General features: G+C 67.8%; 48 protein-coding genes (2 of these 48 only partly in view). 22 read left to right on the top strand and 26 right to left on the bottom strand.

All coding sequences use genetic code 11. The features are described 5' to 3' along the window. On the bottom strand, positions 1-1,139 hold the 5' portion of the coding sequence (locus tag MC380_RS06760; protein WP_242163822.1) for a S8/S53 family peptidase. 583 nt of this gene lie to the left of the window's left edge; the window shows 1,139 of its 1,722 coding nt (coding positions 1-1,139); its start codon is at positions 1,137-1,139; its stop codon lies off the left edge, out of view. Positions 1,140-1,204: 65 nt separating this feature from the next. After that, positions 1,205-2,698, bottom strand: a complete 1,494-nt coding sequence (locus tag MC380_RS06755; protein WP_242102352.1) for a serine protease — start codon at positions 2,696-2,698, stop codon at positions 1,205-1,207. A 267-nt stretch (positions 2,699-2,965) separates the two neighbouring features. Here MC380_RS06755 and MC380_RS06750 point away from each other — a divergent pair, with 267 nt between their 5' ends. Further along, the gene (locus tag MC380_RS06750; protein ID WP_242163820.1) at positions 2,966-4,519 is read left to right on the top strand and encodes a hypothetical protein; all 1,554 of its coding nucleotides are present in this window, start codon (positions 2,966-2,968) and stop codon (positions 4,517-4,519) included. A 99-nt stretch (positions 4,520-4,618) separates the two neighbouring features. On the opposite strand, the gene MC380_RS06745 is transcribed toward MC380_RS06750, so the two are convergent. Then, entirely contained in the window at positions 4,619-4,837 is a 219-nt protein-coding gene (locus MC380_RS06745) for a DUF2782 domain-containing protein (RefSeq protein ID WP_242102963.1), read from the bottom strand. Positions 4,838-4,999: 162 nt separating this feature from the next. Here MC380_RS06745 and polA point away from each other — a divergent pair, with 162 nt between their 5' ends. After that, positions 5,000-7,798 carry a DNA polymerase I gene (gene polA / locus MC380_RS06740; RefSeq protein ID WP_242163818.1) on the top strand — a complete coding sequence of 933 codons (2,799 nt, stop codon included), beginning with the start codon at positions 5,000-5,002 and terminating at the stop codon, positions 7,796-7,798. Positions 7,799-8,350: 552 nt separating this feature from the next. Continuing rightward, positions 8,351-8,854 carry a YetF domain-containing protein gene (locus MC380_RS06735; RefSeq protein WP_242102355.1) on the top strand — a complete coding sequence of 168 codons (504 nt, stop codon included), beginning with the start codon at positions 8,351-8,353 and terminating at the stop codon, positions 8,852-8,854. Positions 8,855-8,863: 9 nt separating this feature from the next. Here MC380_RS06735 and MC380_RS06730 read toward each other — a convergent pair whose 3' ends face one another. Then, positions 8,864-9,082 (bottom strand): twin transmembrane helix small protein, encoded by a 219-nt coding sequence (locus tag MC380_RS06730; protein WP_242102356.1) that lies wholly within the window; start codon positions 9,080-9,082, stop codon positions 8,864-8,866. Positions 9,083-9,165: 83 nt separating this feature from the next. On the opposite strand from MC380_RS06730, the gene MC380_RS06725 reads away from it, so the two are divergent. The 5 genes from MC380_RS06725 (at position 9,166) to MC380_RS06705 (ending at position 14,887) form a co-directional block, all read left to right on the top strand. Then, complete coding sequence (locus tag MC380_RS06725) at positions 9,166-9,888, top strand: SURF1 family protein (RefSeq protein ID WP_242163816.1); 723 nt, start codon at positions 9,166-9,168, stop codon at positions 9,886-9,888. Then, on the top strand, positions 9,885-10,451 hold the full coding sequence (locus tag MC380_RS06720; protein WP_242163814.1) for a hypothetical protein: 567 nt from the start codon (positions 9,885-9,887) through the stop codon (positions 10,449-10,451). Before MC380_RS06725 ends, MC380_RS06720 begins: the two co-directional genes overlap by 4 nt. 10 nt (positions 10,452-10,461) lie before the next feature. After that, complete coding sequence (locus tag MC380_RS06715) at positions 10,462-11,661, top strand: COX15/CtaA family protein (protein ID WP_242163813.1); 1,200 nt, start codon at positions 10,462-10,464, stop codon at positions 11,659-11,661. A 43-nt stretch (positions 11,662-11,704) separates the two neighbouring features. After that, positions 11,705-12,646 (top strand): heme o synthase, encoded by a 942-nt coding sequence (locus MC380_RS06710; RefSeq protein ID WP_242163811.1) that lies wholly within the window; start codon positions 11,705-11,707, stop codon positions 12,644-12,646. A 123-nt stretch (positions 12,647-12,769) separates the two neighbouring features. After that, positions 12,770-14,887 (top strand): TonB-dependent siderophore receptor, encoded by a 2,118-nt coding sequence (locus tag MC380_RS06705; RefSeq protein WP_242163810.1) that lies wholly within the window; start codon positions 12,770-12,772, stop codon positions 14,885-14,887. Positions 14,888-14,997: 110 nt separating this feature from the next. On the opposite strand, the gene MC380_RS06700 is transcribed toward MC380_RS06705, so the two are convergent. The 3 genes from MC380_RS06700 to MC380_RS06690 all read right to left on the bottom strand — a co-directional run bounded on the left by MC380_RS06700 (position 14,998) and on the right by MC380_RS06690 (position 17,879). Next, on the bottom strand, positions 14,998-15,387 hold the full coding sequence (locus MC380_RS06700) for a hypothetical protein (protein WP_242163807.1): 390 nt from the start codon (positions 15,385-15,387) through the stop codon (positions 14,998-15,000). Positions 15,388-15,439: 52 nt separating this feature from the next. Next, the gene (locus tag MC380_RS06695; protein WP_242163805.1) at positions 15,440-16,687 is read right to left on the bottom strand and encodes a DNA/RNA non-specific endonuclease; all 1,248 of its coding nucleotides are present in this window, start codon (positions 16,685-16,687) and stop codon (positions 15,440-15,442) included. 292 nt (positions 16,688-16,979) lie between these two features. After that, positions 16,980-17,879, bottom strand: a complete 900-nt coding sequence (locus tag MC380_RS06690; protein ID WP_242163804.1) for a hypothetical protein — start codon at positions 17,877-17,879, stop codon at positions 16,980-16,982. Positions 17,880-18,279: 400 nt separating this feature from the next. Here MC380_RS06690 and MC380_RS06685 point away from each other — a divergent pair, with 400 nt between their 5' ends. Further along, a complete protein-coding gene (locus tag MC380_RS06685) occupies positions 18,280-19,530 on the top strand; it encodes an FG-GAP-like repeat-containing protein (protein ID WP_242102365.1) in 1,251 nt (416 codons plus the stop codon). Positions 19,531-20,037: 507 nt separating this feature from the next. Further along, positions 20,038-21,174 (top strand): membrane dipeptidase, encoded by a 1,137-nt coding sequence (locus MC380_RS06680; protein WP_242163802.1) that lies wholly within the window; start codon positions 20,038-20,040, stop codon positions 21,172-21,174. A gap of 350 nt (positions 21,175-21,524) precedes the next feature. Here MC380_RS06680 and dnaG read toward each other — a convergent pair whose 3' ends face one another. Beyond that, positions 21,525-23,243: a DNA primase gene (gene dnaG / locus MC380_RS06675; protein WP_242163800.1), complete on the bottom strand. Its 1,719-nt coding sequence runs from the start codon at positions 23,241-23,243 to the stop codon at positions 21,525-21,527. 127 nt (positions 23,244-23,370) lie between these two features. Here dnaG and MC380_RS06670 point away from each other — a divergent pair, with 127 nt between their 5' ends. Further along, the gene (locus tag MC380_RS06670; protein WP_242163798.1) at positions 23,371-24,258 is read left to right on the top strand and encodes a Vps62-related protein; all 888 of its coding nucleotides are present in this window, start codon (positions 23,371-23,373) and stop codon (positions 24,256-24,258) included. A 3-nt stretch (positions 24,259-24,261) separates the two neighbouring features. On the opposite strand, the gene MC380_RS06665 is transcribed toward MC380_RS06670, so the two are convergent. The 3 genes from MC380_RS06665 to rpsU all read right to left on the bottom strand — a co-directional run bounded on the left by MC380_RS06665 (position 24,262) and on the right by rpsU (position 26,057). Beyond that, complete coding sequence (locus tag MC380_RS06665; RefSeq protein ID WP_242163796.1) at positions 24,262-25,182, bottom strand: YihY/virulence factor BrkB family protein; 921 nt, start codon at positions 25,180-25,182, stop codon at positions 24,262-24,264. A gap of 7 nt (positions 25,183-25,189) precedes the next feature. Further along, a complete protein-coding gene (locus tag MC380_RS06660) occupies positions 25,190-25,636 on the bottom strand; it encodes a GatB/YqeY domain-containing protein (protein ID WP_242163794.1) in 447 nt (148 codons plus the stop codon). Positions 25,637-25,841: 205 nt separating this feature from the next. Beyond that, entirely contained in the window at positions 25,842-26,057 is a 216-nt protein-coding gene (gene rpsU / locus MC380_RS06655; protein ID WP_056134345.1) for a 30S ribosomal protein S21, read from the bottom strand. A gap of 144 nt (positions 26,058-26,201) precedes the next feature. Between rpsU and tsaD the strand changes: the two genes are divergently transcribed. The 3 genes from tsaD to MC380_RS06640 are packed head-to-tail and all read left to right on the top strand — an operon-like array spanning position 26,202 to position 28,020. Then, positions 26,202-27,260, top strand: a complete 1,059-nt coding sequence (gene tsaD, locus MC380_RS06650; RefSeq protein WP_242163792.1) for a tRNA (adenosine(37)-N6)-threonylcarbamoyltransferase complex transferase subunit TsaD — start codon at positions 26,202-26,204, stop codon at positions 27,258-27,260. Positions 27,261-27,272: 12 nt separating this feature from the next. Further along, positions 27,273-27,623, top strand: coding sequence for a dihydroneopterin aldolase (gene folB / locus MC380_RS06645; RefSeq protein WP_242163790.1), 351 nt, complete (start codon positions 27,273-27,275; stop codon positions 27,621-27,623). After that, positions 27,607-28,020 carry a 2-amino-4-hydroxy-6-hydroxymethyldihydropteridine diphosphokinase gene (locus MC380_RS06640; protein WP_242163788.1) on the top strand — a complete coding sequence of 138 codons (414 nt, stop codon included), beginning with the start codon at positions 27,607-27,609 and terminating at the stop codon, positions 28,018-28,020. The genes folB and MC380_RS06640 overlap by 17 nt, the downstream gene beginning before the upstream one ends. Positions 28,021-28,233: 213 nt before the next feature. On the opposite strand, the gene MC380_RS06635 is transcribed toward MC380_RS06640, so the two are convergent. Then, on the bottom strand, positions 28,234-28,974 hold the full coding sequence (locus tag MC380_RS06635; protein WP_242163786.1) for a pteridine reductase: 741 nt from the start codon (positions 28,972-28,974) through the stop codon (positions 28,234-28,236). A 107-nt stretch (positions 28,975-29,081) separates the two neighbouring features. On the opposite strand from MC380_RS06635, the gene MC380_RS06630 reads away from it, so the two are divergent. Together MC380_RS06630 and MC380_RS06625 are read left to right on the top strand one after the other, a co-directional pair. Further along, complete coding sequence (locus tag MC380_RS06630; protein ID WP_242163784.1) at positions 29,082-30,302, top strand: SAM-dependent methyltransferase; 1,221 nt, start codon at positions 29,082-29,084, stop codon at positions 30,300-30,302. Then, positions 30,299-30,718, top strand: a complete 420-nt coding sequence (locus MC380_RS06625) for a VanZ family protein (RefSeq protein ID WP_242163782.1) — start codon at positions 30,299-30,301, stop codon at positions 30,716-30,718. The genes MC380_RS06630 and MC380_RS06625 overlap by 4 nt, the downstream gene beginning before the upstream one ends. 170 nt (positions 30,719-30,888) lie before the next feature. Here the strand turns inward: MC380_RS06625 and MC380_RS06620 are convergent, their stop codons facing one another. Together MC380_RS06620 and MC380_RS06615 are read right to left on the bottom strand one after the other, a co-directional pair. Continuing rightward, complete coding sequence (locus tag MC380_RS06620; RefSeq protein WP_242163780.1) at positions 30,889-33,654, bottom strand: TonB-dependent receptor; 2,766 nt, start codon at positions 33,652-33,654, stop codon at positions 30,889-30,891. A gap of 88 nt (positions 33,655-33,742) precedes the next feature. After that, positions 33,743-34,762: a glucokinase gene (locus MC380_RS06615; protein ID WP_242163778.1), complete on the bottom strand. Its 1,020-nt coding sequence runs from the start codon at positions 34,760-34,762 to the stop codon at positions 33,743-33,745. A gap of 435 nt (positions 34,763-35,197) precedes the next feature. Between MC380_RS06615 and MC380_RS06610 the strand changes: the two genes are divergently transcribed. The 3 genes from MC380_RS06610 (at position 35,198) to MC380_RS06600 (ending at position 37,751) form a co-directional block, all read left to right on the top strand. After that, on the top strand, positions 35,198-36,289 hold the full coding sequence (locus tag MC380_RS06610) for a LacI family DNA-binding transcriptional regulator (RefSeq protein ID WP_242163776.1): 1,092 nt from the start codon (positions 35,198-35,200) through the stop codon (positions 36,287-36,289). After that, positions 36,282-37,364: a heparan-alpha-glucosaminide N-acetyltransferase domain-containing protein gene (locus MC380_RS06605; RefSeq protein WP_242163774.1), complete on the top strand. Its 1,083-nt coding sequence runs from the start codon at positions 36,282-36,284 to the stop codon at positions 37,362-37,364. The genes MC380_RS06610 and MC380_RS06605 overlap by 8 nt, the downstream gene beginning before the upstream one ends. Before the next feature lie 114 nt (positions 37,365-37,478). Next, positions 37,479-37,751 (top strand): DUF4242 domain-containing protein, encoded by a 273-nt coding sequence (locus MC380_RS06600; protein WP_242163772.1) that lies wholly within the window; start codon positions 37,479-37,481, stop codon positions 37,749-37,751. A 9-nt stretch (positions 37,752-37,760) separates the two neighbouring features. Here MC380_RS06600 and MC380_RS06595 read toward each other — a convergent pair whose 3' ends face one another. The 3 genes from MC380_RS06595 to MC380_RS06585 all read right to left on the bottom strand — a co-directional run bounded on the left by MC380_RS06595 (position 37,761) and on the right by MC380_RS06585 (position 41,505). Beyond that, positions 37,761-38,981, bottom strand: a complete 1,221-nt coding sequence (locus MC380_RS06595; RefSeq protein ID WP_242163770.1) for a multifunctional CCA addition/repair protein — start codon at positions 38,979-38,981, stop codon at positions 37,761-37,763. A 22-nt stretch (positions 38,982-39,003) separates the two neighbouring features. Further along, on the bottom strand, positions 39,004-39,381 hold the full coding sequence (locus MC380_RS06590) for a PH domain-containing protein (RefSeq protein ID WP_242102383.1): 378 nt from the start codon (positions 39,379-39,381) through the stop codon (positions 39,004-39,006). Between the two features lie 162 nt (positions 39,382-39,543). Beyond that, the gene (locus tag MC380_RS06585) at positions 39,544-41,505 is read right to left on the bottom strand and encodes a transglycosylase SLT domain-containing protein (RefSeq protein WP_343223545.1); all 1,962 of its coding nucleotides are present in this window, start codon (positions 41,503-41,505) and stop codon (positions 39,544-39,546) included. Positions 41,506-41,724: 219 nt separating this feature from the next. Here MC380_RS06585 and MC380_RS06580 point away from each other — a divergent pair, with 219 nt between their 5' ends. Together MC380_RS06580 and MC380_RS06575 are read left to right on the top strand one after the other, a co-directional pair. Then, positions 41,725-42,516, top strand: coding sequence for a sulfite exporter TauE/SafE family protein (locus MC380_RS06580; protein ID WP_242163766.1), 792 nt, complete (start codon positions 41,725-41,727; stop codon positions 42,514-42,516). 114 nt (positions 42,517-42,630) lie between these two features. After that, positions 42,631-45,588 carry a TonB-dependent receptor gene (locus tag MC380_RS06575; protein ID WP_242163764.1) on the top strand — a complete coding sequence of 986 codons (2,958 nt, stop codon included), beginning with the start codon at positions 42,631-42,633 and terminating at the stop codon, positions 45,586-45,588. A 256-nt stretch (positions 45,589-45,844) separates the two neighbouring features. On the opposite strand, the gene MC380_RS06570 is transcribed toward MC380_RS06575, so the two are convergent. The 4 genes from MC380_RS06570 to MC380_RS06555 form a co-directional block, all read right to left on the bottom strand. Then, positions 45,845-46,615, bottom strand: coding sequence for an endonuclease/exonuclease/phosphatase family protein (locus MC380_RS06570; RefSeq protein WP_242102387.1), 771 nt, complete (start codon positions 46,613-46,615; stop codon positions 45,845-45,847). Positions 46,616-46,644: 29 nt separating this feature from the next. Further along, entirely contained in the window at positions 46,645-47,442 is a 798-nt protein-coding gene (locus MC380_RS06565; protein ID WP_242102388.1) for a thiol:disulfide interchange protein DsbA/DsbL, read from the bottom strand. A gap of 34 nt (positions 47,443-47,476) precedes the next feature. Then, complete coding sequence (locus MC380_RS06560; protein WP_242163763.1) at positions 47,477-48,103, bottom strand: thiol:disulfide interchange protein DsbA/DsbL; 627 nt, start codon at positions 48,101-48,103, stop codon at positions 47,477-47,479. A gap of 140 nt (positions 48,104-48,243) precedes the next feature. After that, positions 48,244-49,146: a c-type cytochrome gene (locus MC380_RS06555; RefSeq protein WP_242102390.1), complete on the bottom strand. Its 903-nt coding sequence runs from the start codon at positions 49,144-49,146 to the stop codon at positions 48,244-48,246. 185 nt (positions 49,147-49,331) lie between these two features. Between MC380_RS06555 and yihA the strand changes: the two genes are divergently transcribed. Beyond that, positions 49,332-49,943, top strand: coding sequence for a ribosome biogenesis GTP-binding protein YihA/YsxC (gene yihA, locus MC380_RS06550; protein WP_242102391.1), 612 nt, complete (start codon positions 49,332-49,334; stop codon positions 49,941-49,943). 73 nt (positions 49,944-50,016) lie between these two features. Here yihA and MC380_RS06545 read toward each other — a convergent pair whose 3' ends face one another. The 5 genes from MC380_RS06545 to MC380_RS06525 form a co-directional block, all read right to left on the bottom strand. Then, positions 50,017-52,704 (bottom strand): TonB-dependent receptor, encoded by a 2,688-nt coding sequence (locus MC380_RS06545; protein ID WP_242163761.1) that lies wholly within the window; start codon positions 52,702-52,704, stop codon positions 50,017-50,019. Positions 52,705-52,891: 187 nt separating this feature from the next. Then, positions 52,892-53,845 (bottom strand): alpha/beta hydrolase-fold protein, encoded by a 954-nt coding sequence (locus MC380_RS06540; RefSeq protein WP_242102393.1) that lies wholly within the window; start codon positions 53,843-53,845, stop codon positions 52,892-52,894. Continuing rightward, positions 53,842-54,552, bottom strand: a complete 711-nt coding sequence (locus tag MC380_RS06535) for a DUF6445 family protein (RefSeq protein ID WP_242163759.1) — start codon at positions 54,550-54,552, stop codon at positions 53,842-53,844. The genes MC380_RS06540 and MC380_RS06535 overlap by 4 nt, the downstream gene beginning before the upstream one ends. A gap of 9 nt (positions 54,553-54,561) precedes the next feature. Then, complete coding sequence (locus tag MC380_RS06530; RefSeq protein ID WP_242163756.1) at positions 54,562-56,634, bottom strand: glycoside hydrolase family 97 protein; 2,073 nt, start codon at positions 56,632-56,634, stop codon at positions 54,562-54,564. A gap of 78 nt (positions 56,635-56,712) precedes the next feature. Beyond that, positions 56,713-57,398, bottom strand: the 3' portion of a protein-coding gene (locus MC380_RS06525) for an alpha-1,6-glucosidase domain-containing protein (protein WP_242163754.1). The gene runs 2,317 nt beyond the window's last position; 686 of the gene's 3,003 nt are visible here — the last part of the coding sequence; the start codon falls outside the window, past its right edge — the gene reads right to left on this strand; its stop codon occupies positions 56,713-56,715.

The following is a 57,398-nucleotide window of genomic DNA, read 5'->3' as shown; positions in this document are numbered from 1 at the left end:
TCCTCTCCGGGAGCGGCGATGTCGACCGCGCGGCCCTTCGACGAGCCCTTCCATGGCTTGTCCTGCGCATTGGTCGCCGCCACCGCGATCGCGTTGTCGTAGGACGCCGGCGCCACCACCATGCCGATGCAGTTGCCGGCAGCGTTGACCACGATCGTGCCGCGACGCACCGCGTCGTTGATCGCGCGCTCGAGGCCGAAGAACGCGCGCCCGCCCAGGCTCATCGAGATCACGTCGCACTGCGCGGTGGTCGCGTGCCGCACAGCGCGCGCGGTATTGCTGTCGAGCACCCGCACCACGCTGTTGAAGGTGCGGATCGGCACCAGCGTCGCCTTCGGCGCCAGGCCGACCACGGTGCCGGGCGCCGTGGTGCCGCTGGAGGCGCCGAAGCCGCCGTCGCTGACGATCACACTGCCGGTCTTGGTGCCGTGGCCGGGATTGCCCTGATAGCCGAGCGGATCGCGCGCGTCGCTGCCGCCCTCCATCAGGTTCAGCGACTGGCTGCGGTCGATGCGCGCGCCGTCGAGATCCACGTGGTCGGTCCATCCGCTGTCGGGATGGCATACGCGCACGCCCTCGCCGAGCGTCTTGCCGCCAGCGGGCGGCGTCAGTCGGCGCGCCTGCGGCACGCGCATCGCAGCCAGCGACCAGGCCGGATCGGCAGGCGCCGGCACGCCGTCGTCGCCGAAGCACGCGGTCACCGCACTGCGCTTCTGCGCCTCGACCAGGGTGTCCTCGGTATCGGGTTCGACGCGGACGAAGCTGCCGCGCTCCTGCAGCGCGTAGGCCTGGTCCCAGGCGCTGGCGCCGCTGGTCACCGGATCGGCGACGCGCACGCGCCAGATGCGTGACAGGCCTTCGGGATCGTCGCCAGCATCGACGTCGGGAAACAGGCGCTCGATCGAAACCACGTCGGCGAAGATGTCTTCGGCGGCGCTGCGCAGGTCGGCTTCGGTCTGCTGCGGTGCCAGTTCGACCGCATAGCCCTGGGTGTAGGCCGCGGGCGTCGCCGGCTCCGGCACGGGCGTGGAAGGTGGTGTCGGGGTCTGCGCGGGCGTCGGCTCTGCGGGCGGTGCGGCGCGGTTGCATGCGGTGGTCGACACGAGAAACAGGAGGCAGACGGCGAACACAGCGCGCATGTGGATGACCCCGGACTGGCTTTGAAGGGAAGGGCGGATGAACGATCGGACGTGCGGGGGTTCCATCACGTCCCCGGCTGCACGCATACGCGCGGATCGCTGCGCCATTCCGGGGCGGCGGCGTCCAGGCGTTCGATGACCTTGGCGATCGGCAGGACCGCCTCGTGCGAGCGCCAGCCCGGTGCCCAAGGCTGCGACAGGTCTTCCTGCCCGTCGAACAGCAGCCCCACGACCGCATGACTGCGGCGGTGGTAGACCGGCGAGCCGGAATTGCCGCGATAGGTATCGCTGTCCACGCCGATCGTGGGCTGCTGACCGAAGCGCACGCTGATGTACTCGTAGTACGGCGCGTCGCCGTCCTCGCGGCGCTGGTAGCTGTCGACGAATTCCTTGAGCTTGCCCTCGCGATAGGACTGTTCCTCGGCCGCGATCGAATCGAACTCCGCGCTGACCAGCAGCTTGAGTTCGATGTACTCGTCCTCGCTCAGCCGGAACGGGAAGTACACGAAGGTGTTGTCGTGCACGGTGCGTGGTTCGCCCAGCGGATAGCCGACCACGTACAGCGGCTCGTCGCGCAACACGCGTGCGGTCGACAGGCACTGCACCGGATACAGCGCGCCGGGCAGGGCGCCGGTTTCGTTCGCGCCCAGTTCGAGCAGGACGAAGTCGAGCTTGCCGCGCTCGTCCTCGTCGGTCAGGCGGATCGCATTCACGGGAAAGGTCTTGCGCGGCAGCTGGTTGCCGGCCAGGTCATCCTCGTAGTCGAACATCGCCTCGAATTCGTCCGGCGCCTCTTCGAAGATGCAATGGTTGTTGGTCAGGGCCAACCGCTCTCCGATCAGCACCGCGCTGCAGCGCGGCTTGTCCTCATTGCGCGAACGCAGGGCGAAGGCGCCGCGCGAGTTGGCGTAGATGCGCTCGTAGGTCTGCGGGGGATAGCGGTCGTCGCGGCCGTACAGCGATTTCTCCAGGCGGCGCAACTCTGCGTGCTGCTCGACAAGGGCGCGCTGTTCGCTGCGGTCGCCTTCCGGCAGCGTCTTGTAGGCCGCGACCACCTGTTGCTGCGCGACATCGGTCGCCTGCTTGAGCTGTCGCAGGTCGGCCTCGCTTGCGTCGGGCGCGAGCGCGCGTTCGGCGACCGCGTCCAGCCGCTGCTGCGCGACATCGACGTTGCGGTACTTCGCGCGCCAGGCCGGCGAGCGGTCGTTCCAGTTCTTGCTCGCCTGCAGCTGCACGTCCTGCACCTGCACCGCTTCGCCCGGCGCGTCGCTGATCACGGCCTGCACCGGCATCTGCCGTACCTGCTGGGAGATGACATCGGGGTTGGCCACCGGCACCGCGCCGTCCGCGGTCTGCAGTACGGCGCGATCGCCCTGCTTGGTGATCTCCACCGGCACTGCCACGCCTTGCGGTCGGGACAGGACCCGTTCGCGCAGGGCATCGCTGCTGATGCGCTGCTTGGCGGGAGCATCCTGTGCGGAGGCCGCCGCCGCTGACAACGAAGCTGCGATCGCGCCGAGCACCAGCGCGTGGCGGACGTACCGAAATCGGGAACCCATGACTCCAACCTCCGGGGGAAGGTGTGTCGCACTGCGCATTGGCGCAGCTGATGGGGACAACGCCGTTTGTCGCGGGTGTGGGCCAACATTGCGGCCTTCACGCGTGCGCTCACACTTTTGCCGGGCAGCCGACACATTTCGGCTGCGGCTGTCCGCTGTGGGCGAAGGCCTGCGTTGTCGCCATGAAACGGCACCAGGCCGCGTCCGCCATGCGACGCAGCCCTCGCGATGCTTCCCCACGCCCGCGCCCCCGCGCGAGGAGGTTTCATGCACATCCGTCGTACGCGGCTCGCCATCGCCTTGCTGGCACCGCTCGCCCTGGCGACCTGCGCACGCGAGGACGTGCGCGACGCGGCGCCCGCCGCTGCAACCGGGACATCGGCGACCGCAGTCGCCAGGGAAGAAGCTGGCGATGCCGTCGATGCGCGCACCGCGCTGCTACCCGCCGCCAGTGGCTGCGCGCCCGGCGCGCGCTGCCTGTCGGTCACCGGCACCGGGCGCCCACAGGCGAGCGGCAGCTTCGTCGCGCAGTGCCGCGGCAGGTTCGCCGACTTCATCGTGCCGAAGGCGACGTTGCCCAATGGCTACGACGGCCCATGGTTCCAGCCCAACCTGCTCGAGCAGGCGTCGACCGGCGTTCCGAGCGGCTCGCGACCATGGCGCGCATTCGATCCGCGCGATCCGGACGAACGCCTGGCCTACGCACTGGCGCTGCGCAATTACGCCTTCAGCAGCGCCGCCGCGCGCGCGCTGACGCCTAACCTCAGCGCCGATTCGCACTACTTCGACCCTGGTGGCGGCAGCGTGCCCGCGTCCCAGCGCAACCAGAAGTGGTATCCGGCGCCACGAATGTTCTACGGCCCGACCAACGCGCCGGGCACGCGCGAAGCCGCGCACGGCATGACCCTGGAGCGCACCGTGCGCGTCGGCGAACTCGGCGACAACACGATCGCCTTCCAGAACTATGCGGTGGCCTACTACGATGCCCGCGGTGGGCGCATCTTCCAGCGCCTGTGGAACACGTCCGAGGACGGCGTCGACACGCCGCGCCTGAACCGCATGCGCTTTGCCGAGCACAGCTTCGTGTTCAAACTGCTGTTCAGCGCCGCACCGGCGAATGCGTTCCCGCAGGACCTGCTCACCGGTGCGCTGCAGGTCGATATCCTGCCGAACCCCGATGCCGATCCGGTGCGGGTGCGGCTGATGCAGATCGACATCGCGGTGAAAGACAAGCGCGCCGGTGCCACCGGCTGGTACTTCGCCACCTACGCCTACGACCGCAGCCTGCCCGGCACCTCGCCGTGGAAGAAGATGGCGCCGGTCGGACTGATGTGGGGCAACGATCCGGGCGGTCCGCCGATCGAACAGTCATGGATCAATCCCGACGCGCCGGCATACGCGCGTGCGCATCTGGGCGTCGACGACCGCCTCAACGGCCCGGTCGACAACCCGGCCTCTGCATGCATGAGCTGCCACAGCACCGCGCAGGCACCGGTGGTTGCGAGCATGCTGCCGAGCGGCGCGTGCGCGCAGACCCATCGCGACGACTGGTTCCGCAACCTGTCAGGCACGACCGCGTTCGGTCGCCGCCAGAACAGCGGCGGCAGTTGCCAGACGTCCGCCTCCGGCCTCGACCTCGCCGCCGCCGATTACTCGCTGCAGATGGCCGCGACCGTGGATCGCGCGCTCGACGGCGATACGTTCAACCCCTGCACGTGGGACGAGGACAACCCGCCCACCGCGCTGGTCGCGGCACCGGTGGATGCGCTCAGACGCGAGGACGTCGAACGGTTCGAGGTGACCCGCGATCCGCCGGAGTAGGTCGGGCCTACGCGCCCGACGCGTGCGCCGGCCGTGATTCGTCGGGGACCTAGCTCCGACCTAAGCGCATGAGGGAAGCCCCTGGCCGGCGGAAGCCGGTCACCACTTGAACAGTTCGTAGTAGGTCATCGGCGGATTGTCGCCGGCCTTGTCGACGAGGCCGTCGCCGTCGCGGTCGTACAGGTAATAGGTCGGGCCGCGCGCGGGCACGACTTTGACCACCCGCAGCTGGGTGCCGACGCGGTACTCAGTGATCACATCGCCGTTGGCCTCGGTCCGCGTGTTCTCGACCGCGTTCTCCGGGATCTCCGGTCCCATGCCGCCGCTGGCGCAACCGGCCAGCGCGATCGCAAGCAGGGCAGTGGCAAGTTCGGTCTTCATCGCGAGCTCCTCTTCACGCACTGCGCGGGCGCCGCGATTATGACGGGCGAGCGCGTTGGGCGGGTGTGAGCGCGACCGCGGCCTGCGTAGAATCGCGGGATGAAGCGATTGGTCCTGATCGACGGCTCCAGTTATCTGTACCGGGCCTTCCACGCGCTGCCGCCGCTGAGCAACGCTGCCGGCGAGCCGACCGGCGCGCTGTTCGGCGTGGTCAACATGCTGCGCGCGCATCTGAAGGAACAGCCCGATTTCGCCGCCTTCGTGGTGGACGCGCCGGGCAAGACCTTCCGCGACGACCTGTATCCGCAGTACAAGGCCAACCGCCCGCCGATGCCGGACGACCTGCGGGCACAGGTGCAGCCGATGTGCGACATCGTGGCCGGGCTGGGAATGCCGATCCTGCGCATCGACGGAGTGGAAGCCGACGACGTGATCGGGACCCTGGCCCTGCAGGCCGCGGGGGAGGGCATCGACGTCACCATCTCCACCGGCGACAAGGACTTCGCCCAGCTGGTGCGCCCGGCCGAAGCCGGGCAGGGAGCGGTCGCCCTGGTCAACACGATGAGCGGCAGCCGGCTCGACAGCATCGAGCGCGTGATCGAGAAGTTCGGCGTACGGCCCGACCAGATCGTCGACATGCTCGCACTGATGGGCGACGCGATCGACAACGTGCCCGGCGTGGACAAGTGCGGGCCCAAGACCGCCGCCAAGTGGCTGGGTGAATTCGACACTCTCGACGGCGTCATCGCCAACGCCGGTGCGATCAAGGGCAAGATCGGCGACAACCTGCGCGCTGCGCTCGATCGCCTGCCGCTCAACCGCACCCTGGTGACGATCAAGACCGATGTCGCGCTCGATCAGACGCCGCAGACGCTGGTGCTGCGCGAACGCGATGCCGAAACGCTGCGCGGCCTGTATTCGCGCTACGGTTTCAACCAGGCGCTGAAGGAGCTCGACGGCGGTGCGGCGCCCGCATCAATTGCCGAGAAGGAGCCCGGCCGCGCGCGCGGGACCGGCTTCGTCGCGCCTTCAGCGCCGGTGGAGGCGGCGATCGATCCGGCGCTGTCGGCCAAGGGGGATTACGAATGCGTACTCACCCAGGCGCAGCTGGACACATGGATCGCGGCGCTGCAGACGGCCGATGCGTTCGCGTTCGACACCGAGACCGACAGCCTGGATCCGATGCGCGCGAATCTGGTCGGCATCAGCCTGGCGGTGGAACCGGGCAGCGCTGCCTACATTCCGCTGGCGCATGACTATCCGGGCGCGCCGGTGCAGCTCGATCGTAGCGCCGCGTTGCGCATGCTCGCGCCGCTGTTCGCCGACCCGCTCAAGCGCAAGATCGGCCAGCACGGCAAGTACGACCTGCACGTATTGCGCAGGCACGGCATCGACGTAGCCGGCTATGCCGAGGACACGATGCTGGAAAGCTTCGTGCTGAACTCAGGCAACAGCCGGCACGACATGGATTCGCTGGCGCAGCGTTTCCTGGGCTACGAGACGATCCGCTACGAGCAGGTCGCCGGCAAGGGCGCGAAGGCGATTCCGTTTTCGCATGTCGCGCTGGACGATGCCACCTGCTACGCCGCCGAAGATGCCGATATCACGCTGCGCCTGCATCGGGTGCTGTCGGAGAAGCTCGCCGCGGTGCCGAGCCTGCAGCGCGTCTATCGCGAGATTGAAATGCCACTGGTGCCGGTGCTCGAACGCATCGAGGCCAATGGCGTGCTGATCGACGGCGAAGAACTGCGCCGGCAGTCGGCCGACCTGTCGCGGCGCATGCTCTCGCTGCAGCAGCAGGCGACCGAGCTGGCCGGGCGCACGTTCAGCATGGACTCGCCCAAGCAGCTGGGCGCGCTGTTGTTCGACGAGCTCAAGCTGCCGGCGATGGTGAAGACGCCCAGCGGCCAGCCCTCCACCAACGAGGAAGCGCTGGAAGCCATTGCCGATCAGCACCCGCTGCCGCGGGTGATCCTGGAATACCGCGGTCTGGCCAAGCTGCGCAGCACCTACACCGACAAGCTCTCGGAAATCGCAAATCCGGACACCGGGCGCGTGCACACCAGCTATCACCAGGCGGGCGCGGCCACCGGGCGGCTGGCGTCGAGCGATCCCAATCTGCAGAACATTCCGATCCGGACCGAGGACGGGCGCCGCATCCGCCGTGCGTTCATCGCTCCGCCCGGGCGCAGGCTGGTGGCCTGCGACTACTCGCAGATCGAGCTGCGGATCATGGCCCATCTGTCGGAGGACCCGGCGCTGCTGCGCGCGTTCGAATCCGGCGACGACGTGCACCGCGCCACCGCGGCGGAAGTCTTCGGCAAGGCCTCGCTCGATGAGGTCAGCGCCAACGAGCGCCGCGCCGCCAAGGCGATCAACTTCGGGCTGATGTACGGCATGAGCGCGTTCGGGCTGGCGCGCCAGCTCGGCATTGCCCGTGGTGAGGCCCAGGATTACATCGCGCTGTACTTCAGCCGCTATCCGGGCGTGCGCGATTACATGGAGCGCACCCGGCAACAGGCGCGCGAACAGGGTTATGTCGAAACCGTGTTCGGCCGCCGGCTGTACCTGGACTACATCCACAAGGGCAACCAGGCCCAACGCGCGGGGGCCGAACGCGCGGCGATCAACGCGCCGATGCAGGGCACCGCTGCGGACATCATCAAGCGGGCAATGGTGTCGGTGGACGGCTGGTTGGCGGACCATCGCCACGACGCCGGAAAAAGCCCTGCGCTGATGATCCTGCAGGTGCACGACGAGCTGGTATTCGAATGCGACGAGGCCTTCGTCGGTACCCTGGTGGGCGAGGTCGGGCGGCGCATGGCCGCGGCCGCCGAGCTGCGCGTACCGTTGGTGGTGGACAGCGGCACCGGGCTCAACTGGGACGAGGCCCACTAGGCGTATTCAGTGGCCGGACGTGACCCGGATTTCAGGTAAACCCCGGCTGAACCCAACAAATTCTTAACCTACGCCTTCACGAACTATCAATCCGCGGGGTGGTCAGATATGCCGCGACGGATGCAACGTTCGTCGCTGATCTCTCCCTCCCCTGGAGTGATCCCGGAACGGCAAGCCCCTCCCCAGGCCCCGTTCCCCGAGCCCCGCCGGCCCCCCCTGCCAGCGGGGCTTTTTATTGGGCTACGCCCAATAAAAACCCAAGGTTTGCGTTGCAAACCTTGGGCCCCGCTATGTGCTTCCAATCCCCGCGCCTTCGGCGCGCCCCCTTACTAAGGGGGCTCTTCTCCTTGATGCGCAGGGAGAACACGGTAGCTGCGCTCACCTCGTGTCCCGCATCGCTTCCAATTCCTCGACGCTGTCGCCGTGCCCTTGCTAAGAGGGCTCTCAACAATGCCGTCATCCCCGCGCAAGCGGGGATCCAGGGACGCTAGCCCTTCAAAAATCGGATGCCCTTGGGGTTACCGTTGGCGCAATCCCCGCCGAGGATGGGCCATGTCCGATCTGTTCCAGCTTTCCGCGCCGTGGTGGCACTTCGTGCTGCGCGCAGTGGCGGTGTATCTGATGGTGATGGTGCTGATGCGGGTGTCGGGCAAGCGCGCGGTGGGGCAGTTCACGCCGTTCGATCTGGTGCTGCTGATCCTGATCGGGAACGCGGTGCAGAACGGAATCAATGGCGGCGACAATTCGCTGACCGGCGCGTTTGTGATGGCTGGCACGCTGATCGCGCTGAACTACGCGGTGGCGTTCGCCACATCGCGCAGCCGGCGCGCGGAACAGATCATCGAGGGCGTGCCGGTGGTGGTGGCGCGCGACGGCAAACTGTTCGAACAGGTGCTGCGGCGCGAGCTGGTCAGCCGCGACGACTTCGACGAGGCCTTGCGCACCAGCGGCGTGCGCCATCTGCACCAGGTCGGGATCGCGCTGCTCGAGACCAACGGCCGGATCAGCGTGGTGCAGAAGGAAGCGAGCGCCGGCGACGCGCAACCGGCCCGCTAGAATGGCGTGCTAACGACCCACGCCGTGTGGCGTGATCCATCCCATCCAGATCGACAGGACCACCATCAGGATCAGGGCCACCGACAGGCCGATGCGGCGGGTGAGCGCGTTGACCGTGCGTTTGGTCTGGCCCTTGTCGACCAGCATGTAATACAGGCCGGCGCCCAGGTTCCACAGGATCAGCAACAGGAACGCGATGATCAGCAGCGTCTTCAGCGAGTCGCTCATGTCTGGCTCCGGCGAGCGTGTCGAATGACGCCATTATCCGCGCAATCTGGCCCATCCTGCCGTGCGGTGGCCGGGGACCGGGCGTGAACCGCCGCCGCACCCTGGCGGCCGGATGGTCGCTCGCCGTGCTGGCGATCGCGGCGTTCGCCTCTCTGGGACGCTGGCAGCTGGCGCGCATGCACGAGAAGCAGGCGATGCTGGACGCTGTGCAGCACGTGCTCGATGCGCGCCGCGCGCAGCCGCTCGCGAGCGCGGGCGACACGCAGCGTGCGCGCGACTACGATTGGGCAGAAGGCGAGGGCACCTTTGCGGCCGCGCCGCCGGTGCTGCTCGACAACCAGTCGCGCGACCAGCGCCCCGGCGTGCGCGCCTATCGCCTGTTCCTCGCCCGGGATGGGTCGCGCCTGCTGGTGGAGCTGGGCTGGCTGCCGCTCGCCGGCGACCGGCGCATGCCGGCGGTGGCAGCGGTACCCGGCCAGAGGCGCATCCGCGGCCTGCTGATGCCGCCCCCGTCGCCCGGGCTGGCGGCTGCGGTCGCGGCTCGCCAGGCCGATGGCACAATAGTCACCACCGCCGTGGACGCGGACGACGTTGCGGCCCTGCTCGGGACGCCCGCGTTGCCACCGCGGGTACTGCGGCTGGATCCCGCGCTCCCGCTTGGTTACGCCCGCGACCTCGACATCCTTCCCAACACCCTGCCGCCGCAGCGGCACCTCGGTTATGCGGTGCAGTGGTTTGCGCTGGCCGCTGCGGTGCTCGCCACCGCGCTGCTGCTGACCTTCCGCAAGCCACGCCCAACCCGATGACCCAGCCCGTTCCGGAACTTCGCCGTCGCAACCGCAGGATGCTGCTGGCGCTCGCCCTGCTGTTCTTCGGCAGCTTCCTCGTCGCCGGCGCGCTGCGCTTTTCCGGCTGGCGCCCGGCTCAGCTCAAGAACCGGGGCGAACTGCTGCAGCCTTATGGCGACCTGCGCAACGTCGTGCCACGGCTCGAGCAGGGCGGCGACTACGCCTGGGATCCGAAGGCGCGGCTGTGGCGCATTGCCGTGGCACCGCCGGAGCGCTGCGGCGCGCCCTGCGTGGAACTGGCGGGGCAGCTGGAGACGGTATGGCAGCTGTTTGGCCGCGATGCCGACCGGGTGCATCTGCTGTGGATCGGCGCGGCGCCGGACAGCGCCCGCAACCATCCCGCCGCCCGACTGCTGCAGGACGACCCAGCCCTGCGCGCGCAGCTGCCGCGCCTGCGCGATCCGGCCGGCGTGCCGGTGTACGTGATCGATCCCAATGGCTTCGTCATCCTGCGTTACGCGCCCGGCTTCGATCCGGCCGACCTGCGCACCGACGTGGCGCGGCTGCTCAAGCTGAGATGACATGGCGCGCATGATCCGATCCGCCCCGCAGCGGGTTCGCCCTTATCGCCACTTCCACCGCATCGCCTGGCTTGCGGTCGCGCTGGCCCTGGGGGTGATCGTGTTCGGCGCCTTCGTGCGCCTGTCCAACGCCGGCCTGAGCTGCCCCGACTGGCCGACCTGCTACGGGCGTGCCGCCTGGCCAACGGCCGCGGCGCAGGCCGCCGACCATGCGGCGACCGCGATCCGCCCGGTGGAACCGCACAAGGCCTGGCGCGAACAGGTGCACCGGCACCTGGCTGCTACTTTGGGCCTGCTGGTCCTGGTGCTGGCCCTGCTGGCTGCGCGCCGGCAGCGCTTCGGCGTCGCCTGGATTCTCGGCGCGACGCTGCCGATCGCGCTCGGTATTCCGCTGTACATGCACGGACAACACGTGTTGGCCTTCGCACTGGCGGCCTTGGGCGAAAGCCTGCTGCTGGCGGCCGCGCTGCGCTGGTCGATCCCCGCGCCGGATGCGGCACAGGCCCCGTTGCCCGCCCCGAACACGGGCGAGGGCCTGGCGCCGGTGGCCGCACTGACCCTGATGGTGATCGTGTTCCAGGCCCTGCTCGGTATGTGGACGGTGACCTGGCTGCTCAAACCGGTGGTGGTTATGGGCCACCTGCTAGGCGGGCTGCTCACGTTCGCCCTGCTCACCTGGATGGCGTGGCGCGCGACCGACGCGCCGATCCGCCTGGCCGAGGCGGTCGCACTGCGGCGCTGGGCGCTGGTGGTGCTGGCGCTGCTCGGGCTGCAGATCGCGCTGGGCGGCTGGACCAGCGCCAACTACGCCGCGCTGGCCTGCGGCAACGACTTCCCGCGCTGCGTGGGCCAGTGGTGGCCGCGCCACGATTTCCGCGAGGCTTTCGTGCTGTGGCGGGGCATCGGCGTGGACTACGAAGGTGGCGTGCTGGACGGCGAATCGCGCATCGCGATCCAGCTTGCGCACCGGATGATGGCGGTGGTCGCGTTCGCTGCGCTGCTGGCCTTCGCCGTGCGGCTGTGGCGCAGCGCGGGCATGCGCGGCTGGGCGGCATTGCTGGCGCTGCTGGCCTGCGCGCAGGTCGCGCTGGGCATCGCCAACGTCAAGTTGCAGCTGCCGCTGACGGTCGCGGTGCTGCACAACGCCGGCGCAGCGGCGTTGCTGTTCGTGCTGGTCACGCTGCTGGCGCGCCTGCGCAGGCCGGCATGAGCACGTTTCGCACCCCATGTGGGCCATGCGCCGGGATACGCCGATGACCAGCGCCGCGCGCACCAAGGCCACGCCGCTGCGCAGCTACTGGGCGCTGACCAAGCCGCGCGTCGTCGCGCTGATCGTGTTCACCGCGCTGGTGGGCATGTTCCTGGCGGTGCCGGGGTTGCCGCCATTGCGGCAGACGCTGTTCGGCCTGCTCGGCATCTGGCTGGCGGCCGCGTCGGCCGCGGCGATCAACCATTTGATCGACCAGCGCATCGACAAGGTCATGGTGCGCACCGCCGACCGGCCGCTGGCGACCGGCTCGCTGCGGCCAGCGCAGGTGCTGGCATTCGCGGTGCTGCTGGGTGCGGCGTCGATGACGGTGCTGATCGCGCTGGTGAATCCGCTCACCGCCGCGCTCACCTTCGCATCGCTGATCGGTTACGCGATCGTCTATACCGCCTGGCTCAAGCGCGCCACGCCGCAGAACATCGTGATCGGCGGCATCGCCGGCGCCGCGCCGCCGCTGCTGGGCTGGGCGGCGGTGACCGGCATGCACGGCGAATGGGATTGGGCGCATGCATTGCTGCTGGTGTTGATCGTGTTCGTGTGGACACCGCCGCACTTCTGGGCGCTGGCGATCTTCCGCCGCGAGGACTACGCGCGCGCGCTGGTGCCGATGCTGCCGGTCACCCACGGCGTGGAGTACACGCGCTGGCAGATCCTGCTGTACACCGTGCTGCTGGTGGCGGCGACCGTGCTGCCATGGGCCACCGGCATGAGCGGCCTGTTCTATCTCGGCGGCGCATTGGTGCTCGGCGCGGTGTTCGTCTGGTACGCATGGAAACTGCTCGACCCGCCGGACGAACTGTTCGCGATGAAGGTCTTCAACTATTCCATTGTCTACCTGATGGCGCTGTTCGCCTTCCTGCTGCTCGACCATTGGCTGCTGCCGTGGCTGCAGCCGGCGCCGGCGTTCGAGCTGCGGCCGGCTGGCTAGCCACGTAGCGGCACTGGTCTTCAAACGAGAACGTTTTGCATTTGAGAATGGTTCGCAATAAGATGCGCGCTCCGCGCCGGCGCTGAGCCGCGGCGCGGGTCTCGCCCCCTGTTCGGACCCTTCATGAAACACCCGCTCAACACCACGCCACTGGCGTGGGCGATCCTGCTGTCCATCGGCCTGCCGGCCGCGGCTTTGGCCGACGAAGCCGCCGCACCTGCAACCGACCTCGACCGCATCGTGGTCAGCGAAACCCGACCTGCGGGATACGCACCGCCGCCCAGCTCCACCAGCACCGGCCTGACGCTGAGCCTGCGCCAGACCCCGCAGTCGGTCAGCGTGCTGACCCGCGAGCAGCTCGACGACTTCGGCCTGGACGACCTCAACGACGCGCTGGAGTCCACCACCGGCATCGGCGTGGAGCGGGTCGAGACCAGCCGCACCTACTACACCGCGCGCGGCTTCGACATCACCAATTTCCAGTTCGATGGCATCGGCGTGCCGCTGCCCTATGGCATCCAGAATGGCGACATCGACACCACAGCCTTCGAGCGCATCGAGGTGCTGCGCGGTGCCAATGGGCTGATGTCGGGCACCGGCAATCCTTCGGCCACGATCAATTTCGTGCGCAAGCGACCCGGCGATGATCTCGCCGGCTCGGTCATGGCGACGTTCGGCAGCTGGGACCGCAAGCGTATCGAAGCGGATGTGTCATCGCCCCTCGGTAGCGGCGACGTGCGCGCACGCGCGGTGGCGGCATACGACGACAGCGACAGCTATCTCGATCGCTACGCGCTGGAAAAGTCCGTCGCCTACGGCGTGGTCGAGGCAGACCTGGGCGAACGCACGCTGCTGACGGTGGGCGTCTCGCACCAGGACAACAACGCCGACAGCCCGCTGTGGGGCGCGCTGCCGCTGTACTACACCGATGGCACGCCGACCGACTACGACCGCAGCACCAGCACCGCGAGCGACTGGTCGTATTGGGACACGCGCGAGACGCGCGCCTTCGCCGAGCTGGCTCACGATTTTGATAACGGCTGGACCCTTGAGGGCACGCTGACCCACCAAGACAAACGCGAGGACGCGGAAATCTTCTACGTCTATGGCACGCCGGATCGCGCGACCGGGCTGGGCCTGTTCTCGTATCCGTCGTCCTACGACAACAACGTGCGCTTCCTGTATGGCGATGTGCGCGCCAGCGGGATGTTCGCGATCGGCGGGCGGCGGCACGAGCTGGTATTCGGAGCGAGTTCCGCCGACGGCAACGTCCGCGAACTGTCTGGCTACGGCACCGACATCGGCACGCCGCTGCCGCCGCTGGAGCAATTCGACGGAGGTTATCCGAAGCCGTCGTTCGATGCGTTCTCCGATGGATCGGACTTCGACTTCCGCCGCGAGACGCTCTACGCCACCGCGCGCTGGAACCTGGCGGACGCGTTCAAGCTGATCACCGGCGCGAACCATGCCCGCGTGCGCATGGACGGCAGCGGCTACGGCACGCCCAAGGCCACCGAAACCTCGCGCACCACGCCGTTCGTGGGCGCGGTGTGGGACTTCGCACAGAGCTACTCGCTGTATGCGAGCCATGGCGGGATCTTCGCCCAGCAGACCGAGCTGGACGCGAACGGTGCGCCGCTGGATCCGATCGAAGGCACCAACACCGAGGCCGGCATCAAGGGCGAGTGGTTCGGCGGGCGCCTCAACGCGTCCGCATCGGCATTCCGCGTCGAGCAGGACCACCTGGCGCTGTACGCGGGCTTCGATCCGGAAACCGGGCGCTCGATCTACGAAGGGCAGGATGCGCGATCGAGCGGGTTCGAGCTGGACGTGGCCGGCCAACTCGGCAGTATCTGGTCGCTGGCCGCCGGCTGGACCCGGCTCGACATCGAGGATGGCGACGGCAACGCGTCGCGCACCTATGTGCCGCGTTCGATGCTGCGTGCCTCGGCGGTGGCCCAGGTCGCGGCGGTGCCGGGCCTGCGCGTCGGCGGTTCGTTGCGCTGGCAGGACGGCATTCACCGCGAAGCCTTCCTGGCGGACGGTGCGGCGACCACGATACGCCAGGACAGCTATGCGATCGTCGGGCTGATGGCCGGCTATCGCGCGTCGAACGGCTGGGAAACCACGCTCAACCTCGACAATGTCACCGATGAGAAATACCTGCCGAGCCTGTACTGGGAGCAGGGCTATTACGCGGCACCACGCAACGTCTCACTGACGGTGGGCTATCGGTTCTGATGCGATTTCTCGCCCGCGTCGCAAGCGTATGTCCCGGCCTCGCGACGCGCAGCGTAGCTGAGGACAACGTGCAAGCGGCGAGCGTCGCGTTGCAACTGAAACGAGGTGGCTCACTCCGTCCTTGACGGCCGGGCACGCTCGGCCACCTCGTTCAGCGTGTCGGACGCGATATCCCAGCGCTCGGGCCTGTCGTACTCGAATTCGGCATGCAGCTTGCGGGTGTCGCGGCGGATGCGGAATACGCAGGCATCCCACGGCGCCTTGTCCGCGATACGTGTTGCCTCGCGCAGTGCGTCGAGTGCCGGCCCCAGTGCTTCGGTTCGCGGAGTGGCGGCTTCAAAGCCGCCATCGTCGAGGTAGCGGAAGCCGCTGATCCGCCGGGCCAGGCCCGGCTCGCCATAGCGCACGATCAGCGCGTAGCCGTCCCAGCGAGCTTGGTCGACGGCGGGGTCGGTCATCAGCAGCTTCCCGATACGGTCGATCAGCGCGTTCTTGTCCAATGCCGCTTCCCTGGTCGTGCCGGCCCGCAGTGCGTTGACCGCGAGTGTGCCGTCAGGCATTGGCGGTGTCGATCATCTCGTCCATCCGCGATTCGGCGATCGCGTCGAACGCCTGTCCGCCGCGGTTCTCGAACACGATCAGCGACGGGTCGTAGACCACGTTGCCGGTGGCCGGATCGATCACCTCGTAGTCGACCTGCACCTCGTCGGGGCGCCGCACGTTGTCGGGCGTCAGGTCGACGTCGATCCGCACTTCCATGCCGTTGGCCAGCCAGTCGCTCCACTCCTGTTCCATCCGGGCGTAGACGCGCTGGTTGAGGCTGCTTTCCTGCGGGAACATGTTGACCGCGCCGTGGCCGTTGACGAAGCGGTAGGCGATGATGTGGCCGACGTCGTCGCCGCTGCCCTTCATGTCGTTGTCGCTGCGGAACCGGCTTTGCGCGTTGGCCTCGATGCGGTCGGAATCGCGGCCGCCGCTGCCCGGTTCCCAGGTCAGCGTGGCTTCGGCCTCGGTCGGCCGGCCTTCGCCATCCAGCGTCCAGATCACGTCGTTTACTTCGCCCGAAACGGATTCGGTCACGGTGCCGCGGATGGTGTCGCCTTCGACATCCTCAACCGTGCCCACGGTATCGTCGGGAAAGGTCCCGTGCAGCAGCATCGCGCTGTAGCCGGCCCGGTCGGCCCCGGCGGGGTCGGCCAGCATCGCAGTGTGGCGGCTGAAATCCTCGCGATCGCCCGGCAGCGAGGACGGCCCGTGCTCGCGTGGCGCGTCGAACAGCTCGTTCGAACCGGTCATCACCCGTAGTTCGCCGTCCTCGGTCATTTCCAGCGACAGGCGCAACTCGTCGATCGAGGCTAGATCGTTGGCGTCGGCGAGCGCGCGGAAGCTTTCCTCCAGCGGCGTGCCGGCGTAGTCGCGGCCATAGACCTCTATCCGCGTGCGCTCGGGAATGGTGGCAGGATCGAACGGGTTCACCGCGCGCATCTGCGCCGGCGTGGCGTTCTCGTTGCGCAGGGTCACATCAAACCTGACCGGTACGGTGGTGGTGCCCGTGCCGGGCGCGGAAAGTTGCATCTCACCGCTGGCGGTGTAGCTGGTGTTCCACTGGTCTTCATGCTCGCCGGTGATGCGGACCGACTGCGGATCCAGATCGAAATCCACTTCACCGGGATCCGCCTGCAGCAGGCCAGGCGACATACCCTCGCTGGCGGGCTGCGCGAACAGATCGCGGAGCGGTGACGGCAACTCGGTGAAGGGCGTAATCGGCGGCGGAAGGGTGTGGAACGCTTCGAAAGTCATCGCGGCACGTCGTAGGCGGTGTCTGAAGCCGTGCGCACCAAACTACAGGGCCGGGAGCGCTGGCGACATCTAGGACCAACCCGAGGTCCAGAATAGGTTTCGATGACGGAGCGCGACGATTGCCGTCACAACGCGCTGGCGGAGCAGAGCGGGTTGTTGCGGGGTTTTTACTCGAAGCCGGGCGCTTCGCCGAGGACATCACCGTGCCGTACAACCTTCACTCAATGTGCTCCACCCGGCGGGCAGTGCCGTGCTTCACCACGGATCGTGGCCGCAGCGACCGGCCTTCACCTCAGTTCGCTTCGTAGCGCAGATGCAGACGCACGCTGGTGAGCGGATCGTTCTCCGTGGAGCGGTCGGGGTCGCGCTGTACCTGCAACGGCACGTAGAGCACTTCCGCGCCCCAGCGCCAGCGCCTGCCGAAACCGCGTGTCGTGCCGAACGCAATGGCGGGCAGCACGTCCTTGGCGGTCAGGCGGGAGAGGTCATGCACGCCGTAGGTCAGAGCATCCACCTGCACCTCGGTTTCGACCCGCACGGCGGCCAGGCTGGCGTGCCATTGCCAGGCGCCGTGGCGCAGGGCCGGGGTCAGCTCGAGGCCGTAATAGTTGAGCCGAAGCCGGTCGTCCGACGGCGCCCGGCAGCCGTAGGGGTTGATGGTGCCGTCTTCGACGCCCGCCAGTTCGGCGGGGCAGGTGATGTCGCCGCTCACCGACCCGTGCTGGCCGAACAATCGGGCCGACAGCGAGAAATCGCCGCGCTCAAGCAGGAGCCGACCGATCGCCGCCGCGACCAGGGCGCGTGGGCGCGCGCCGTCGATTTCCACCGGCGGCGTATAGCCCAGTTCGGCGACCCAGCCGCCAGGCAACCCCAGCAGCCCGCGCAGGCGACCGATCACCGGCGACTTGTTGAGATCCTCGGACTTGGAGCCGCTGAACCCGACCCGCTGCTGCTGGTCGCTGAGGCTCGGGACATGTCCCAGTTCGACCGCAGCCGCCCATTGCCCGGGACGCAGCGTTGGGGTCTGTCCGAATCCCGTCATGAAACTGGTGGCGGTAAAGTAGTGCATCGCCCATGCCTCCGGGCGATCGGGATCCAGCTGTTCATTGCCGCGATGGACCGTCTGGGCACTCGCGATCGTGCTCACGCCAGACAGCAGTAGGGCCGACAGCAGGAAGGATCGTCCGCGCATTCCAGTTCCTTCTCCGTGGGCCGTGGCGATGATGCTACGGTCCGGCCCCTCCGTGCGCAGGTGCCACGGGCACTGGTCCCCCGCGCATAGGACCGTCGGTCAGATGAATGGCATGGCGGGCTGGCGGTGATATCCGGCGCGCGGCGACCGGCGTAAAGTCGGCAAATGGTGTCGACAATCGTGGCACCCAGCTGTGGCAGACGCGGTTCCAAACCCAATAACCGCTCCGAGGTGTGCCATGCGAACGACTGAGACGGTTTGCCCTCGTCTTCCTGCTGGCGATCGAGCGAAGCCAATGGCGACTGCCCTATCGCCGTCCGGTGCTGATAGCGATCATCGAGCTGACGAAAACGATCGCATCATTTGCCGTCGAGCCGGCCGTCGCCGCATAGGTGTCAGATTGTCGATCGCGGTCCTCGGGCTGTTGTTCCAGGCGGCGGCGTTCGCCGCGAATCACACCGTGACCGCGCGTTCCGACCTGACCTTTTCGCCGAGCAGCCTGACCATCACGGCGGGCGATACGGTCACTTTCCGGAATGGCGGCGGATTCCATAACGTGGTTTCCGATCCCGGATCGGTGACTTCATTTCGTTGTGCCAACGGCTGCGATGGTGCCGGTGGAAACGGGAATCTGAGCAGCCAGTCATGGTCGGCAACCGTGGCCTTCCCAACGGCAGGAGCCGTCGGTTATTTCTGTGAGGCGCATGGGTCGGCCGGTGGCGTGGGCATGTCTGGCAGGATCACCATCCAAGCCGCGCCAGTTACCACGCATTGGAGCGACTTCAACGGTGATTTCGATGCCGATGGTCGCTCGGACATCCTGTGGCGCAATGGCAGCACCGGGGCGAACGCGATCTGGCGCTCGGCCAACTCGACGACGCAGCAAGCGGTGCCCGTCGTGTCGACGAGCTGGCGGGCGGTGGGTTCGGGCGACTACAACGGCGACGGCCGTGCGGACATCCTGTGGCGCAATTTCAGCACCGGCGCCAACGTAATCTGGCGTTCGGCCAACCAGGCCACGCCCCAGGCGGTAACGGCGGTGGCCAACCAGGCGTGGGCCGTCGTCGCTTCGGGCGACTACAACGGCGACGGCCGCTCGGACATCCTGTGGCGCAATGGCAGCACCGGTGCAAACACGATCTGGCGCTCCGCCAATTCGGCGACACCACAGACGGTGCCTACCGTGTCAACGAACTGGCATGTGGTCGGTTCTGGCGACTACAACGGTGACGGTCGCTCGGACATCCTCTGGCGCAATTTCAGCACTGGGGTCAACGCGATCTGGCGTTCGGCCAACCAGACCACGCCGCAGGCGATAACGGCGGTGACCAGTCAGGCGTGGGCCGTCGTCGGCTCTGGCGACTACAACGGTGACGGTCGCTCGGACATCCTGTGGCGCAATGGCAGCACCGGCGCGAACACGATCTGGCGCTCGGCCAATTCGGCGACGCAGCAGACGGTGCCCGTCGTGTCGACGAACTGGCGGGTGGTCGGTTCGGGCGACTACAACGGTGACGGCCGCTCGGACATCCTTTGGCGTAGTTTCAGCACTGGCGCTAACGCGATCTGGCGTTCGGCCAATCAGGCAACGCCGCAGGCGGTGACGGCGGTGACCAACCAGGCGTGGGCGGTCATGGGCGCCGCGAACTAGCGTCCTCACGAACCGGACGCCATGATCCGGCGGGCGCTGCCCGCCGGATTGCGTGCCGTTCGCCGCTACGGCGCGAGCAGATGCCGCTACCAGAACAGGATGCTCGCCGCGTCGAACAGCTCGGCATTGCTCTTCTTGCGGAAGCCGTGGGTTTGGTCGTCGAACATCAGGAAACACAGGCTCACCGGGACCGCGCACGGCCTGCACGATCTGTTCGCCTTGGGTGTAAGACACGCGGGGAGCGACGTTCTGTAGCCGCGAAATGCGGTCGAACACCGCCTTAACTTCTAGGCACGCTCGTCGTCGTAAAGGACACGGTGCAGATTCCGGCGATAGTGCCCGCTTGGTCAGAAAGGGGGTGAAGTCGGAGATGCCGACCGCGTCGACGCCAGCGTTGATCCGCCGACCCCCGGCGACGGAATGGCGGCTAGCGCGGCCTCCCGCATGCGTTGCCGGGACGGCATGCGCTAGAGTCCGCCGTCGGGCGAGACCGGATCGGGGAAGCGCATGACGAGTCGACGTGCATTCGTGCAGGGAACAGGATGGGCCGCGCTGGCCGCGTTCACCGGCGTGCCGAGGATGGCCGCCGCCGCGCCGCGCTGGGCGCCGTATCGCGACACGATCTCGATCGACGCGCTGTCCGGCTCCGAGCTGTTCTATCTGCCCGAGGGCGACCCGGGCGTGCCCGCGGCGCTGCAGGCGCTGCGCGACAGCGGCATGACCGCGCTGATGGTCGCGCCCGCGCCGCAGGGCCAGTTCTGGTACACCGACGCCGCGTTCGAGAAGACCAAGCGCGAGATGGAAGCCTGGAAGGCGGTCGTCGCCCGACACCCGGACGTGCTGACGCTGATCGAAGACCATGCCGACCTGGAGCGCGCGCGCCGCGAGCGCAAGGTCGGCGTGATCTTCACCTTCCAGGGCACCGAGCCGCTGGGCGAGGACCCCGACCGCATCCCGATGTTCCGCGCCATGGGCCTGCGCGTGCTGCAGCTGACCCACAACCGCCGCAACCTGATCGGCGATGGCTGCATGGAGCCGGGCAACGCCGGGCTGAGCAACCTGGGGCACCAGGTAGTGGAACGGTTGAACGCGGAGAAGGTCGTGATCGACCTGGCGCACGGTTCGCAGCGCACCATCCGCGAGGCGATCCTGGCCTCGAAGGCGCCGGTGCTGATCGGGCACACCGGCTGCCGCGCGCTGGTGGACGTGCCGCGCCTGGTCCACGACGATGAACTGAGACTGATGGCCGACCGTGGCGGCGTGGCCGGCATCATCTTCTGGCCCTATATCCGCGAGCAGGGACAGCAGACCTCCGCCGACGTGATCCGGCACATCGAGCACGCGCTCAAGGTCTGCGGCGAGGACCACGTGGGCATCGGCACCGACATCAACCTGACCCCGGTCGATGTCACCCCGGACTACGTGCGCGAGAACACCGAGATGCTTAAGGGCATGATCGCCGACGGCATCTTCGAGCAGGGGCGCGATCCGAACCTGCTGCTGTTCGTGCCCGACCTCAATATGGCCAACCGCTTCGAGGTGCTCGCCGGCCTGCTCTCGGCGCGCGGGCATAGCGATGCGCGCATCGCCAAGATCCTGGGCGGCAACTTCGCACGGGTGATGGGCGAGGTCTGGGGCGACTAGAGGCGGATCGGGCGTTCCGGACGCCCCCGTCGAGGTTCGGAGCGGCTCCGCCGATGTTCCGGACGCCCCGGCCGATGTTCCGGATATCCCGCCCGACGTTCCGAAGGGCCCCGTCGACGTTCTGAACGACCCCGCCGGCGTTCCGAACGGCCTCGTCGATGTTCCGAACGCCCCACCCGACGTTCCGAACGCCCCGGCCGACGTTTCGAATATCCCACCCGACGTTCCGAACGCCCCCGGCGACGTTCCGAACCACCCCGCTGGCGTTCCGAACGGCCTCGTCGATGTTCCGGACACCCCTATCGAGGTTCCGAAAGGCCCCGCCGACGCTCCGGTGCGTTGGGTGCGGGCTACAGGCTGCGGGCGCTCAGCAGGGCGCGCAGTTCCTGCTTTTCGGTTTCGGTCAGCTGCGAAAGCCGTGACTGCAGTTCCTCGCGTCGCTGCTGCAGGGTCTGTGCATCGAGCTGCTCGATCGCGCCGAGCAGATCGGCGCGCCAACCCGCTTCGTCGCCCGGGATCGCCTGGCTCGCCAGCTTCTGCAGCGCGGCGCTTTCCTCGCGTTCGGCGAAATGCTCGAGCAGCGCGCCGGTAGCGATGTCGGGGCGTGCATGGATGGTGTCTAGCATCTCCACCAGCAGTTCGACGCCTGGCTGACGCAGCTGCGCGAACGCGAACGGCGGGGTCACGGCCAGGCCGATCGCCGGACGCTGCAACAGCAGCGCGATCGCGCTGCGCACCAGGCTGCGGCGCGGGGTACCCGAGGCCGCCTGCGACGGCCGCTGCACCGGCACATGGGTCTGCGGCGCCGCATTGCGTGCGCCCACGCCGGTCAGCTCCGTCAGGCGCTGCTGCATCAGGTCGCCGAAGGCGCCGTCGGGAATCTGTGCCAGCAGCGGCTTGGCCCGCTCGGCCAGGCGCGCCTTGCCGTCGAGGGTGGCCAGGTTGACTTCGTTGGAGAGTTCGTCGAAGAAGAACTGCGACAGCGGCGTGGCCTGCTGCAGGCGCGCGTCGAAACCGGCGGCGCCTTCGTGGCGGACGATGGTGTCGGGGTCCTCGCCTTCGGGCAGGAACAGGAAGAACGCCTGGCGGCCGTCGCGCATGCGCGGCAGCACCGATTCCATCGCCTTGCTCGCGGCGCGGCGGCCGGCATTGTCGCCGTCGAAGCAGAAGTACACGTCCGGGGCGTTGCGGAACAGCAGTTCGGCATGGTCGGGCGTGGTGGCAGTGCCGAGAGTGGCCACCGCTTCCAGGATGCCGTGCTGGGCCAGCGCGACCACGTCCATATAGCCCTCGACCACGATCAGCCGCGGGATCCGGGTGTGCGTCTGCCGCACCTGCCACAGGCCGTAGAGTTCGCGGCCCTTGTGGAACAGTTCGGTTTCGGGCGAGTTGAGGTACTTGGGCGAATCTTCCGCATCCAGCACCCGCCCGCCGAAGGCGATCACCCGCCCGCGCCGGTCGTGGATCGGGAACATCACCCGATCGCGGAACTTGTCGTAGATATTGCCCTTGTCGTTCTTCGAGAACAGGCCGGCGCGTTCGAGCAGCGACACCCGGCGCGCATCGGTGCCCAGCGCATCGCGCAGCGCCGAGAAGCTGTCGGGCGCGTAGCCGATCGCGAAGCGCTCGCGCGTGGCCGCGTCCACTTCGCGCCGGTCCAGGTAGGCGCGCGCCTTGTCGCTGGCGGTGAGCTGCTTGACGAAGAAGCGCGCGGCGGCTTCGAGCGCGGCGTAGAGGTCGCGGCTGTCGTTGTTCTCGTTGTGCTGGCGCGTATCGCGCGGCACTTCCAGGCCGGCACGCTTGGCCAGCTCCTCCACCGCATCGAGGAATTCCATGCGGTCGTAATTCATCAGGAAGCTGATCGCGGTGCCGTGCGCCCCGCAGCCGAAGCAGTGGTAGAACTGCTTAGTCGGCGAGACCGTGAACGAAGGCGATCGCTCGTCGTGGAACGGGCAGCGCGCCGAATATTCGCGGCCCTGTTTTTTCAGCGGGACGCGCGCGCCCACCACCTCGACGATGTCGCTGCGTGCGAGCAGTTCGTCGATGAAAGCGTCGGGAATGCGGGCCATGCCGACATGATCGCATCCGCTGCGTATTCATGCGGGTTGCCGCACGGGCCGACCTAGGGTCCTCCCGGATACAGCGGCGCGGAACCCGGCGCTAGCATCCGGCCATCCTCGCGTACCGGGAGTCGCTATGTCCGTCGCCCTCGATCCGGTCGGCTCCACCACCCCGGCCGCGCCCGCCGTCGACGACCTGTCGGCGCCGTACTGCCTGGGCCCGGCCCAGCAGCAGGCACTGGCCGAACGCTACGCCCCGGTCCTGTACTTCCATCCGGACGAAGGCAATTTCCTGCAGGACCCCAATACCTTCCTCGAGCAGTCGACCCTGCGCCAGGAGCGCGATTTCTGGGGCGACAAGGAGCTGCACGGGCTGGGCGATATTCCCGCCGACGAACTGCCGGAGATCGGCCCGGACAACGCCGATGCCGACGGCCAGATCTTCCTCGACCACCGCGAGGAGGATCTGGGCGATGGCGTGCGCGATGGCGACCTGGCCAACAGCCGCAACCTGTTCCTGTACGACTCCGGCACCAACACACTCACCTACTACTTCTTCTACGCCTACAACGACGGTCCGCCGGGCCTGGGCGATGTGCAGAACCACGAGGGCGATTGGGAGCGGATCACGATCCAGCTGGATTCGGATTTCCAGCCGGTCGAAGTGCGCTACGGCGCGCACAACGGGCTGAACATCTCGCGCAGCTGGGCCGATGCGCCGCAGGAAGACGGGCGTCCGGTGGTCTATGTGGGCCAGGGCTCGCATGCCAGCTACCCCGAGCCCGGCGAATGGACCACCAACTTCCCGGGCGTGAACGACCAGGCCTCAAGCGATGGCATCCGCTTCGATCTCGCCGACCGGCCCACGGTGAACGTGACCAGCGAACCCTACTTCGGCAGCCACGTGCTCTGGGGCGAGCGCGGCAGCGCGCAGGAATTCGGGATCGGCGACACCAGCGGACCGACCGGCCCGTCGTGGGAGAAGGGCCCGATCACCGAGGCGGACCCGCGCGAACCCGAATGAGGTTCAGCCCTGCGACGCGGCCGGAGGCGCCGCATTGGCCTGCGCGATCCGCCGTGCCCGCGCGCGTTCGTCGATCACCGCGGTGATCAGCGCGCCGCCGAAGAACACGACGGCGGCGTAATACATCCACACCAGCAGCAGCACCATCGCGCCCATCGAGCCGTAGGCGCTGCCGGGCGCGGCGCTGGCCAGGTAGATTCCGATCGCCCAGCGTCCCAGCACGAACAGGCCGGCGGTGATCAGTCCGCCGAACAGCGCCTGGCGCCAGCGCACGCGGCGATCCGGCAGGAAGTGGTAGAGCAGGGCGAAGGACAGCGCGTACAGGGCCAGCGACGCGAGCGAGCCGAACACCGGCAGCAGTGAGGGCATGCCCGCCAGGATCAGCTGCAGCAGGGTGCTGACCGCGGTCGCGACCAGCAGCAGGAAGCCCAGCGCCAGCACAACGCCGAAGGACAGTACGCGCTTGCGGATCCAGGCGCGGAGCCCCGGCAGGCGCGCCGCATCGGTGCGGAAGATCAGGTTGAGCGCGTCCTGCAGCCGGGCGAATACGGCGGTGGCGCCGACGAACAGCAGCAGGGTGCTCCACAGGCCGGCTATCGAACCGATCCCCGGCCGCTGGTCGGCATTGGCGATCACGGTGTCGGCCACCGACGCCGCCTCACGCCCGGCGAGCTCGCCCACCTGGTCCACGATCGCCTCCTGCGCCGAGCCGTAGAGCGAGGCGGTCAACCACAGCAGCAGCACCAGCAGCGGCGCCAGCGAGAGCAGCGCGTAGAACGCGAGCGAGGCGGCGTGGGTCAGGATGTCGAGTTCGATGAAGCGCCTGGCCAAGGCCACCGGCAGCGAGCCCTTGAGCCGGGCCAGGCGTCGTTCGCGACGCTGCGCGCGTTGGCGTTCCCGGGTCGGGGGCGGGACACCGGACAAGCAGCGCTCAGCCCGAGAGCTTCTGCTTGACCAGGGCCGAGACCTGGCCCATGTCGGCCTGGCCGGCGAGCTTCGGCTTGAGCGCTGCCATCAGCTTGCCCATGTCAGCCGGGCCGCTCGCACCGGTCTCGCCGATGGCCGCGTCGATGGCGGCCAGGATTTCGGCTTCGCCCAGCTTGGCCGGCAGGTAGCGCTGGATCACGCTGATCTCGGCGCGCTCGATCGCGGCCAGGTCCTCGCGATTGGCCTTCTCGTACTGGTCCACCGAGTCCTTGCGCTGCTTGACCATCTTGTCCAGCACCGCGATCACCTGGGTGTCGTCCAGCTGGATGCGTTCGTCGACTTCCTTCTGCTTGATCGCGGCGTTGACCAGGCGGATCACACCCAGCGAGTGCTTGTCGCCGGACTTCATCGCGGCCTTCATGTCGTCGGTGAGGCGTTGCTTGAGGCTCATGGGATCTCCGTCGCGTGGAAGGGATTCGTCCAACCCTCGTGGCCACGGGCGCGGCGGGACCGCGCGAAGGTCGGGAGGGCAATCTGGGACCCGCAGGTTGCGCAGCAAACCACAGGCCTGTCATGCGCAGCATGAAAAAAGCCGGCAACGCTCGCGCGTGCCGGCTTTTTTCTGGATCGTCAGGACGGGCGTGGGCCCGCCGCGATCAGTACAGGCGCTGGCGCTTGGTGACGTCGCGCGAGCTGCGGCGCGCCTGGCGCTTCACCGCGGCCGCTGCCTTGCGCTTGCGTTCCTGGGTCGGCTTCTCGTAGAACTCGCGCTTGCGGGTTTCGGCCAGCACGCCGGCCTTCTCGCAGGTGCGCTTGAAGCGGCGCAGGGCAAACTCGAAGGGCTCGTTTTCGCGGACTTTGACGCTGGGCATAGGAATCTCGGGTGGGTCGGAACAACCGGGCCTGGCCCGGCGAGCCGCGTATGATAACGGGGCGTCCTGTACAGGCGCAACCTGGCGGGCCGTCGCCTGCGGGCCCGGCTCTTTTCCCAGCCCCTAGCCTCCCGTATTGCGGTCATGAAAGTCCTCGGCATCGAAACCAGCTGCGACGAAACCGGCGTGGCCGTCTACGACACGTCCCGCAAGGGAGCCGACGGGCTGCTGGCGCATGCCGTCTACAGCCAGATCGCCCTGCACGCCGAGTACGGCGGGGTGGTGCCGGAGCTGGCCAGCCGCGACCACGTGCGCAAGCTGCTGCCCCTGATCCGCCAGACCCTGGGCGAGGCCGGCCTGGGCGTGGCGGACCTCGACGGCGTGGCCTATACCGCCGGGCCGGGCCTGGTCGGGGCGCTGCTGGTGGGGGCCGGGGTGGCCCGTTCCCTGGCCTGGGCGCTGGATATCCCCGCGATCGGGGTGCACCACATGGAGGGGCATCTGCTGGCGCCGCTGATGGAGGACGATCCGCTGCGCGGGCCGCCCGAACCGCCGTTCGTGGCCCTGCTGGTCTCCGGCGGGCATACCCAGCTGGTCGCGGTGGAGGCCATCGGCCGTTACCGCCTGCTGGGCGAGACTCTGGACGACGCGGCCGGCGAGGCCTTCGACAAGACCGCCAAGCTGATGGGCCTGCCCTATCCGGGCGGTCCGCAGCTGGCCGCACTGGCGGAGCAGTCCGACAAGGCGCCGGGACAGCCCGGCGCGTTCAGGTTCTCGCGGCCGATGACCGATCGGCCCGGCCTGGACTTCAGCTTCAGCGGGCTCAAGACCCAGGTGCTGCTGGCCTGGCGCGACAGCGACCAGAGCGAGACGACCAAGGCCGACATCGCGCGCGGTTTCGAGGACGCGGTGATCGACACCCTGGCGATCAAATGCGAGCGCGCGCTCGACGCCGCGGCTTGCGACGTGCTGGTGGTGGCCGGCGGCGTTGGCGCCAACCGGCGTCTGCGCGCAAAGCTCCAGCTCATGGCCGAACGCCGTGGCGGGCGCGTGTGCTTCCCGCGCCCGGCGCTGTGCACCGACAACGGTGCGATGATCGCCTTCGCCGGTGCGCTGCGCCTGCAGGCTGGGCAGCACGACGATGCCGCGGTGCACGTGACCCCGCGTTGGGACATGGCGAGCCTGCCGGCGGTCGCGGCCTAGATGGATCGGGTCTTGATCGAAGGCCTGCAGGTCGAGGCGCTGGTCGGCGTCTATGCGCACGAGCGCGATGCCGTGCAGCCGCTGCTGCTGGATATCGAACTGGGCTACGACAACCGCAAGCCGGCGGCCAGCGACGACGTCGCCGATACGCTCGACTATGCCGCGGTGTGCGCGCGCGTGCGCCAGCTGGTCGCGGAGCGCGAGCCGCAGTTGCTTGAAACCCTGGCCGAGGCGCTGGCCGCGGATCTGTTGCGCTCGTTCAACGCGATCACGGCGAAGGTGCGCATTCGCAAGCCGCTCGCGGCGGCGGCCCTGGGCGCGGCGTCGGTCGGAGTGGAGATCGTGCGTGACGCCGGCGACTAGCGGCGCGGAAGACACCGGCGCTGCAGAGCATGCGCTGGTGATCGGGTCCAATCGGCGCCGGGCCGCCAATATGCGCCATGCCCGGCGGCGGCTGCAGGAGCATTTCGAAGTCCTGGACTGCGCCCGGGCGCGGCGCACGCGCGATGGCGACGGGGCGCGTTACCTCAATGCCGCGGTGCGCGTCCGTTCGACCCTGCCGCCATCGGCGTTGCGAACGATCCTGCATGCGATCGAGGATGAAACCGGCCGCACGCGCGGCGATGCCGCAGTGACCTTGGATATCGACCTGGTCGCCAGTCGCGATGCGCAGGGTCGGGTGCAGACGCACAAGCCGGACGACCTGCAGCGCGACTACGTGCGGGAACTGCTGGCGCAGATCGGTTTCGACCCAATGTAGGTCGGGGCTACCGGCTCGACGCGCATGCATCGGTGCGAGCGGACGTCGGGCGCGTAGGCCCGACCTACGGTGTTGCGCTTCTTCAATAGCAGGTACCAGGACGTCGGTCGGGGCTACGTCCCCGACCCGCATGCATCGGTGCGAACGGAAGTCGGACGCAGAGGCCCGGTCTACGGCGTTGCCCGGTTCGCGTAGAGCGGGAAGGTCGCCGGGTCAGATCGACAGGTTGCGGCCGCCATCCACGGCCAGCACCTGACCGGTCACGTAGGGGGCGGCGGTCAGCAGCCAGAGCACGGTGCCAGCGATATCGTCGGGCTCGCCTTGGCGCGCGAGCGCGGTGCGTTTTTGCACCGTGTCCAGTGTTTCCGCCTTCACCGGATTGTCCGACCACAGGATGTTGCCGGGCGCCACCGCGTTGACACGCACGTCCGGGCCCAGCTCCACGGCCAGCGCCTTGGTGGCCATCACCAGCGCGGCCTTGGCCATGCAGTAGACGCTGTGGCCGCGCAGCGGGCGGTCGGCATAGATGTCGGCGATGTTGACGATCGCGCCGCGCGCGGCCTGCAGGTGCGGCGCCGCCGCCTGGGCCAGGAAATAGGGCGCACGCGCGTTACTCGCGAACAGCGCGTCCCATTGCTGTGGCGTCGCGCTGCCAAACGGCGTGGAAAAGTAGGTCGAAGCATTGTTCACCAGCGCATCCAGCCGGCCGAAGCGACCGACCGTCCGGGCCACCAGTTCCGGCAGGCGATCGAATTCGGCGAGCTCGGCCTGCAGCGCGATGACGCTGTCCGCGCGCGCCGATTCCAGTTCGCGCACCAGCGCGTCCATCTCGGTCTGCGAACTGCGGTAGTGCAGCGCCAGGTCGTACCCATGCGCGTGCAGGCGCCTGGCGATCTGCGCACCGATGCGCTTGGCGGCGCCGGTGACCAGGGCGACGGGGCGGGCGGAATCCATGGCCCATGTTCGCATGCCCCGCCATCGCCGTAGGAGCGATGTGAGTCGCGAGCTTTTTGCTTCTGTACGATCGGGGCAAGCGCTTCGCGACTCACGTCGCTCCTACAATGGGTGCCTGTGCCGCGTGCTTGCCGGAGCTTCGCCTGAGTACATTGCCGCCCCCCGATGCCGACGCGCTGGCGCATAGCGAGCGCCTGGGTGCGCTGATCCGGCACGAGATCGTCGCGGGCGGCGGGGCGATCCCGTTCCATCGCTTCATGGAGCTGTGCCTGTACTCGCCCGGACTGGGCTACTACAGCGCCGGCGCGGCCAAGTTCGGCGAGGCCGGCGATTTCGTCACCGCGCCGGAACTGGGGCCGCTGTTCGCCGCCTGCGTGGCCGATGCGGTGGCGCCGGTGCTGCAGCAGCTCGGCCCGCAGGCGCAGGTTCTGGAGCTGGGCGGCGGCAGCGGCGCCTTTGCCGAAACCGCGCTCAAGCGGCTGCTGGCGCTGGATGCCGTGCCCGATCGTTACGCGATCCTGGAACCGAGCGCCGACCTGCGCGCACGCCAGCAGCAGCGGCTGCGCGAGCGCCTCAACCCGCTGCTGTTCGATCTGGTGGAATGGTTGGACGCGCCGCCACCGCAGCGCTGGAACGGGGTGCTGTTCGCGAACGAGGTGATCGATGCGCTGCCCACGCCGCGCTTCACCCTGCGCGAGGGGGAAGTGTTCGAGGAACACGTCGTGCTGGCGCCGGATGGCGGCTTCGTTCGCGAGGACCGCCCGGCCGATCCGCTGCTGGCCGCGGCGGTGCGCCACGTCGAACGTTCGCTGGACGAGCGCTTCGCCGACGGCTACCGGTCCGAGCTGCTGCCGCAGCTGCCTTACTGGGTGCAGGCAGTGGCCGGCGGCCTGGACGCGGGCGCGATGCTGTTCGTGGATTACGGCTATCCGCGTCGCGAGTACTATCAGCCCCAGCGCAGCGAAGGCACCCTGCGCGCATTTCGGCGCCACCACGTGGTCGCCGACGTATTCGCCGCACCGGGGCTGCAGGACATCACCGCCTCGGTGGACTTCACCGCCTTGGCCGAGGCTGGCACCCAGGCCGGCTTCGACCTGGCCGGTTACTGCACGCAGGCGAGTTTTCTCATCGGCAATGGTCTGGAACAGCGCCTGCAGGAAGCCGAATCCCGCGCCCGCGGCGAGGCCGCGCTGCAGCGGCTGCGCCAGCAGGCCCGGACGCTGACCATGCCCGATCAGATGGGCGAGCGCTTCCAGGCGATGGGGTTTGCGCGCGACGTGGAATTCGGCGCTGCGTTCCTGGCCGGCGACCTGAGCTGGCGGCTGTGAATCGCGCCGCCCCGCGCCTTGCAGGCCGTTCGCTCAAGCCGTTCCGGCGTCCCTGGCTGTGGGCGGGTCTGTGGACCACGGCGGTGGCGGCGGTGTGCGTGGCTTCGCTGGTGCCGCCATCCAGCCTGCCCTCGGTGCCGGCGGGCACCGACAAGCTCGAACACCTCGTCGGCTACGCGTTGCTGGCGGCCGGCGCGGTGCAGCTGTTCGGACGCCGGCTCTCGCTGCTCTCGGCCTGCGTGGCGCTGGCGCTGATGGGCATCGGCCTGGAATATCTGCAGGGCCAGATGGGCCTGGGCCGCGCGATGGACACGCGCGATGCGCTGGCCAATACGCTCGGCGTGCTGGCCGGACTGGCGACCCAGTTCACGCGCTGGCGCGATGCGCTGCTGCGTTTCGACAACAGGCGACCGTAGCTCGGGGCTACCGCCCCGACGCGCATCTTCCAGCGCAAGCAGGGGCAGGCGCGTAGCCCGACCTGTACGAATGCATGAGACGCGAGAGGTGTCTGGGAAACGAGTCCTTTCGCGTCTATCGGAAAACGCAAGGGCCCGGCCGAAGCCAGGCCCTTGCATGATGGCTGCGCTCAGAACTTGAAACGCAGACTCAGGTAGTACTGGCGCCCGTTCTCGTAAAACGCGTACGGCAGCTTGCGACCCTCGCCGTTGACCTGGCTGTAGTACTCCAGCTTCGGATCGTTGAGGTTGAGCGCATCGAGCGAGATGCTCATCCAGTCGGTCGCCTTGTATCCCAGCGATGCCGACAGGTTGCCGACGCCGGCCTGGAAGAAGTCGTCGGTGCGGGCCACGCCGGCATAGAAATCGGAACGGTAGGTGTAGCTCAGGCGCGCATTGAACAGATCGTTCTCGAAGTAGCCCGACAGGTTGTAGGTATTCTTCGACGTGCCATACACCGGCTTGGCCCCGTCCGAATCGCTGTCGGCATAGGTGTAGTTGGCGGCGATGCCGAAGTGCTCGCCGATCGGCTGCTCGTAGGTCACCTCGACGCCGCGCACCTGCGCATCGGTATTGGTCGGGCTCGATACGGCGTAGTCCGACACCACCAGCTGACCGGTCGCGGCGCTGGCTGCCTGGTCGATGAACTGCTGGGTGGTGGTGCCGAAGGTCACGTAGTCCTTCATATCCATCGAGTACAGACTCACCGCCAGCAGCGCGCGCGGGGCGAAATACCATTCCAGCGAGGCGTCGAAGTTGGTCGACACGATCGGGTCGAGGTTCGGGTTGCCGCCGCTGCCGGTATGGGTCAGGTCATCCAGCGACACCGATCCGGCCAGGGCCGAAAAGTCCGGCCGGGTCAGGGTCTTCGATGCGGCCAGGCGTCCGACCAGGGTGTCGCTGAAGTCGTACTTGAAGTTCGCGCTTGGCAGCAATTCCGAATAGGTCTTGCGCACCGGCGTGGGCAGGTAGGGTCCGAATGCCGAGCCGTTGATCGTGCCTTCCGGCTGCTGGTCGAGCGGCAGGGTCGGGTTGACCGCCACGTTGCTCACGGTGAGCTGGTTGGTGCGCACGTAGCGCAAGCCCAGGTTGCCGCTCCAGCGTTCGCCCTGGAAGTTGGCCTGCACATAGCCCGCGCCGCTCTTTTCGTTCACCCGGTACAGGTCCGGCCAGTAGAAGCGCTCGACCGGGTTGCGGTTGGCGAATCGCTCGTTGAGCTCGGCCAGCTGTTCCGGCGTCCAGTACCAGATGCCGCCTGGTGCGTTGCCGCCAATGCCGCTGCCGTGGTCGCCCGGATAGTTCTGGAAATCACCCAGCGGATAGTTGGCCGAGTTGGTCCAGTCGGTGGCCCAGTTCGGTCCCTGCGCCACTTCAAACAGGTTCTCGCGGGTGTGGTCGGAATAACGCACGCCGAAGTCGAGCGAGGCGAGCGCGCCTTCGACGAAGGTGAACTCGCCGTCGGCCTGCGCCCACTCCTCTTCGTCGAGCGCGTCGATGCCCTGGCCGCCGAAAATCCACCCGGACCCAAGCAGCACTCCCGCGGGCGAAGTGTTGTCGCCGCCGAGGGTCCAGTCCGCGGGCGAATGCGCGCCGTGCATGGTCCAGCTGGCGCCGGCGTTGCCGGCGGTGCCGGTCTCGATCACGTCCTGGGTCGGACTGCGACCATGGCCTTCGGTGTCGCCACCCTTGAACTTGAGATTGAAGTTGTCGGTCACACGCCAGTCGGCGCTGAAGGTGATGTATTTGGATTCGGAGCTGGCGTTCGGCCGCGAGATCATGTCGTACACGCCGTACGGGCGCACCGTGGTCGACGTTTCCGGGCCGTACTCGGCGTGGGTCAGCACGCCATCTTCGATGGTGTAGCCGGGCAACGGGGCCACGTTCGGCACGAACTGGCTTGCCCACATCATGTAGTTGCGGTTGTAGTTGTCCGCTTCCAGCCTCGAATAGAACGCGTTGACGCCAAAGGTGACGTTTTCGCTGGGCTTGACCTGCATGTCCAGCACGCCGCCCTTGCGAGTGCGCTCCTGCTCGAACAGAACGGCACCCATCAGGTTGGGGAACAGCACACCCGCCAGGTCGGGATTGGTCGCGACTACGGGCGCGTCGTCGGCGATCGTCTGGAACCCGCCCACGATCTCCTGGCCGTCGCGGCGCAGGCTGCGCTTTTCGTAGAACGCCTGCACCATCACGCCCAGGGTGCTGTCGGCGTTGCGCCAGTTGAACAGGCCGTTGAACTGCGGATCGGTCTCGCCCGGCAGGTCCGCGTACACGCCGCCGATCATCGCCTCGGCGGTGATCTCATCGGCGAACTGCAGCGGCCGCCGGGTGATGATGTCGACCGAACCGGCGCTGCCGCCTTCGGTGAGTTTGGCCTGGGACGACTTGTGCACCACCACCTGGCTGACGATCTCCGAAGGCAACAGCGAATAGCTGACGCTGCGGCCAACCGTCTGCACCTGGCTGAGCACGAACCAGTCGCCGGTGCCGACGGTATGTCCGTTGACCAGGGTCTGGGTCAGGCTGGGGCTGGTGCCGCGCAGGCTGATCCGGTCGCTCTCATCGAACCCACCTTCGGTCGCGCTCGATGAGCTGATGTTCACGCCCGGCAGGCGTTGCAGGGTGTCGGCGACGTTCTTGGCCGGCAGCTTGCCGATGTCCTCGGCGGTCACCACTTCCACGTGCGAATCGGCATTGCGCTTGCTGTCGAGCGATTTCTCCACGCTGCCGCGGATGCCCACCACGGTGATCGCGTCGAGTTCCTCGACATCTTGCTCGTCTGTGGTTTGCGCGTCGCTGGCGACGGGCTGCGCTGCGCTCTCCTGCGCCCGCACCGGTGTGGACAGGCCCAGGCAGGCGACGATCGCTGCGGACAGGACGGAAGTGCGGTACGTCATGGCGGGTTCTCCTCGTGGATGGGGTGCGATCCGTCGCTTGGTTGTCGTGGTCATCGCATCCGTCGCGGCGCGGCGGATGCGAGTGGAATCAGGAGGGGCCGGACTGGCCCAGGTACCAGCTGGCGGCGCCGAGCACCCCGAGGCGGCCGTGCTCGACCAGCTTCACCGGGATGCGTTCGAGCGCCTCGCGCATCAGGCCCTTGTCCAGGAACCGCTCGATGAACCGGCTGCGCACCAGGAATTCGCGGATGCCCGGCAGGATCCCGCCGGCCAGGTACACGCCGCCCTGCGCCCCGTAGGTCAGCGCCAGATCCCCGGCGGTGCTGCCGAGCAGGCCGCAGAACACGGACAGGCTTTCGACCGCACGCGCTTCGCGTCCGGTGATGCCGGCGTCGCTCACCTCGCGCGGCGTGGTGCAAACCGGCGCCTCGCCGTGCAGCGCGCATAGCGCCACATACAGGTTCAGCAGGCCCGGTCCTGACAGCAGGTGCTCGACCGGCAGGTGCGAGCGCGTGCGCAGCAGTTCCTGCAGCAGGGCGATCTCGAGATCGGTGCCCACCGCCAATGCGGCCTGGCCCGCCTCGGTTGCCAGCACCGCCGGGCCCGCGGCGGAGGGGATCCACAGGGCTGAGCCGAAGCCGGTGCCCGGGCCCAGTACCAAAACCGGGCCGGAGACCGCATGGGCCGGACCTGCCAGATGCAGGACTTCACTGGTGTCGAAATAGGGCGCGGCGTGCGCGACGGCCTCGAAATCGTTCACCAGCCGCAGATCGCCCAGGCCCGGCATCGCGCGCAGCTGCGCGAGCTGGACGGCCCAGGGCAGGTTGGCCGAAATCAGGCGTCCGTCTTCCAGCTGGTACCCGGCACTGGCGATGACGCCGCCGCTGACTGCGGTCTCGCCGCCTGCTCCAAGAAAATCCGCGATGACCGGTTCCAGTCCGTCGTAGTCCGCGCAGACGTAGGTGCGGTAGTCGAGGACGGTGATCGGCTGCGCTGGGTCGCCGCTTGCGCACACCCGCCCGAGCCGCACATGGGTTCCCCCGACATCGGCTGCCAGGAACGGCTGGCGGCGGGTCCGATCCGCTGGCGGGGCATGCGCAAGGCTCACGGGGTTCCTCGATCGGACGGTCGAGCGGAGTCTCGGCAGGTAAAGACAACGTTGTCAAGACCTGGTCACGAAGCATGGCCCGGCGCATGGCATCCCTTGGCGCCGGAGGGCGGCTGGACCCGGAAGCTCTGCGTCAGTTGTCTGAATAAGTCTTTGAATCTTATGGAATTTCAGCTATTGCGTGGACCAACCCAGCTCGAAAATGGCGCGACTTGGAGGGTCGTCGAAAAATGCTGCAGTGCACCGTGAGTCTGCGCGGAAATCGTTGACCATTCCTTGGATGATGTGACAACGTTGACAGCACCTGTTCCGCAGAGGCGCCCTTGGCGAACCCAACGTGGCTCACCACCGCAGCCGATACCGCCGCCCGTGCAGCCGCGTCGCCGAACGCGACGTGCAGGAGGTCCCGATGAGCCAACGCCGGGTTTGTACGAAATGAGCGGATCCGAAACCAGCTCGCGGGCACCGCGTCGGGCGACCATCAAGGACGTCGCCGAGCGCGCGAAGGTGTCGCTCAAGACCGTTTCGCGGGTGATCAACAACGAGCCGTCGGTGATGCAGGCCACGCGCACCCGTGTCCTGCATGCGATCGACGAACTCGACTACGAACCCGATTCGTCCGCGCGCAACCTGCGCAGCGCGACCTCGTTCGTGATCGGGCTGGTGTACGACAACCCCAACGCGTACCACATCATCGGCATCCAGAACGGCGTGCTCTCGGCGTGCCGGGAAACGGGCTACGACCTGCAGATCCATCCCTGCGATGCGAGCTCGCCGCTGCTCGCCGACGAGTTGACCGAATGGGCCAGACGGTCGCGGCTGGCCGGCCTGGTACTGACCGCACCGATGGCCGAATCGCTCGAACTGGTGAAGACCCTGGCCGCGCGTGGATTGCGGCTGGTCCGGATCATGGCCGCCACTGAGGATCCTGGCGACGGGTTTCCCTGCGTGTATGTGGACGACCGCGATGCGGCCTACGAAATCACCGAGCACCTGATCCAGCTGGGCCACGAACGGATCGGCTTCCTGTGGGGCGGGTCCGCGCACCGTTCGAGTTCCGAGCGTTACCTGGGCTACGAGCAGGCGTTGAAGGATTACGGCATCACCCTGGACAAGCATCTGGTGGTGCCGGGCGACTACACCTTCGATGATGGCTTCCGCGGTGCCCGCCGGCTGCTGGCCCTGCGCGATCCGCCGACTGCGATCTTCGGCTGCAACGACGAGATCGCTGCCGGCGTGCTCGCGGCCGCGCGCTCGGCCGGCATGAACGTGCCCTACGATCTGTCGATCGCCGGCTTCGAGGACAGTCCGTTCTCGCGCCAGTCCTGGCCGGCCCTGACCACGGCTAAGCAGGCGACCGAGGACATCGCGCGGCATGCCGCGCGGCTGCTGATCAGCGGGCTGCGCGAGGACGCCTACGACGACCATCCGATGCCCGTGCTCAACCAGGGCTTCGTTCCGCAGCTGGTCGTGCGCGGTTCGACGGCGCCGATGCGCCCGCGCAGCCTCCCGCACGGGGATGGTTGAGCCGGGCGATCGGCCGCGCCGATTCGCATCGGTCGACGCGCTGCGTGGCATCACCGTCGCGGCGATGCTGCTGGTCAACAATCCCGGCGACTGGGCGCATGTCTACCCATGGCTGCGGCATGCCCCGTGGCATGGATTCACACCGACCGATCTGGTGTTCCCGCTCTTCCTGTTCGTGGTCGGCGCGTCGATCTCCCTGGGCCTGGCGCCGCGGGCCGATGCGGGCATGCAGACGGCGGAGTTACGCCGGGCTGTGCTGCTGCGGGCGGTCCGGATCGTCGCGCTGGGTCTGGTGCTGCACGCGCTGGCGTATTGGCTGCTGCAGCGCGGTGACTTCCGCCCGTGGGGCGTGCTGCAGCGCATCGGCATCTGTTATGGCGTGGCGGGCCTGCTGGCCCTGCATGCCACGGCGCGCACGCAGTGGGCGGCGATCGCGGCACTGCTGCTGGGTTACTGGGCCTTGCTGGCCAGTTACGGCGGATTCGAACCCGAGGTCAACCTCGCCAGCCGGGTGGACACGGCCCTGCTCGGGTCGATGGTCTACCAGTTCGATCCCGCCAGCGGCCGCGGGCACGAGCCCGAAGGCCTGCTCAGCACGTTTCCGGCCATCGCCACCACGCTCCTGGGCGTGCGTGCGGGCGAATGGCTGCGGCATGCGCGCGCGTTGCGCCTCTGGGCCATGGGCGCCGCGTTGTTGTTGCTGGGCGGGTTGTGGAGTCTTCTGCTTCCGCTCAACAAAAACCTGTGGACGCCCTCTTATGTGCTGTGGAGCGGCGGCTGGGCCGCACTGGCCTTGGCGACGTGCCATGCGCTGATCGACCGCCGGCACTGGCCCGCGCTCGGGCGCCGCTTCGGGGCCAATGCGATCACCGCCTACGCCGGCTCGGCGGCGATGGTCTACGCCCTGTCGGCAGCCGGATGTTGGGAACCGCTCTATCGCGTCGGATTCGCGCAATGGATGACGCCATGTTGGGGGTCGCACCTGCCGTCGTTGGCCTTCGCCATGACGTTCGTGCTGACGTGGTGGGTCATCGTGTACGCCATGGATCGACGCGGGCTCCGTCTGCGCATCTGATGTCAGCCAGGGGCGCCCCGCACCGATGAGTTCGGCGCTCGGAGCGGCGTGACCGTTGCCGCGGTGGTGTCGCGTTGGGCCTGGTGCGGGATCGTCCGCGCGCGGAGCATGCCCATGCCCAGATTCATCATCGAACGCGAGATTCCCGGCGCCGGGGCGCTGCCGCCGGAGGAACTGCGCGGCATCTCGCAGAAGTCCTGCGACGTGCTGCGGGAGATGGGACCGCAGGTGCAATGGGTGCGCAGCCACGTCACCGCAAACAAGGTCTATTGCGAATACATCGCCCCCAGCGAAGCCGAGATCTTCGAACACGCGCAGCGCGGCGGCTTCCCGGCCAACGCCGTAAACCGGGTCACCGCCACCATCGACCCGACCAGCGCGGAATAACGTCGGGCTTCACGCGCGCGCGGCGCGAATGGCGGCGATGCGCGCCTTGCGCAGGGCCGCGCCGAAGGCCGGGCCCTGCAGGCCTTCGGCGCCGATGTCATCGCTGCGCACCGCCTGGGCAGCGGCATGCAGACGTACCAGTTCGGCCGCCTGCGGATATGCCTGGTCCTGCAGTCCGGCACGTCCGCGCTTGTCGGCTTCGCAGGCGACGGCCAGCTGGGCGATCCGCGCAGGCTTGCGGAATGCATCGCAGCGCACCAGCAGGTCATGTACGGTGCTGTCCTTGAGCTCGAGCAGGCGGTGCACATTGAGGTGTTCGCGGCAGGCCATTTCGGCCAGCTGGCGGTGTTCGGTCGGCACCCGCAGCCGGTCGCACAGCGCGCGCAGCGGCGCCAGGCCGCGGTGTTCGTGCATCAGGTGCCTGGGCAGTTCCTGCGCGGGCGTGAGCGCCTTGCCCAGGTCGTGGGTCAGCGCGGCGAAGCCGATCACGGCATCGCCCGGCGCCAGCGTCGCGGCCATGTCGCAGACCAGCTCGACGTGCACGCCGGTATCGACTTCCGGATGGTATTCGGCCCGTTGCGGCACGCCGTAGAGCGCATCCGCCTCCGGCAGGACCACCGCCAGCGCACCGGCATCACGCAGCGTGCGCAGAAATGCAGATGGCTGCCGGGCTGCGAGGCCGCGCACGAGTTCCTGCCAGATGCGCTCGGGGGTGAGTGCATCGAGTTCGCCGCCTTCGACCATGCTGCGCATCAGTGCCATCGTTTCGTCGGCGATGCGGAAGCCCAGCGGCGCCAGCCGGGCCATGAACCGCGCCGCGCGCAGCACCCGCAGGGGATCCTCGACGAATGCCGGGCCGACATGGCGCAGCACCCGCGCATCGATGTCGCGCACGCCGCCGAACGGATCGATCAGGTCGCCTTCCTCGCTCTGGGCGATCGCATTGATGGTGAAATCGCGCCGCGCCAGATCCTCCTCGAGCGTCACCGAGGGATCGGCGTGCACCACGAAGCCGGTGTGGCCGCGCGCGGACTTGCGCTCGGTGCGCGCGAGCGCGTATTCCTCAGCGGTTTGCGGATGCAGGAACACCGGGAAGTCGCGCCCGACCTGTTTGAATCCGGCCGCCAGCATCGACTCGACGCTTTCGCCCACCACCACGTGATCGCGGTCGCCGCCTTCGATGCCGAGCAGGCGATCGCGGACCGCGCCGCCGACGAGATAGCTCTGCATGCGGACAGCCTTGCCGGAGCCGCTATTTCGACGTGTTCTGCGCCAGCACCGCCATGATCTGCGCGGCACCGCCGCCGCGTTCCAGATGCAGGTCCAGCGGCGCGGCCTGGCCGTTGATCCAGATCCGCAGGTCGGTCTCCAGTTCGAAGTGGCCCGCGGTTTCGAGCGCGAACATGTTGATGGCGCGGTAGGGAATGCTGCGGTATTCCACCTTCTTCGCGGTCACGCCCTGCTTGTTGACCAGGATCATGCGCCGGTCGGTGAACACAACCAGATCGCGGACCATGGCGAAGGCGCGCTGCAGGGTTTCGCCCGGCGCCAGCAGCGGCGCGAATTCCTCCGCGATGGCGTCGATCGGGGTCTCGCCAGCGTGGCCGAGGAGGGTGTCGATCAGGCCCATATGTGTGACTCCTGGTGGAGGACGGGCATTGTAGGAGCACGCTGTGGGAAAGCGGCTGGAGACAGCGGTTTCGTGGGAGCGGCCTTGGCCGCGAATGCTCTTGTTCTATTGTCCGGAGCAAAGGCATTCGCGGCCAAGGCCGCTCCCACAAAGGCGCCCGACCTACCTCGCCAGCGGGCAGCTGAACTTCTTGCGCGGGCCGCTGCGCCCATGCATGCGGTCGGTCAGGCGCAGGGCATCGCCCTCGCGCTTGTCCGAAGCGCTCATGCGCCAGTCGTACACGGTGGAGAAGGACAGCACCCGCGCCACGTAGTCGCGGGTTTCCTTGTAGCTGATGGTCTCGATCCAGATGTCCGGATCCATGCCGGGGCGTTGGGTCTTCCAGCGGGCGAGCGGCGCCGGCCCGGCGTTGTATGCGGCGATCACCTCATAGGGCTTGCCTTCGTATTTGTCGAGCAGCTGGCGCAGATACGTGGTGCCCAGGACGATATTGGTGTCCGCGTCGTACAGGCTCTGCGCGCCGCCCCAGGGCAGGCCGGCCTTGCGCGCGACTTCGGCGCCGGTGCCGGGCAGCACCTGCATCAGGCCCATCGCATTGGCGGGCGAGCGCGCCCGGGGATCGAACACGCTTTCGGCGCGGATCTCGGCCGCCACCCAGGCCGGATCCAGCCGATGCTTCGCGGCTTCGCGCCGGATCGTATCGGCGTGGTGGATCGGGAAGCGCAGCTGGTACAGCCGTGTTTCCTCGGGATAATTCTTCCCGCCGACGTTGACCAGGCCGAACACGCCGCGGTCGAACCAGCCGCCTTCCTGGGCCACGGCGACGGCCAGCCGGCGCTGGGCCTGGTCGAAGCGCGACAGCGCGTCCTCCCACTCCTTTTGCGCCCAGGCCTTGCGCTCGGCGCGGAACAGGGAAATCGCGCGGACCAGGGCAGGATCGCGCGCGACGGCGGCTTTCGCTGCCGCGCTGTCGTCCGGTAGCCACGGGCACAGCGCATAGGGCTGGTCGAGCCGGTCGGCGGCGAGGAAGCCGTGGAAATCGGATTTCTGCGCCGCCTTGCGATACAGCGCCTGCGCGCCGGCCTTGTCGCCGGTGAGTTCCGCGGTGCGGGCCTCGAACCAGGTCCAGCGCGAATCGCTGCGCTGCTTGTCGCTCATCCGCCGGATGGCATCCAGCGCTGCGCGCCAGTCGCTGCGCGCCAGGGCTTCGCGCACCCGCCATTCGTGCAGGCGCTCGTCGTAGGCGGAAGCAGGCACCGCGGCCAGGCGACGCGCCGATTCGGGTTCGTACGAGGCCACCGTCCACAGCGCGATCTGGTAGAGGACGCGAGCGCGGTCTTCTTCGGTGAAGCCCAGCGCCTGCGCGTACTTCGGCAGTTGCGCTTCGGCGGTGCCCGGCACCGACTTGCCTAGGCGGGCCAACCCATACGAGGCGATCAGCCGGCTGCGTGCGGTCTTGGGCCAGTTCAGTGCGCGCGGGTGGATGGCCTGGACGAAGGCGGCGTAGTCGTTGGCGAGCGCGGCTTCGTCGGCGGGCAAGCCGGCGGCGGCGCTGCGCATCACTTCCGGGTCCCATTCGGCTGCGGCTTTCTCCAGGCGTTCCCAGCGCAGCGCCGGGGTCAGGCCGCCGCGCATAGCCAGCGCCGCGAATGGCTCGTCGCATTCGCTGGGGAAAGCCTTGGCGCTGCTGCGCCACAGCGCCTGGGCATCGCTCACCCACTGCGCGTCCGCCGCACCGGCGGCCAGGCGTGCGTTGAGCTCCGCGCAGCGCAGCGACGTGCTCCGCACCTGGGGCGACCAGGCTGCGCGGAAGCCCGCCCAGTCCTTCACCCGAGAACGCGAGGCCAGCCAATCGGCCCGGAAGGCCTCGGCCAGCGGCTGGCCGCGATAACGGCCCAGGAATGCCTGGGCCTGCACGGGCAGCATCAGGTCCATGTTCCGCCGCAGCGCGGCGTATTCCACCCAGCCGTAAGCAGGATGCGTGGCGATGCCGGGATGCTGCGCGGCATCGAAGCGGCCTGCTTCCGCCGCGGCGATCGCGGTGCCGAGGACGGTGTCGTCGGGCGGGCGTTGCCCGAACACGGGCGAAGCGATGCCGCACAGCAACAGGGTCAGTGTCGGCAAACGTCGGGCAATCAAGGATTTAGCGGGGGATCGGGCAGGCATCGGGCGACTATAGCCGAGCGATGTGCAGGCGATGCCGACGCTGCGTTGGCTGCCGCCGTAACGGGACGTGGTCGGTTCAGCAAATGGATGCGCTCCGCCCGCGCGCCTGCAACGTACGCGGCGGAGGTCGGCGCTGCAATGACACACTGCACGGCATCCGTCCTGGGTTGCCAACGCATGGAATACGTCGCCTACCTCGTCCTCGGCGCGATCGCCGGCACGCTCGCAGGCCTGCTCGGGATCGGCGGCGGTCTGGTGCTGGTGGCGGCGCTGGCCTGGATCCTGCCGCTGCTGGGCGTGCCCGCCGAGGCTGCCATGCACGCCGCGCTGGCGACTTCGATGGCCAGCATCGTCCTGACGGCCGCGTCCTCGGCGCGTGCCCACCACCTTCGCGGCAGCGTGTTATGGCCCACTGCCGCCTGGATGGTGCCCGGCGTGCTGGTGGGTGGCTGGTTGGGCAGCCGCTTCGCGATCGGTCTGGATGGCGACGTGTTGCGCTGGTGCGTGGCGGGGTATTGCTTCGTCGCCGCCGCCCAGCTGCTGTTCGGACGCGATCGGGTGCGTGCCGACGGTGCGCCCGCACCGCGCGGGCCCGGCTACACCGCGGCGGGCGTGGGCATCGGCGCGGTCTCGGCGGTGGTCGGCATTGGCGGCGGCAGCATGACCGTGCCGCTGCTGGTCTGGCGCGGGGTGGCTCCGGTGCGCGCGGTGGGGACGTCGTCCGCCTGCGGCATCTTCATCGGCATCGGCAGTGCACTAGGCTATGCGCTGCAGGCGCCCACCGGCGCCCTGTCGCTGCCTGGCGCGGTCGGCTATGTCTACCTGCCGGCCGCCGCCGGCGTGGCCGTGGCCTCGGTACTGGCGGCGCCTTACGGCACCCGGCTGGCCCATCGTCTGTCTGGACGGGCGCTCAAACGGGTATTTGCGGTGTTCCTGATCGCGGTGGGTTGCAGTTTCTTCTTCCAGTAAGCGGTTACATCCGAAAGGGACTTGCCGAGCCTTTACGAAACGTTTACAAACCTGGTCAGGCCGCGTGACAGGGGACGCGGACGCATGTTCATCCACAGGTCCGGGAGAGAACCCATGTCCACCCCACGCCGCCATCGGCTGGCCACCGCTGTCCAGATTTCGCTGCTCCTGACCCTGCCGGCGCTGGCCGCCGCGCAGGAACCAACGCCTGCTCCGGCTGCGCCCGAGACTGCCGAGGAGGCCCGCACCCTCGACACGGTGGTAGTCACCGGCACCCGCATCCGCAGGGCCGAGGTCGAGGGCCAGGTACCGGTGCAGGTGCTGACCCGCGAGGACATCGACCGCTCGGGCCAGACCTCGATCGGCGACATCGTCCAGGAACTCACCGGTTCGGGCTCTGCGCTCAATACCAGGTTCAACTCGTCCGGCAACTTCGGCTTTTCGCCCAACGGCGACGGCGTGGGCGCGGGTTCGGCCCAGGTCGACCTGCGTCACCTGGGTCCCAAGCGTGTGCTGGTGCTGGTCGACGGTGTGCGCTGGGTCAACGAGTCCTCCGCCTCCGGCGTGGGCGCGGCGACCGACCTCAACACCATTCCGCTGGCGATCGTGGAGCGGATCGAGGTGCTCGAGGACGGCGCCTCGTCGCTGTACGGATCCGATGCGATCGCCGGTGTGGTCAACATCATCACCCGCCGCAATTTCGAGGGTGGCCAGGTCACGCTCAACTACGGCCAGTACGGCGAAGGCGATGGCGCCACCAGCGGGGTCGATTTCGCCTGGGGCCACACCACCGACCGCAGCAGCCTGTTCGTGGGCGTGAGCTACGTCGACCAGGACGTGGTGTATTCCAAGGATCGCGAGCAGTCCAGCTTCCCGATTCCCGGCACCGGCCTGACCTTCGCCAGCTCCGGCACGCCGAACGGCCGTTTCATCTTTTTCCCGGGCACGCCCAGCAGCGCATGCCCGCTGACCGATCTGGACGACGATCCGGCCACGGCTCCGGTCGCGTTCTGCAACATCACCACGCCCAACGGCAGCAGCTTCAGCCCGATCCCGGTCTATCCGGACGATTTCATCGGTTTCGGCACCGCCAACCGCTTCAACTTCGCCCAGTACAACCTGCTGGTGACGCCCTCCAAGCGCACCGGTGTGTTCGGCCAGTTCCGTTTCGACATCAACGACGGGCTGCAGTGGTACGTGAAGGCGTTGGCCAACCGGCGCGAATCGGTCAACCAGGCCGCGCCCGAACCGATCTTCCTCGGTCCCGACGCCGGCACCGGCAATCCGCTGGCCGACAACATCAACATTCCCGCGAGCCATCCGTTCAATCCGTTCGGCATCGACCTGAACTCGCGCGGCCCCGACGCCAACCTGGTGCTGATCGGGCGCCGGCCGGTCGAAGGCGGACCGCGCATTTTCGAGCAGGAAGTCAACACCCAGTACCTGTCGACCGGACTGGTGGGCAGCTTCGACGCCGCCGACCGGCTCTGGTCGTGGGACGTGAACCTGGCCTACAGCCGCAACAAGGCCGAGCAGACCAACTATGGCAGCTACAACATCCGCAACCTCGCGCTCGGCCTGGGCGATACGCTCGCCGACGGTTCCACCTGCGCGACCACGCCCGGATGCGTGGACGTCAATATCTTCGGCGGTCCCGGCACGCTGACCCCGGCGATGCTCGCGTGGATCCAGCCGGTGGTACGCGACGAGAGCGAGCAGAAGCTCTCGCTGGTCTCGGCCAACATCTCTTCTGACCTGTTCGAGGGCTGGGCCGGTCCGATCTCGTTCGCCACCGGTTACGAGTACCGCAAGTACGAAGGCTGGTACCAGCCCGATCCGATCACCGTGGCCGGCTTCTACAACGGCGTGCCTTCGCTGCCGACCGAGGGCGAATACGACGTCAACGAGGCCTATCTCGAACTCAACATTCCGCTGCTGAGCGATTCGGCCTGGGGCAAGAGCCTCGACCTGAGCCTGGCCGGACGCTACTCGCGCTATTCCACCTTCGGCAGCGAGTTCACGCCCAAGTACGGCCTGCGCTGGCAGCTGACCGACGAGTTCCTGCTGCGCACCACGTTCGCCAAGGGCTTCCGTGCCCCGTCCATCGGCGAGCTGTTCGGCTCGGCCAGCCGCGCCGACCTGCAGATCGACGACCCCTGCCTGATCGGGCTGGATGGCTCGCCGCCCACCGGCAATGCCGCCAACTGCGCGGCGCTGGGTGTGCCGGGCGGTGCGCAACAGTCCAACGCGCAGATCTCGGTCACTACCGGCGGCAACGAGGAGCTGGATCCGGAGCGCGCCAACAGCTTCACCGCGGGCATGGTGTACAGCCCGGGCTGGGCGACCGACGCGAGCTGGTCCGAGCGCCTCGATTTCGAGGTGACCTACTACCGCCACGACATCGAAGGCGCGATCCAGGCCATCGACGCGCAGACCCAGCTCAACCTGTGCGTGGAAACCCTCGATCCGATCTACTGCGATGGCATCACCCGTTCCTCGGTGGGCAGCATCAATGGTTTCGCCAACCGGCTCACCAACCTGGGTTCGATCCGGACCAGCGGCTGGGATGCCGATCTGTTCTGGACCCTGCCCACGAGCGATCTGGGACAGTTCAAGCTGACCTGGCAGAACACCTTCGTCAGCGAGTACGAGGCCATCGGCGCGGCCGGGCAGGTGCAGCCGCGCGCACCGGGCATCGAAGTCAACGACAGCGCCATCCCGGAATGGACGTCGACCGCGACCCTGGACTGGAAGCGCGACGCCTGGAGCGGAGCGTGGACGGTGCGCCACATCTCCGACCTGACCGAGAATTGCGGCGATGCGGTGGATTTTGCGGTGTGCAGCTCACCGGACACCGGCACCAACGATCTGCCGGACACCACCTATGTCGACGTGCAGCTCGGTTACAAGTTCGACCTGCTGCAGGGGCTGCAGCTGACGGCGGGCGTCAACAACCTGTTCGACCAGGATCCGCCGATCTGCCTGTCGTGCTCGCTCAACGGCTACGACGCGTCCACGTACGACATTCCGGGCGGTCGCTTCTGGTACCTGCGCGCCGATCTGCGGTTCTGATCGACCACGGCATGGCGTGAATCCAGCGGGCGGCGATGCGAATCGCCGCCCGCTTCATTGCGACCGTCGCGGAGCGGATCCGGCTTTGTAGGAGCGACGTCGGTCACGAGCCTGCCTTCGGGCGACCGGCGTTTACCTGAAGCGCTTGGCAGCGATTGAAGTCGCGACGGTATCGATTCACGCCGAGCGAAAGCCGCGACTTCGATCGTTCCCACGGAAAAGGCGCGCGACTGACGTCGCTCCTACGGCAGGGTGGTCAGGCCTGCAGCGCCGCTTCCGGCACGTCGAGTTCGATCGACAGCGCGAGGTGATCCGACGCGGCCGCGGCCAGCGCGCGATGCCCGGTACAGCCGCCCAGGCCCGGGGTGACCAGGATGTGGTCGATGGCGCGCTGCGGACGCCAGCTGGGGAAGGTGGCCACCACGCATTCGGGCGGCTGCAGGCGCGTGCGCCTGTACAGCTGCAGCATCTCCGCCGAATCCGGCGGGCAGTTGAAGTCGCCCATGAGCACGGCGTGCTCGTGCTGGTCCAGCACGTCGGCGATGAAATCCAGCTGCGAGCGCCGCGACTGCGCGCCCAGCGACAGATGCGCCACCGCGACGACCAGTCCCGCATCGCCTTCGCCGAACTGCGCCAGCAGCAGGCCGCGCCCGGCGATCCGGCCGGGCAGGGGATGGTCGGTGACGTCCACCGGTTCGAGCTTGCTCAGCAGTCCGTTGGCGCTGGAGGCGACGCCGCCGACGCTGCGATTGGGCTGGTGGCTCCAATAGCCGAAGCCGCCACGCTCGGCCAGGTAATGGGTCTGGTTGGTGAAGCCCGAGCGCAGGCTGCCCGGGTCGCTCTCGTTGAGGCCGACGATGTCGTGTTCGGCCGCCACCTCGGCGATCGCGTCGAGCGCGCCGCGCTTGCGCCCCGCCGGCAGCGCATGCGACCAGCTGCGGGTCACGTAGTCGCTGTAGCGGCGGGTGCTTGAGCCGGCCTGGATATTGGCGCTGAGCAGCTTGAGGCGGCGCGTGCTGGGCGGCATGCGGGTGGGGCCCGGCGTGGCCTGATGCGTCAGTTCCCGCTGGCCGCCGAGCGTTCCATTGCGATCAGCTGGTTGGCGATACGGACCTGGTCGGTGCGGGTGGTGCCGCCGGTCACGCGGTATTTGCCGGCCACGATCAGCGTGGGCGTGCCCTCGACGCCGCTGCGCTGCGCAAACTGCTTGGCCTTGGCGAGCTTGCCTTCGACCGCGAAGCTGCCCATGGTCTCGGCGAACTGCGTCGGGTCGGCGCCGTAGGCCTGGTAGAACCGGCCGATGTCCTGCGGCGTGTCCTGGCCGCGCTCGCCCTTGAGGCTGCGGTCGATGTGGATCGCGCGGTACAGCGGGTCGTGGGTCTTGTCCTGCAGCCCCAACGCCTGCGCGGCGTAGAACGCGCGCGCATAGGTATCGAATGGCCCGCCGAACTGGGCCGGCACGTAGACGAAGTTCACGTCCGCCGGCAGCTTGGCTTTCCACGCGGAAATCAACGGCTGGAACCCGGCGCAGGCCGGGCAGACATGGTTGAACACCTCGACCACTTCGATCTTGCCGGCGATCGGCTCGAACGGCTGGCCGTTGGGAATCACCACGTAGTCGGTGCCTTCCACCGGCGGCGGACCGGCTTCGGACAGGAGCTGCGAAATCTCGGCGTCCGCGGCCCGGGCCTGTTCGGCATCGGCGGCGCTGGCCTGGGCCGGCGCAGCGGTCTGGTCGGCAGCGGCAGGGGCGGCGGCCGGATCGGCGGTTTCGGGCGCCTTCGGCTTGCATGCGGCCAGGCCAACGGCGAGCAGCAGGGCGAACGAAAGCATTGCGAACGATCGACGGGTCATGCGTAGTGCTCCTGCAAACGTTGCCGCTAGGTTATCAGCGGGCGGGTGTACGCAGCTGCGCGATCACCGCATCGGCATTGCGCAGCAGTTCTTCGAGCGAACGGCCCAGGATCCGGTAGCGCCCGTTGACGATGAGGGTGGGCGTGCCCTCCACGCCGCTGCGCACGGCGAACTGGTGCGCCTCGGCCAGGCGGTCGGCCAGCGCCGGGCTGGCCATGGTGGCGCGCAACTTGGCGGCATCCAGGCCGCGCTGGCCGTACCAGGCGCTGAGTTCGTCGATGCTGGGGTTGCGCGGCACCAACTGCTCGTCATGCACCGCCACGAACAGCGGCGCATGGACTTTCGCCAGGGCACCTGCAGCCTGGGTCGCGAAGAAGCCGCGCGCGAACGCGTCGTCGCGCCCGGAGGGCAGGGGCACGTAGCTCAGGCGCACGTCCTTGGGCAACTTGCGCTGCCAGGCCTCGACCATGGGCTGGAACCGGGCGCAGTGGTCGCACCAGTAGGCGAAAACCTCGGCGACCTCAATGCTGCCGGCCAGCGGCTGATATGGGGTGCCGTCCTCGATCAGGGCGTAATCGCGGCCTTCCACCGCGGGTGCCGGCCAGGCGAGGACGGGCAGCAGGGCGATCACCAGGGCGAACAGCACGGCTAGGCGTTTCATGGTCGGCGTTGCTCGAGATGTGAGACCGCGGGCAAAAGAATGCCGGCACAGCGGGCTGGCCGGCGGAAATTCTGCAAGGGAGCTGTTCGGGATGGGACCGCGCGCAGCGGCGCGAGTTCCTTCGCGGCGGAACAACTGCCCTATTGCGCGGTCTCGGGAGCCGTCGGGGCTTCGTCTTCGGCCGGTTCCGGAGTCGTCGGTGCCGCGGCCGGGGTCGGGGCAGCGGGAGCGGCAGGGGCGGGCGCCGCTGCGACAACCGTGCCTTCGGGCGCTTCATCGCTGCGCGCATGCAGGCCTTGCAGGAAGCTGCCGAGCGACTGGATTTCCTCGTCGGTGAGCGACTTGGCCACTGCGGCCATCGTGTCGAACAGGGCCGGGTCGCGTTCGTTGGTGGTGCCCGCGCGGTATTCCTCGAGCCGACGTGCGACGTACCAGGCCTGCTGGCCACCCACGTGCGGGTAGGCCGGGCCAGGATTGCCGGCACCGGCAGGGCCGTGGCAGGCCATGCAGGCGGGAATGCCGCGGGCCGCATCGCCGCTGCGATAGAGCTTCTGCCCGACTTCGTAGAACTTCATCCCGGCATAGGGCCCCTCCGCGATCGCGGTGTCGTCGGCGATGCCGGCGCCCGCCTTCTGGGTGGCGTAATGGGCACCCAGGTCGCGCATGTCCTGCGCGCTCAACGGCTGGGCGAAGGGGATCATCAGCGCCGCGCTGCCGCCAGTGCGCACGCCCCCTTTGAACAACGCTAGCTGGCGCGCGATGTAGCGCTCGCTCTGGCCGGCGATGCGGGGATACAGGTTGGGTGCGGCAGCGGAGTTGCCGTCCAGGCCGTGGCAGGCCGCGCAGGCACCGGCCAGGGCCGCGCCTTTCTTGGGATCGCCCCAGCGGGTCTTGGCCAGCTCGGCCACCGCCGATGCGTCCAGCGGCGCGGTTTCCACCGGCCCGTTGTCGGGCAAGGGGGTAACCGTGGTCTGGGCAAAGGCGACCGCGGCGACGGCGACGATGGCCAGGCCGGCGATGGCGAAAGCGCGAGCGTGGCGCATGGAGGCTCCGTGATCCCTGGGCGGCGCGCCGACGGCACGCACAACGACTGGAAATTATCGTTGGCCGCCGCAAGCGGCGTCAAACCGGAACGCGCCGGGAGGAAAAACGTACGCGGATGGGGGCGCCGGCGGCTTCCAGAGGAATTCCATCCGGCCTCCAGCCGCTGCCATGCGAAGCTAGGCCGATGAGCCAGCCCAATCCCTTCGCCCGAGCCGACTATCTGCTAGCCGCCCACAACGCCCGCCAGCTGCCGCCCGACGAGGGTCTGGAGGTGGCCTTTGCCGGCCGCTCGAACGCGGGCAAGTCCAGCGCGCTCAACGCGCTGTGCGGGCGAAACGCGCTGGCGCGGGTGTCCAAGACGCCCGGCCGCACCCAGCAGCTGGTGTACTTCAGCCTGCCGCCGCACGAGGGCCGCTACCTGGTCGACCTGCCCGGCTATGGCTACGCCAAGGTGCCGCAGGACCTGCAGGCGCATTGGCAGGCGTTCCTGGACGCCTGGTTCGGCAGCCGCATCGGGCTGCGCGGGCTGGTGGTGGTGATGGACATCCGCCACCCGCTCAAGGAATACGACCTGCAGATGCTCGGCTACGCCATGCAGCGCGGCCTGCCGGCGCACGCGCTGCTGACCAAGGCCGACAAGCTCAGCCGCGGCGCCGCTGGCAACGCAGTGCTGGCAGTGCGCAAGGAGCTGCAGGCGCGCTGGGGCGATAGCGTCGGGGTGCAGGCGTTCTCGGCCGAATCGAAGCAGGGCGTGGAAGAGGCGCGGAAAGTGGTCGCGGGCTGGCTGGAGCTTTAGCCGCCCTGCCATCCCGGAAAAGCAAGAACCCCGCACTGGGCGGGGTCCTTGCATGCGTTGCAGATGCCGGCGATCAGAACTTGTAGGTGACGCCCAGCAGCGCCGTGCGTCCGTACTCGTTGAACATCCGCGGCAAACTGACGAAGTCCGGGAAGTATTCGCGGTAGGGCTCGTTGGTCACGTTGTTGATCTGGAACAGAAGCGACAGCCCGTTGAGTGTGCTGCCCTCCGGGAAGGCATAGCCGATCTGGAAATCGACGATGTCCTCGTGGTTGATATAGCGATCCTGGCGGTCGTTGCCGAAGCCGGTGACTTCACCCAGGAACGGCGAACGATGGCGGCGGCTGACGCGGGTCGAGAAGCCGTAGCGCTCGTAGTACAGGGTGACGTTGGAGACTTCCTTCGACAGGCCGGGCAGGTCGATCGCGGGCCCTTCCGGATCCGGCTTCACGCTGCTGTGGGTGGTCGAATAGCTGGCCTGGATGCCGAAGCCCTCCAGCGGCGCCCATAGCAGGTCGAACGGCACCGATACCGCAGCCTCGAAGCCGTACAGGATGCCGCCGTTGACGTTCTCCGGCCGGGTGAACTCGCCCACCGAGGAGATCGGGCAGATCGGACGCGTGCCGCAATCAGGGTTGCCGAAATCGTAGGGCACCGTGGTTTCGCGGATCCAGGTGTGCAGATCCTTGTGGAAGCCAGCCAGCGAGAAGTAGCCGCGGCCGCCGAAGTATTTCTCGTAAGAGAGGTCGAAGGCGGTTGCGCGCCAGGGCTCGAGCTCGGGGTTGCCGCCGCTAGCGGTCCAGATTCCCCGATCGTTATTGATACTGATGTTGTTGTTGGCGCGCATCTGGTCCATGCGCGGCCGCGCCATCTGCTCGCCAAGACCCACGCGCAGGGTCTGGTCGTGCGGCAGACTGAAGGCCAGGTTCAGGCTCGGCAGGAAATCGGTGTACTTAGCCCCGCCGCTAAGCGGGATCGGGTTGTCCGCTTCGGAGAACGGCACCTGGTAGCCGCTCGAGGATTGATCCGCACGCACCATCTGGAAGCCGACATTGCCGCGCAGCGGGATCGAACCCCAGTCGGCGTTGATGTTCCACTGCACGTAGCCGGTGGTGAGTTTTTCCTCGACGGTCCAGTTCTTGTTGGTCACGTCCTGGTGGATCAGCTGGTCGACGTCGTACAGCCCCATGATCTGGTCGAGGTCGTAACCGATGCTGCCGGGGATGCCGGTGAAGCCCAGATCGGCCGGGTCGAGCAGCGCACCGGACGGGATCGCGACTTCATCGCCGTCGCGCAGGCGCAGGAAGGCTTCCAGGCCGCTCTCGCGGGTCTTCTCGCGGTCGGCGAAGTTCACGCCGAACTCGAAGCTGCTGAAGATGCCGGTTTCGAAGCTGCGCTCGGCCGACAGGCGCAGCGAGGACAGCTTGTCCTCCACTCGCGGCACCTTGAGGAAGCCGTCCTGGCCCCAGCCGCCCGGATCGGTCAGCACGATGTTGGCCGGGTCGCCGTAGTCCTCGCCATAGCTGAACTGCGGCAGGCCGCTGCCGCCGATCACGAAATCGACCGTATCGAAGGCGTCGGGGTTGCTGGCATGTCCCAGGCCGGAATACGTCTCCAGAATCGTCTCTTCGCGCTCGGCCTTGGAAAAGCTCACGTCGGCCACCGCCGACCAGTTTTCGTTGAACTCGAACTCGTTGCGCCAGCCGGCGGCGAAGATGGTGTCGTCCTGGGTGTTGCGGTCGTTGCGCAGCACGGGGCGCACGCCGGTGAAGGTGCCCGAGACCACTGCGCCGTTTTCCACCACGGCATTGCTCAGGGTGGCGCTGGACCAGGCGAGGCCAGTCTCCATGAAGCGCAGGGTCTCTTCCTTTTCAAAGGTCGAGTAATACAGGTCGAGGATGCCGTGGTAGAAGTCGTTCGGCTTGAACTCGACGGTGGCCATCAGGCCGTCGCGCACGTTGTCGACCGACGAGACCTGCGATTTGAAGCCGCCGAGGATGCGATCGCCGTCCGCGGTGGTCGGGTAGCCCCAGGATTCCCAGCGATTGGCCTGTCCGGGCGAATCCAGACGCGCATAGCCGATCGCCACGCCGAGACGGCCGTCGAGGAACTGGTCGATATATGAGCCGCTGACGCGATAGCCCGTGTCGTCGCTCTCGGGGTTGAGCTTGCCGAGCGAATTCTGCTCGCCGCGCACGTTGAACGCCATGACCCGCTCGTTGAACGACAGCGGTCGCACCGTCTGCAGGTCCACCGTGCCTGACAGCCCCTGGCCGATGAGCGACGCGTCCGGCGTCTTGTAGACGACCACCGCGCTCATCAGCTCCGATGGGTACTGATCGAATTCGACGCCGCGGTTGTAGCTCACGCTGACCTGCTCACGGCCGTTGAGCAGGGCGGTGCCGAAATTCTCCGACAGGCCGCGGATGTTGATCGTCGACGAGCGACCCGCCACGCGCTGGGCCGTGAGGCCCGGCAGGCGTGCGATCGATTCGGCGATGCTCACGTCCGGCAGCTTGCCGATGTCTTCGGCCGAGATCGCCTCGACGATCGAGTCAGACGACTGCTTGGTGTCGATCGCGTTTTCGATGCCGCGGCGAATACCGGTGACCACGACCGCGTCGAGTTCGGTGGCCTCCTGGTCGGCGGTCGTGGCAGTCGTGGCCTGGTCGGTCGACGTGTCCTGCGCCTGCGCGTTGGCGGCCAGCATCAGCGTTGCCGAGGCCAAAGCCACGGACAGCAGGTTGCGCTTGAGTTGCATCGTTGTTTCCCCTCCCAGGGCCCCTGGCACCGTGACCGCATGCGAACGCGCACGCTAGGAATTCACGGAACCGTAACGTTGTGGCCATGGTAGTCGCGGGCACCGCCGTGCACCGCTGCCTGCATACGTATTCAATGTTCAGGCCGCAGCTCGCGCAACTTGAACATGCACTGCTGCAACGCAGCAATCAGCGGGCGCGCACTCCCAGCAGGAAGATCAGCGGGATATCGACCCGCGCGCGCCACGCCCGCTCATGATGCTCGGCGCCCGGGTAGACGCGGCTGATCCAGTGGCTGCCTTCCCGATAGCCGCCTTGTCGCAACGCCGCATCCATGCGCTGCTGGTAGGGCGCGTAGTTTGCATCCAGCGTGACCGTGCCATGGTCGAAGTACAGCCGGTGGGTACGCGGGTTGGGCAGGTGCGCGCCGAACCAGTCGACCATTGCACCATCGCCCGCCAGCCAATGGGTCGAGAGGGCGCCGGCGCCGCCGAACACCTGTGGATGCTCGGCGATCGCGTAGAGCGAGATCATCCCGCCCATGCTCGAGCCCATCACGAAGGTGTCGTCGCGGCCAGGCAGGGTGCGGAAGTCGCGATCGATCGCCGGCTTCAGTTCTTCCACCAGGTAACGCAGGTAGGCGTCGCCCAGCATGTCGCGAGCAGGAACTGGCGGATACGCATCGACGCCGGTGGCGACCGATTCGCCGTTCACCGCTTTCTGCGGCATGTATTCGGCGAAGCGTTTGGGGGAGTTCCAGATGCCGACCACGATCGCCGGCCGCACTTTTCCCGCTGCGATCAGCCGGGTCATGGCCTCGTCCACGCCCCAGTCGACCCCGGCATAGGTGTGCTTCGGGTCGAACAGGTTCTGCCCGTCGTGCACGTACAGCACCGGATAACGCCGGCGGGCGTCGGAGTCGTAGCCGGGTGGCAGCCAGACGTCGACCTGGCGCGCCGCGACGTGTCGCGACGCCAGCGCCGGCAGCGTACGCAAGTCGCCGGTGACGCCTGCGGGTGGCGGCTGCGGCGATGGTGGCGGGGTGGCGGCGGCTGGGGTCGGCCCGGATGGTGCCGGAGTGCTCTGGCAGCCGCCGAGGCATGCCAGCAGCAAAGCGCAGGCAAACCGATGTGATGGTTTCATGTGTCGAGCCGGCGAGTGCAAGTGAAGAAGCCGTTGATGGTCAGCCGGCCGCGACTCGGATCGTCGTCGAGCAGGTCCGGGCGTGCGATCTCGCCGGTGTGCAGGATCGTGCCGGAGTAGAAGATCAGTCGGTTCCAGCGGGCCGGGATGCTGAGCACCTTGCGGAACCAGTCGTTGGAAGCGGTCATGTAACCGGGAGCGATGCCGTACTCGGCCGCGAATCGCACTGGCGGCAGAGTGCTGGCAGCCTGCTTCATCGCAGCGATCTCGGCCAACGGACGGCTGGGCACGTAGAACCCGGTCCCACCGAGGTCCGGTTGCCGGAACAAGTACAGCACGCTCGCCAGGATGCATTGGCCCGGCTCGAGTCGGGCGTTGTCGACGTGGCACATCCATTGCAGCGGATGCAGTTGATCTGGCTTGCGCGTGGTGAGCGACAGCCGCGCCCGGCTGTCCAGAGTGCGGCGGCCGCCCAGGGCAGTGCGCACATGCGTGTTGAAGTAGCGCGCGAACGCCTCGAGTAGCGGCTGCGGGAAGCGCAACTCCGGCCCGGGGAAGGCATTATCCGGGAAGTCCCGGAACTGGTCGCGATGCGCGACCGCGTACTCGACCCAACGTTCCGGCTCCAGCAAGGCGTCGTCAATCACGTAGCAGGCGTGCCGCGGCGTGATCGGGATGGCCTGGATTTTGGGGTTGGGCTTGAACACGTACGGTGCCTAACGCGGTGCCACGAAGCGGATCGCCTGTCCGCCGCCCGGCGCCAGGCGCAGGGTCAGCGTGTCCTTGGCGGTGACCTGGCGTGTCTCCTTTTCGAACCTGAAGCGCTTCTCGCCCTGGTAGCTGCTGTCCTTCGCATCGCGATAGATCTGCGCCTCGTAAGCCCTGCCTGGTTCCAGAAAGTCGAGCCTGACCTTGAGCGTGCGCGGGTTCTCGTCGGTCACGCTGCCCAGGTACCAGTCGGCGCTGTTGCGGTCCTTGCGCACGATGGTGGCGTAGTCGCCGACCTCGCCATTGGGCACGCGCGTGATTTCCCAGTCGGCAGGTACGTCCTTGATGAACTGGAACGCATCCATGTGCTTCTCGTAGTTTTCCGGCAGGTCGGCCGCCATCTGCACCGGGCTGTACAGCACCACGTACAGCGCCAGCTGCTTGGCGATGGTGGTCTGGATCGGCATGCCGTTCTTGCCCACCAGGCTGAGCACGCCGGGGGTGAAGTCCATCGGGCCCGACAGCATGCGGGTGAAGACCAGCATCGCCTCGTGCTCGGGTGGATTCGGCGGTTCGCCCCAGGCGTTGTACTCCATGCCGCGCGCGCCCTCGCGCGAGATCCAGTTGGGATAGGTGCGGCGCAGGCCGGTGTCCTTGATCGGCTCGTGGGCGTTGATCGCGATGTGGCGTTTGGCCGCTTCGGTGACGACACGCAGGTGGTGGTTGGAATTCCACTGGCTGTCGTGCCATTCGCGGATGACCGGGCCGTTCTTCTTCTCCTGGCGCTCGATCTGGCCGGCGTCGCAGACATAGCCGGTCTTGATCACGTCGATGCCCAGCCGCTCGTACAGGGCGAAGGCGTCCTTCATCTGCCGCTCGTAATGACTCACCGCGCAGGCGGTCTCGTGGTGGCCGATCAGGTGCACGCCCTTGGACCTGGCGTAGGCGGCGAGCTTTTCCAGGTCGAAATCGGGTGTGGGCTTGAGGAAGTCGAACACCCAGCCGTTCGCGAACCAGTCCTTGTCCCAGCCCGTGTTCCAGCCTTCCACCAGCACGCCGCGGAAGCCGTGCTCTGCGGCGAAGTCGATCATGCGCGTCGTGTATTCGGTCGTCGCGCCGTGCTTGGGGCCGACGCCCCAGCTCTGCGTATCCAGATGCATGCCCCACCACACGCCGACATACTTGGCCGGCTTGAACCAGCTCACGTCGCCGAGCTTGTTGGGTTCGTTGAGGTTGAGGATCAGATTGGACGACTCGTACAGCTTGCCGGCGTCGGCCGCGATCTGGATCGTGCGCCACGGCGTGTGGAACGGCGCCTGCTTCAGCACGGCGCCGGTGGAGGTGGGCGACAACACCGCACGGAACTTGCCGCTGTCGATGCGCTGCAGCCACATGCCGGAATAATCGACCAGCGCGGCCTCGTGGAAGGCGACATGGGTGCCGTCGCCGAGTTTGATCGTGATCGGCGTGTGCGCGATGCCGACGTTATCCAGCGGCGTCGTGCGGTAGATCTGCTCGTAGCGGTTCCATTCGCCGGCCGGGATCCACCAGGCCTTCGCCGATGCAGGATCGGCCAGGGTGAACTCGGTGAACTCGCCCTGGATCGCTAGCTCCTGCTGTTTCGGCTGCTTCGGGAACTCGTAGCGGAAGCCCACGCCGTCGTCGAAGACCCGGAACACGATGTCCATGCGCCGCTGGTCGCGGCCGGTTTCGGCGAACTGCGTGCGCAGTTCGTTGTAATGGTTGCGCACGGTCCTGCTCTCGCCCCAGGGTTGTTCCCAGGTGTCGTCGACCGTCGAGGTTTGCTGGCCCTGCAGCTGGAACCAGGGGAACAGCTGCGCACCATCGCGCAGGCGCAGGCCCAGCAGCGAGTCGGTGATCACTGGCTTGCCGTTGCGCTGCACCCGGTAGCTGATGCGGCCTTCCTTGGACAGGTCGATCTCGACGTTGAGTACCTTGCCCGGAGAGGCCACGGTGGCGATCGTGGCAGCGTGCACCGGCAGGCTGGCACCGGCGAACGCCAGGACAGCGGCCAGCGGTATGCGCAACCTGCGTTGCCTGGTCTGGGCTGGCACGGTCATGGCGTTCTTCCTCTGCTGCGGTTCGATGAAAAGGGTGGTCCGAGGCTGTCAGCGACGATCAAATCGGAACTATCGCGATCATCGCAGGACGTAGACGACCGCGGTCCGGGCCGGGACGTGGAATCGGCCGGTCTGCGGATCGTACTGCGCCTCGCGCAGCGCACGCGCGTCGGCTGCGGACGGGCTGTGCTGCACCGGGTGCAGGACGTAGCGTTTTGACGCATGTTCCGGCAGGGTCAGCGTCTGCGCATCCAGGGATACGTTGACCAGGTACAGGATCTCGCGAAACGCAGCCTGCGGATAACCCGCACCGTCCAGGTGCCCGGCAATGACAGACGGGTTCTGCTCGGGCCCGCTGTTGGGAAAGCGCAGGCGTTCGCGGATGTCCTGCGCGGTGCGCATCCGGAACAGGGAGGAGCTGGCACGGATGCGCAGCAGATCGTTGAAGGCATCCCGGGTAAAGGCGATGTCGGCTGGTGTCGGCTTGACCTTTGCGTCCACCAGCAGCGGCCGCATCAGCGGCCAGTCTTCGCCGTTGTCCGGCTTCGGCGGCAGGCCGCTGCCGTAGAAGTTGTCGCGCCCGCTCCAGTCGACGCGGTTGAACCAGTCGCCGGAATCGAAACTGTTGCGGTCCAGCGATTTCGAGCGCAGCAGTTCGCCACCGGCGTGGAAATAGGCGATCCCCTGACTGAACGCGTTCAGCGCCAGCGCGAGCAGCTGCACGCGCGCGCGATCGTTGCGCGAGGTGTCCCGCGGCAGCTTCC

Origin of the sequence: Lysobacter sp. M15 (assembly GCF_022662515.1) — a bacterium.
GTDB lineage: Bacteria > Pseudomonadota > Gammaproteobacteria > Xanthomonadales > Xanthomonadaceae > JAKPBU01.
Note: the sequence above shows the minus strand (reverse complement) of the source record. Positions and strands in the feature narration are given on the sequence as shown.

What these genes read in the sequence shown, in the direction of transcription:
- MC380_RS06705 (WP_242163810.1), top strand. Translation starts at nt 12,770, where the DNA reads ATGAAACACCCGCTCAACACCACGCCACTGGCGTGGGCGATCCTGCTG.
- rpsU (WP_056134345.1), bottom strand. Translation starts at nt 26,057, where the DNA reads ATGCCCAGCGTCAAAGTCCGCGAAAACGAGCCCTTCGAGTTTGCCCTG.
- MC380_RS06630 (WP_242163784.1), top strand. Translation starts at nt 29,082, where the DNA reads ATGGGTGCCTGTGCCGCGTGCTTGCCGGAGCTTCGCCTGAGTACATTG.
- MC380_RS06750 (WP_242163820.1), top strand. Translation starts at nt 2,966, where the DNA reads ATGCACATCCGTCGTACGCGGCTCGCCATCGCCTTGCTGGCACCGCTC.
- yihA (WP_242102391.1), top strand. Translation starts at nt 49,332, where the DNA reads ATGAGCCAGCCCAATCCCTTCGCCCGAGCCGACTATCTGCTAGCCGCC.
- MC380_RS06590 (WP_242102383.1), bottom strand. Translation starts at nt 39,381, where the DNA reads ATGGGCCTGATCGACACCCTCCTCGGCCACGCTGGCGAGACCCCGATC.
- MC380_RS06755 (WP_242102352.1), bottom strand. Translation starts at nt 2,698, where the DNA reads ATGGGTTCCCGATTTCGGTACGTCCGCCACGCGCTGGTGCTCGGCGCG.
- MC380_RS06595 (WP_242163770.1), bottom strand. Translation starts at nt 38,981, where the DNA reads ATGCAGAGCTATCTCGTCGGCGGCGCGGTCCGCGATCGCCTGCTCGGC.
- MC380_RS06560 (WP_242163763.1), bottom strand. Translation starts at nt 48,103, where the DNA reads ATGAAACGCCTAGCCGTGCTGTTCGCCCTGGTGATCGCCCTGCTGCCC.
- MC380_RS06660 (WP_242163794.1), bottom strand. Translation starts at nt 25,636, where the DNA reads ATGAGCCTCAAGCAACGCCTCACCGACGACATGAAGGCCGCGATGAAG.
- MC380_RS06680 (WP_242163802.1), top strand. Translation starts at nt 20,038, where the DNA reads ATGACGAGTCGACGTGCATTCGTGCAGGGAACAGGATGGGCCGCGCTG.
- MC380_RS06695 (WP_242163805.1), bottom strand. Translation starts at nt 16,687, where the DNA reads ATGACTTTCGAAGCGTTCCACACCCTTCCGCCGCCGATTACGCCCTTC.
- MC380_RS06545 (WP_242163761.1), bottom strand. Translation starts at nt 52,704, where the DNA reads ATGCAACTCAAGCGCAACCTGCTGTCCGTGGCTTTGGCCTCGGCAACG.
- MC380_RS06575 (WP_242163764.1), top strand. Translation starts at nt 42,631, where the DNA reads ATGTCCACCCCACGCCGCCATCGGCTGGCCACCGCTGTCCAGATTTCG.
- tsaD (WP_242163792.1), top strand. Translation starts at nt 26,202, where the DNA reads ATGAAAGTCCTCGGCATCGAAACCAGCTGCGACGAAACCGGCGTGGCC.
- MC380_RS06745 (WP_242102963.1), bottom strand. Translation starts at nt 4,837, where the DNA reads ATGGGACCGGAGATCCCGGAGAACGCGGTCGAGAACACGCGGACCGAG.
- MC380_RS06580 (WP_242163766.1), top strand. Translation starts at nt 41,725, where the DNA reads ATGGAATACGTCGCCTACCTCGTCCTCGGCGCGATCGCCGGCACGCTC.
- MC380_RS06565 (WP_242102388.1), bottom strand. Translation starts at nt 47,442, where the DNA reads ATGACCCGTCGATCGTTCGCAATGCTTTCGTTCGCCCTGCTGCTCGCC.
- MC380_RS06540 (WP_242102393.1), bottom strand. Translation starts at nt 53,845, where the DNA reads ATGAAACCATCACATCGGTTTGCCTGCGCTTTGCTGCTGGCATGCCTC.
- polA (WP_242163818.1), top strand. Translation starts at nt 5,000, where the DNA reads ATGAAGCGATTGGTCCTGATCGACGGCTCCAGTTATCTGTACCGGGCC.
- MC380_RS06620 (WP_242163780.1), bottom strand. Translation starts at nt 33,654, where the DNA reads ATGACGTACCGCACTTCCGTCCTGTCCGCAGCGATCGTCGCCTGCCTG.
- MC380_RS06570 (WP_242102387.1), bottom strand. Translation starts at nt 46,615, where the DNA reads ATGCCGCCCAGCACGCGCCGCCTCAAGCTGCTCAGCGCCAATATCCAG.
- MC380_RS06710 (WP_242163811.1), top strand. Translation starts at nt 11,705, where the DNA reads ATGACCAGCGCCGCGCGCACCAAGGCCACGCCGCTGCGCAGCTACTGG.
- MC380_RS06720 (WP_242163814.1), top strand. Translation starts at nt 9,885, where the DNA reads ATGACCCAGCCCGTTCCGGAACTTCGCCGTCGCAACCGCAGGATGCTG.
- MC380_RS06735 (WP_242102355.1), top strand. Translation starts at nt 8,351, where the DNA reads ATGTCCGATCTGTTCCAGCTTTCCGCGCCGTGGTGGCACTTCGTGCTG.
- MC380_RS06715 (WP_242163813.1), top strand. Translation starts at nt 10,462, where the DNA reads ATGATCCGATCCGCCCCGCAGCGGGTTCGCCCTTATCGCCACTTCCAC.
- MC380_RS06600 (WP_242163772.1), top strand. Translation starts at nt 37,479, where the DNA reads ATGCCCAGATTCATCATCGAACGCGAGATTCCCGGCGCCGGGGCGCTG.
- MC380_RS06605 (WP_242163774.1), top strand. Translation starts at nt 36,282, where the DNA reads ATGGTTGAGCCGGGCGATCGGCCGCGCCGATTCGCATCGGTCGACGCG.
- MC380_RS06555 (WP_242102390.1), bottom strand. Translation starts at nt 49,146, where the DNA reads ATGCGCCACGCTCGCGCTTTCGCCATCGCCGGCCTGGCCATCGTCGCC.
- dnaG (WP_242163800.1), bottom strand. Translation starts at nt 23,243, where the DNA reads ATGGCCCGCATTCCCGACGCTTTCATCGACGAACTGCTCGCACGCAGC.
- MC380_RS06530 (WP_242163756.1), bottom strand. Translation starts at nt 56,634, where the DNA reads ATGACCGTGCCAGCCCAGACCAGGCAACGCAGGTTGCGCATACCGCTG.
- MC380_RS06635 (WP_242163786.1), bottom strand. Translation starts at nt 28,974, where the DNA reads ATGGATTCCGCCCGCCCCGTCGCCCTGGTCACCGGCGCCGCCAAGCGC.
- MC380_RS06670 (WP_242163798.1), top strand. Translation starts at nt 23,371, where the DNA reads ATGTCCGTCGCCCTCGATCCGGTCGGCTCCACCACCCCGGCCGCGCCC.
- MC380_RS06730 (WP_242102356.1), bottom strand. Translation starts at nt 9,082, where the DNA reads ATGAGCGACTCGCTGAAGACGCTGCTGATCATCGCGTTCCTGTTGCTG.
- MC380_RS06610 (WP_242163776.1), top strand. Translation starts at nt 35,198, where the DNA reads ATGAGCGGATCCGAAACCAGCTCGCGGGCACCGCGTCGGGCGACCATC.
- MC380_RS06690 (WP_242163804.1), bottom strand. Translation starts at nt 17,879, where the DNA reads ATGCGCGGACGATCCTTCCTGCTGTCGGCCCTACTGCTGTCTGGCGTG.